Annotated in this window: 52 protein-coding genes and 1 pseudogene (1 of these 53 running past the window's edge); 23 read left to right on the plus strand and 30 right to left on the minus strand. The window is 49.2% G+C overall.

Annotation, left to right across the window (positions count from 1 at the left end; genetic code table 11):
* Both ABYT30_RS01445 and ABYT30_RS01450 read left to right on the plus strand, forming a co-directional pair.
* Positions 1-171: pseudogene (locus tag ABYT30_RS01445) on the plus strand (electron transfer flavoprotein subunit alpha/FixB family protein); the annotation flags it as partial.
* A 166-nt stretch (positions 172-337) separates the two neighbouring features.
* Positions 338-907: a YceI family protein gene (locus ABYT30_RS01450; protein ID WP_373084247.1), complete on the plus strand. Its 570-nt coding sequence runs from the start codon at positions 338-340 to the stop codon at positions 905-907.
* Positions 908-933: 26 nt separating this feature from the next.
* On the opposite strand, the gene ABYT30_RS01455 is transcribed toward ABYT30_RS01450, so the two are convergent.
* From ABYT30_RS01455 to ABYT30_RS01465, 3 genes are all read right to left on the minus strand, one after another.
* Positions 934-2,100 (minus strand): cation:proton antiporter, encoded by a 1,167-nt coding sequence (locus tag ABYT30_RS01455; RefSeq protein ID WP_373084245.1) that lies wholly within the window; start codon positions 2,098-2,100, stop codon positions 934-936.
* A 138-nt stretch (positions 2,101-2,238) separates the two neighbouring features.
* A complete protein-coding gene (locus ABYT30_RS01460; protein WP_373084243.1) occupies positions 2,239-2,718 on the minus strand; it encodes a DUF934 domain-containing protein in 480 nt (159 codons plus the stop codon).
* Entirely contained in the window at positions 2,711-4,354 is a 1,644-nt protein-coding gene (locus ABYT30_RS01465; RefSeq protein WP_373094924.1) for a nitrite/sulfite reductase, read from the minus strand. Before ABYT30_RS01465 ends, ABYT30_RS01460 begins: the two co-directional genes overlap by 8 nt.
* A gap of 290 nt (positions 4,355-4,644) precedes the next feature.
* Here ABYT30_RS01465 and ABYT30_RS01470 point away from each other — a divergent pair, with 290 nt between their 5' ends.
* Positions 4,645-4,776 (plus strand): hypothetical protein, encoded by a 132-nt coding sequence (locus tag ABYT30_RS01470; protein WP_373083581.1) that lies wholly within the window; start codon positions 4,645-4,647, stop codon positions 4,774-4,776.
* A gap of 15 nt (positions 4,777-4,791) precedes the next feature.
* Here ABYT30_RS01470 and ABYT30_RS01475 read toward each other — a convergent pair whose 3' ends face one another.
* From ABYT30_RS01475 to metH, 3 genes are all read right to left on the minus strand, one after another.
* Positions 4,792-5,781 (minus strand): metallophosphoesterase, encoded by a 990-nt coding sequence (locus ABYT30_RS01475; protein WP_373083580.1) that lies wholly within the window; start codon positions 5,779-5,781, stop codon positions 4,792-4,794.
* Positions 5,782-5,978: 197 nt separating this feature from the next.
* Positions 5,979-6,218, minus strand: coding sequence for a DUF2970 domain-containing protein (locus ABYT30_RS01480; protein WP_373083579.1), 240 nt, complete (start codon positions 6,216-6,218; stop codon positions 5,979-5,981).
* Positions 6,219-6,316: 98 nt separating this feature from the next.
* Positions 6,317-10,015: a methionine synthase gene (gene metH / locus ABYT30_RS01485; protein WP_373094927.1), complete on the minus strand. Its 3,699-nt coding sequence runs from the start codon at positions 10,013-10,015 to the stop codon at positions 6,317-6,319.
* Positions 10,016-10,164: 149 nt separating this feature from the next.
* Here metH and nfuA point away from each other — a divergent pair, with 149 nt between their 5' ends.
* The 4 genes from nfuA to ABYT30_RS01505 all read left to right on the plus strand — a co-directional run bounded on the left by nfuA (position 10,165) and on the right by ABYT30_RS01505 (position 12,508).
* Complete coding sequence (nfuA, locus tag ABYT30_RS01490) at positions 10,165-10,767, plus strand: Fe-S biogenesis protein NfuA (protein ID WP_373079335.1); 603 nt, start codon at positions 10,165-10,167, stop codon at positions 10,765-10,767.
* 83 nt (positions 10,768-10,850) lie between these two features.
* Positions 10,851-11,267: an acyl-CoA thioesterase gene (locus ABYT30_RS01495; protein WP_373079332.1), complete on the plus strand. Its 417-nt coding sequence runs from the start codon at positions 10,851-10,853 to the stop codon at positions 11,265-11,267.
* A gap of 3 nt (positions 11,268-11,270) precedes the next feature.
* Positions 11,271-11,735: a YchJ family protein gene (locus ABYT30_RS01500; protein WP_373094929.1), complete on the plus strand. Its 465-nt coding sequence runs from the start codon at positions 11,271-11,273 to the stop codon at positions 11,733-11,735.
* Between the two features lie 38 nt (positions 11,736-11,773).
* Complete coding sequence (locus ABYT30_RS01505) at positions 11,774-12,508, plus strand: endonuclease/exonuclease/phosphatase family protein (RefSeq protein ID WP_373079328.1); 735 nt, start codon at positions 11,774-11,776, stop codon at positions 12,506-12,508.
* Between the two features lie 206 nt (positions 12,509-12,714).
* Here ABYT30_RS01505 and ABYT30_RS01510 read toward each other — a convergent pair whose 3' ends face one another.
* Positions 12,715-13,794, minus strand: a complete 1,080-nt coding sequence (locus ABYT30_RS01510) for a 3-deoxy-7-phosphoheptulonate synthase (RefSeq protein WP_373079325.1) — start codon at positions 13,792-13,794, stop codon at positions 12,715-12,717.
* A 129-nt stretch (positions 13,795-13,923) separates the two neighbouring features.
* Between ABYT30_RS01510 and ABYT30_RS01515 the strand changes: the two genes are divergently transcribed.
* Together ABYT30_RS01515 and rlmD are read left to right on the plus strand one after the other, a co-directional pair.
* On the plus strand, positions 13,924-14,211 hold the full coding sequence (locus ABYT30_RS01515) for a hypothetical protein (protein ID WP_373079323.1): 288 nt from the start codon (positions 13,924-13,926) through the stop codon (positions 14,209-14,211).
* Positions 14,211-15,542: a 23S rRNA (uracil(1939)-C(5))-methyltransferase RlmD gene (rlmD, locus tag ABYT30_RS01520; protein WP_373094932.1), complete on the plus strand. Its 1,332-nt coding sequence runs from the start codon at positions 14,211-14,213 to the stop codon at positions 15,540-15,542. Before ABYT30_RS01515 ends, rlmD begins: the two co-directional genes overlap by 1 nt.
* 14 nt (positions 15,543-15,556) lie before the next feature.
* Here rlmD and ABYT30_RS01525 read toward each other — a convergent pair whose 3' ends face one another.
* The 11 genes from ABYT30_RS01525 to gloB all read right to left on the minus strand — a co-directional run bounded on the left by ABYT30_RS01525 (position 15,557) and on the right by gloB (position 27,899).
* A complete protein-coding gene (locus ABYT30_RS01525) occupies positions 15,557-16,036 on the minus strand; it encodes a low molecular weight protein-tyrosine-phosphatase (protein ID WP_373079319.1) in 480 nt (159 codons plus the stop codon).
* Between the two features lie 57 nt (positions 16,037-16,093).
* Entirely contained in the window at positions 16,094-17,239 is a 1,146-nt protein-coding gene (locus ABYT30_RS01530) for a methyltransferase (RefSeq protein WP_373094935.1), read from the minus strand.
* A gap of 1 nt (position 17,240) precedes the next feature.
* The gene (locus ABYT30_RS01535; RefSeq protein ID WP_373079314.1) at positions 17,241-18,134 is read right to left on the minus strand and encodes a tyrosine-protein phosphatase; all 894 of its coding nucleotides are present in this window, start codon (positions 18,132-18,134) and stop codon (positions 17,241-17,243) included.
* A gap of 17 nt (positions 18,135-18,151) precedes the next feature.
* Complete coding sequence (locus tag ABYT30_RS01540; RefSeq protein ID WP_373094938.1) at positions 18,152-19,255, minus strand: AraC family transcriptional regulator ligand-binding domain-containing protein; 1,104 nt, start codon at positions 19,253-19,255, stop codon at positions 18,152-18,154.
* 158 nt (positions 19,256-19,413) lie between these two features.
* Positions 19,414-20,421, minus strand: coding sequence for an ABC transporter ATP-binding protein (locus ABYT30_RS01545; RefSeq protein WP_373079309.1), 1,008 nt, complete (start codon positions 20,419-20,421; stop codon positions 19,414-19,416).
* Positions 20,422-20,452: 31 nt separating this feature from the next.
* Positions 20,453-21,436 (minus strand): ABC transporter ATP-binding protein, encoded by a 984-nt coding sequence (locus ABYT30_RS01550; RefSeq protein WP_373079307.1) that lies wholly within the window; start codon positions 21,434-21,436, stop codon positions 20,453-20,455.
* On the minus strand, positions 21,433-23,235 hold the full coding sequence (locus tag ABYT30_RS01555) for an extracellular solute-binding protein (RefSeq protein ID WP_373079305.1): 1,803 nt from the start codon (positions 23,233-23,235) through the stop codon (positions 21,433-21,435). The genes ABYT30_RS01550 and ABYT30_RS01555 overlap by 4 nt, the downstream gene beginning before the upstream one ends.
* A complete protein-coding gene (locus tag ABYT30_RS01560; protein WP_373079303.1) occupies positions 23,228-24,280 on the minus strand; it encodes an ABC transporter permease in 1,053 nt (350 codons plus the stop codon). The genes ABYT30_RS01555 and ABYT30_RS01560 overlap by 8 nt, the downstream gene beginning before the upstream one ends.
* The gene (locus ABYT30_RS01565; protein ID WP_373079301.1) at positions 24,277-25,308 is read right to left on the minus strand and encodes an ABC transporter permease subunit; all 1,032 of its coding nucleotides are present in this window, start codon (positions 25,306-25,308) and stop codon (positions 24,277-24,279) included. Before ABYT30_RS01565 ends, ABYT30_RS01560 begins: the two co-directional genes overlap by 4 nt.
* A gap of 53 nt (positions 25,309-25,361) precedes the next feature.
* A complete protein-coding gene (locus tag ABYT30_RS01570; protein WP_373079299.1) occupies positions 25,362-27,092 on the minus strand; it encodes a LysM peptidoglycan-binding domain-containing protein in 1,731 nt (576 codons plus the stop codon).
* A 27-nt stretch (positions 27,093-27,119) separates the two neighbouring features.
* The gene (gene gloB / locus ABYT30_RS01575; RefSeq protein ID WP_373094941.1) at positions 27,120-27,899 is read right to left on the minus strand and encodes a hydroxyacylglutathione hydrolase; all 780 of its coding nucleotides are present in this window, start codon (positions 27,897-27,899) and stop codon (positions 27,120-27,122) included.
* Positions 27,900-27,982: 83 nt separating this feature from the next.
* Between gloB and ABYT30_RS01580 the strand changes: the two genes are divergently transcribed.
* The 9 genes from ABYT30_RS01580 (at position 27,983) to ABYT30_RS01620 (ending at position 36,990) form a co-directional block, all read left to right on the plus strand.
* Positions 27,983-28,762 (plus strand): class I SAM-dependent methyltransferase, encoded by a 780-nt coding sequence (locus ABYT30_RS01580; protein ID WP_373079295.1) that lies wholly within the window; start codon positions 27,983-27,985, stop codon positions 28,760-28,762.
* Positions 28,755-29,207: a ribonuclease HI gene (gene rnhA / locus ABYT30_RS01585; protein WP_373094943.1), complete on the plus strand. Its 453-nt coding sequence runs from the start codon at positions 28,755-28,757 to the stop codon at positions 29,205-29,207. The genes ABYT30_RS01580 and rnhA overlap by 8 nt, the downstream gene beginning before the upstream one ends.
* Before the next feature lies 1 nt (position 29,208).
* Positions 29,209-29,940, plus strand: coding sequence for a DNA polymerase III subunit epsilon (gene dnaQ / locus ABYT30_RS01590; protein ID WP_373079290.1), 732 nt, complete (start codon positions 29,209-29,211; stop codon positions 29,938-29,940).
* Between the two features lie 148 nt (positions 29,941-30,088).
* Positions 30,089-31,807, plus strand: a complete 1,719-nt coding sequence (locus tag ABYT30_RS01595) for a hypothetical protein (RefSeq protein WP_373094946.1) — start codon at positions 30,089-30,091, stop codon at positions 31,805-31,807.
* A gap of 10 nt (positions 31,808-31,817) precedes the next feature.
* Positions 31,818-32,471: a cation/multidrug efflux pump gene (locus ABYT30_RS01600; protein WP_373079286.1), complete on the plus strand. Its 654-nt coding sequence runs from the start codon at positions 31,818-31,820 to the stop codon at positions 32,469-32,471.
* 59 nt (positions 32,472-32,530) lie between these two features.
* A complete protein-coding gene (gene sohB, locus ABYT30_RS01605) occupies positions 32,531-33,559 on the plus strand; it encodes a protease SohB (RefSeq protein ID WP_373079283.1) in 1,029 nt (342 codons plus the stop codon).
* A 17-nt stretch (positions 33,560-33,576) separates the two neighbouring features.
* On the plus strand, positions 33,577-34,074 hold the full coding sequence (gene gspG / locus ABYT30_RS01610; protein WP_373079343.1) for a type II secretion system major pseudopilin GspG: 498 nt from the start codon (positions 33,577-33,579) through the stop codon (positions 34,072-34,074).
* A gap of 431 nt (positions 34,075-34,505) precedes the next feature.
* Positions 34,506-35,924 (plus strand): MBL fold metallo-hydrolase RNA specificity domain-containing protein, encoded by a 1,419-nt coding sequence (locus ABYT30_RS01615; protein WP_373079282.1) that lies wholly within the window; start codon positions 34,506-34,508, stop codon positions 35,922-35,924.
* Between the two features lie 85 nt (positions 35,925-36,009).
* Entirely contained in the window at positions 36,010-36,990 is a 981-nt protein-coding gene (locus ABYT30_RS01620; protein ID WP_373079280.1) for a universal stress protein, read from the plus strand.
* A 216-nt stretch (positions 36,991-37,206) separates the two neighbouring features.
* On the opposite strand, the gene ABYT30_RS01625 is transcribed toward ABYT30_RS01620, so the two are convergent.
* The 10 genes from ABYT30_RS01625 to ABYT30_RS01670 all read right to left on the minus strand — a co-directional run bounded on the left by ABYT30_RS01625 (position 37,207) and on the right by ABYT30_RS01670 (position 45,615).
* Positions 37,207-38,901: a Na(+)/H(+) antiporter subunit D gene (locus ABYT30_RS01625; protein ID WP_373079279.1), complete on the minus strand. Its 1,695-nt coding sequence runs from the start codon at positions 38,899-38,901 to the stop codon at positions 37,207-37,209.
* Positions 38,888-39,172, minus strand: a complete 285-nt coding sequence (locus ABYT30_RS01630) for a hypothetical protein (RefSeq protein WP_373079277.1) — start codon at positions 39,170-39,172, stop codon at positions 38,888-38,890. The genes ABYT30_RS01625 and ABYT30_RS01630 overlap by 14 nt, the downstream gene beginning before the upstream one ends.
* Positions 39,169-40,647 carry a proton-conducting transporter membrane subunit gene (locus ABYT30_RS01635; RefSeq protein ID WP_373079276.1) on the minus strand — a complete coding sequence of 493 codons (1,479 nt, stop codon included), beginning with the start codon at positions 40,645-40,647 and terminating at the stop codon, positions 39,169-39,171. Before ABYT30_RS01635 ends, ABYT30_RS01630 begins: the two co-directional genes overlap by 4 nt.
* Positions 40,647-42,122: a monovalent cation/H+ antiporter subunit D family protein gene (locus tag ABYT30_RS01640; protein ID WP_373079273.1), complete on the minus strand. Its 1,476-nt coding sequence runs from the start codon at positions 42,120-42,122 to the stop codon at positions 40,647-40,649. Before ABYT30_RS01640 ends, ABYT30_RS01635 begins: the two co-directional genes overlap by 1 nt.
* Positions 42,116-42,472, minus strand: a complete 357-nt coding sequence (locus ABYT30_RS01645; RefSeq protein ID WP_008250200.1) for a cation:proton antiporter subunit C — start codon at positions 42,470-42,472, stop codon at positions 42,116-42,118. The genes ABYT30_RS01640 and ABYT30_RS01645 overlap by 7 nt, the downstream gene beginning before the upstream one ends.
* Complete coding sequence (locus tag ABYT30_RS01650; RefSeq protein WP_373094951.1) at positions 42,469-43,455, minus strand: Na(+)/H(+) antiporter subunit B; 987 nt, start codon at positions 43,453-43,455, stop codon at positions 42,469-42,471. The genes ABYT30_RS01645 and ABYT30_RS01650 overlap by 4 nt, the downstream gene beginning before the upstream one ends.
* Positions 43,456-43,494: 39 nt before the next feature.
* Positions 43,495-43,812, minus strand: a complete 318-nt coding sequence (mnhG, locus tag ABYT30_RS01655; protein WP_373079271.1) for a monovalent cation/H(+) antiporter subunit G — start codon at positions 43,810-43,812, stop codon at positions 43,495-43,497.
* The gene (locus tag ABYT30_RS01660) at positions 43,805-44,083 is read right to left on the minus strand and encodes a monovalent cation/H+ antiporter complex subunit F (RefSeq protein WP_373094948.1); all 279 of its coding nucleotides are present in this window, start codon (positions 44,081-44,083) and stop codon (positions 43,805-43,807) included. Before ABYT30_RS01660 ends, mnhG begins: the two co-directional genes overlap by 8 nt.
* A complete protein-coding gene (locus ABYT30_RS01665) occupies positions 44,083-44,553 on the minus strand; it encodes a Na+/H+ antiporter subunit E (protein ID WP_373079268.1) in 471 nt (156 codons plus the stop codon). Before ABYT30_RS01665 ends, ABYT30_RS01660 begins: the two co-directional genes overlap by 1 nt.
* 750 nt (positions 44,554-45,303) lie before the next feature.
* A complete protein-coding gene (locus tag ABYT30_RS01670; protein WP_373079265.1) occupies positions 45,304-45,615 on the minus strand; it encodes a phosphoethanolamine transferase domain-containing protein in 312 nt (103 codons plus the stop codon).
* Between the two features lie 486 nt (positions 45,616-46,101).
* Between ABYT30_RS01670 and ABYT30_RS01675 the strand changes: the two genes are divergently transcribed.
* The 5 genes from ABYT30_RS01675 (at position 46,102) to ABYT30_RS01695 (ending at position 52,554) form a co-directional block, all read left to right on the plus strand.
* Complete coding sequence (locus ABYT30_RS01675) at positions 46,102-46,755, plus strand: TetR/AcrR family transcriptional regulator (RefSeq protein WP_373079263.1); 654 nt, start codon at positions 46,102-46,104, stop codon at positions 46,753-46,755.
* A gap of 261 nt (positions 46,756-47,016) precedes the next feature.
* A complete protein-coding gene (locus ABYT30_RS01680; RefSeq protein WP_373079261.1) occupies positions 47,017-47,829 on the plus strand; it encodes a TauD/TfdA dioxygenase family protein in 813 nt (270 codons plus the stop codon).
* 44 nt (positions 47,830-47,873) lie between these two features.
* A complete protein-coding gene (locus ABYT30_RS01685; RefSeq protein WP_373079259.1) occupies positions 47,874-49,574 on the plus strand; it encodes a class I adenylate-forming enzyme family protein in 1,701 nt (566 codons plus the stop codon).
* 283 nt (positions 49,575-49,857) lie between these two features.
* On the plus strand, positions 49,858-51,543 hold the full coding sequence (locus ABYT30_RS01690) for an FAD-binding protein (protein ID WP_373079256.1): 1,686 nt from the start codon (positions 49,858-49,860) through the stop codon (positions 51,541-51,543).
* 21 nt (positions 51,544-51,564) lie between these two features.
* Positions 51,565-52,554: an SRPBCC domain-containing protein gene (locus tag ABYT30_RS01695; protein WP_373079254.1), complete on the plus strand. Its 990-nt coding sequence runs from the start codon at positions 51,565-51,567 to the stop codon at positions 52,552-52,554.
* Between the two features lie 188 nt (positions 52,555-52,742).
* On the opposite strand, the gene ABYT30_RS01700 is transcribed toward ABYT30_RS01695, so the two are convergent.
* Together ABYT30_RS01700 and ABYT30_RS01705 are read right to left on the minus strand one after the other, a co-directional pair.
* Positions 52,743-55,235 carry a TonB-dependent receptor gene (locus ABYT30_RS01700; protein WP_373079252.1) on the minus strand — a complete coding sequence of 831 codons (2,493 nt, stop codon included), beginning with the start codon at positions 55,233-55,235 and terminating at the stop codon, positions 52,743-52,745.
* 429 nt (positions 55,236-55,664) lie between these two features.
* Positions 55,665-57,671 carry the 3' portion of a TonB-dependent receptor gene (locus ABYT30_RS01705; RefSeq protein WP_373079250.1) on the minus strand. It continues 495 nt past the right edge of the window, so 2,007 of the gene's 2,502 nt are visible here — the last part of the coding sequence; the start codon falls outside the window, past its right edge — the gene reads right to left on this strand; it ends in the stop codon at positions 55,665-55,667.

Below are 57,671 nucleotides of genomic sequence, written 5' to 3' on the forward strand. Positions count from 1 at the left end.
TACATTGCCATCGGTATTTCTGGCGCGATCCAGCATTTGGCTGGTATGAAAGACTCTAAAGTCATTGTTGCTATCAACAAAGACGAAGACGCGCCGATCTTCCAGGTTGCGGATTACGGACTCGTTGCTGACTTGTTCAATGCAGTACCTGAGTTAGACTCTGCGCTTTAAGCAGTAGTAAGCTCTAAAAAAGCCCGGTTTTACCGGGCTTTTTTTTGCCTAAGCAAATTCGGGGACGGGTAAATCAGCCACTAATCCTTGTCTCTTTGAATGCAAAATGTAAAGCTTCACAGAAGCCTACTGGCCATCAGTGATTGGATTTAATGAGGAATGGACGATGAAACAGTTGTTGTGTGCGTTAGTTTTTTTGCTGCCCCTTAGTGGCCTAAATGCAATGGATCTGAAGGCGGATCACTCAAGTCTGAGTTTTGCCACCGTTAAAAATGATGCGATTGCGGAAACCATGAGCTTTTCAAGCCTCGCGGGTAATATTGACGAGCAGACTGGTAAGGCTGAGATTGTTGTTGGCCTAAATAGCATCGTCAGCGGTATTGATATTCGCAACGAAAGAATGCGCAAATATTTATTCGAAACGGATAAATTTCCTGCTGCGACGTATTCCGCAATTGTCGATGTTCCAGCGCTAAAGGCGATGGCGGTTGGCGAACAGAAAACAATGAAACTGGCGGGAGCACTCGTTATGCATGGCACTAGTGCACCGATGAGTTTTGAGGTCATCGTCACTAAGCGTGATGATGGAATGTACCATGCCATCACGGTCAGCCCCAGTTTTGTTAATACTAAGGACTTCGGCTTGATCGCTGGTGTTGCCAAATTGCGCAGTTTAGCGGGCTTGAAAAATATTGGTTTGATTGTACCCGTTAGTTTTTCGGTAATGTTTCAGTAAAGCACGAGAAAACTTAGCGGCGGGACTTAATCCCGTCGCAGTTTGTCAGATATACCAATAGGCGTAGGGTAGTTTAAAACCACAATATAAGATGACACCACAAAACTAATAATGGCGGTAGCCTGAATCAAATGCGATGCCTCTCGGCCGATTAAGGCCATCTCCGTGGCAACATAGGCAATCAATAGTGAGAATTCACTGATTTGTCCCATCCTGAACCCCAAATCCCAAGCCAGTTTCTTAGTTTCACTCATGCCATGAATTAGAAACCGAAAGATAATCGGCTTAAGGACTAGTACTAAAGCGGCTAGAATTGACGCGGGCACGATAATTTCGCTCAGTAAGCCTAAATCGAATCGCGCGCCTAGCGAAAAGAAAAACAGAATCAAAAAGAAGTCCCGCAAAGGTTTGAGGTTAATCGCGATATATTGCGAAATCGGGCTGGTGGCGAGGCTTATTCCACCCAGAAAGGCGCCAATTTCAGCCGATAAGCCTAAGGCGTGGGCGGCCTCGGTCATACCGAGACACCAGCCAATGGCGAGTAGGAAGATATATTCGTGAAACCGATCAAAGCGGCTTATTAGCGGTAATAAGACAAAGCGAACCGATAAAAACGCAAAAGCAACAAGGGCTGGTAGCGAGACAAGTGTTTTAAACAGATTGGCGCCGGAAAACTCGCCCATGCCCATACTGAAGAGAATGATCAGCACAAAAATAGCAATTAAATCCTGCAGCAGTAACAAGCCAACCATGAGCTCGCCAGTATGGCGGTGGTGCAGGGCAGTGGTCGGCAGGAGCTTAATACCAATGATAGTACTGGAAAACATCATGGCCGCCCCGACCACAAGTGCCTCATTATTGTTAAAGCCAAAACTCACCGCGAGTCCGTAGCCAATTGCGGCGAATGCTAAAGAGCTCACCACGGCAACAATGGTCGCTTTTTTTAATGTGGCCAGCAGCGCTTTTGGCTGCATATCTAAGCCGAGTAAAAACAGCAAAAAGATGATGCCAAACTCAGCAATCTCAGCTAATAAGTTTACATCGGTGACCCAGCCACTGCCGTAGGGGCCAATAATAGCGCCTAGGGCAATATAGGCAATCAGCAAGGGTTGGCGAGTGAACAAAGCGATGGACGCTAATACTGCCGCACCGCTGAAGATTAAGAAAAACGACGATGTTAGACTCGCTTCCACAATTGTACCTCTTGGTGGTGCGACTTAGCGTTCATAATCACATAGGGGCCGCTTGCGAGACAATAGTCGCGCAGTTTATTAAGTTTTATAACGTAAAATGCCGCCAATATGGCGGCATTTTACCCACTCCGTACCGTCTTAACGGCGGCGGAAGATAGGGAGTGCCTGATCTATTGATGGCTGGTAGGCGTCGCTGAAATCATTAAAGCTGGCAAGCGCCTCGTCAAGTTCATCGCTCTGTAGCGCAAAACTAGTAAAACCACAGCGCTTCAAAAAATATAGCTGATCCCGCATGAAGTCGCCAATCGCACGGAGTTCACCGCGAAAACCGTGCTGCTCGCGCAACTCTCGGCCATAGCTAAAGCCTCGGCCATCAGCAAATTTGGGGAAGTCGACGGCGATCAACGCGAAGTCCTTTACGTCTTCGCCCAAAAGTTTTGGGGATTCATCGCTGGCTAAGAATACAGCAACATCGCCTAGTGCGAGCAATGCATCCTTCTGCGTTTGCCATAGGCTTAGCGGCACGATATAGCCACCGCTAGCAGGTAAACTGTCAGTGTCGCGCCAAACCTGCCAGCTATCCTCAACAACATTGAGGTCTTTAATAATCTTAGGCATATGCACGCTCCTTAAAGGGGTCAATACCAACGCGGCGGAAGGTGTCTAAAAAGCTTTCTTCCGGCTGGCGAAGTGAAACAAAGGTTTCGAGTACTTTCTCGATCACAGTAGGCACTTCATCTTGCGCGAAGGAGGGGCCAAGTATTTTGCCAATCGAGGCGTCTAAGCCCTGGCTGCCACCAAGGGAAACCTGATAGAACTCCTGGCCTTTTTTGTCTACACCGAGAATACCAATATTGCCAATGTGATGATGACCGCAGGCGTTCATACAGCCAGAGATATTGAGTTCAATCTCGCCAAGGTCATAAACATAATCTAGGTCTTCAAAGCGCCGTTGAATAGCTTCGGCGATAGGGATAGATTTGGCATTAGCCAATGAGCAGAAATCGCCACCGGGGCAGCAAATAATGTCGTTTAAGGTGCCGACTACCGGGGAGGCCACTTCGAGCTCAATCAACTCTTTCCAAAGTGCCAATAAATCTTGCTGACGAACATCCGGCAGCACAATATTTTGCTGGTGGGTGCTGCGAATTTCGCCAAAACCGTAGCGCTCGCCCAAATCGGCGATCACTTCTAGCTGTTCAGCGGTAACATCACCAGGGGCAATGCCCGTGGTTTTTAGCGCCAAGGTCACAATGCGGTAACCGCTCACTTTGTGAGCGTGGGTATTGTGCTGCAACCAGCGGGCAAAGTCGGCGTTTTCCAATGCCAGCGCCTGCATGTCTTGCTGGGGCAGTGATTCATAGGCTGGTGGCTGAAAGAAAGACTGCGCACGGCTTATTTCTTCATCGGTTAGGCTTAGCGCGCCATCTTTAATATGCGCCCATTCCTTTTCAACCTCGGCTTTAAATGCGTCAGCGCCCATGGCGCGCACCAAAATTTTAATTCGTGCTTTAAACTTGTTGTCACGGCGACCAAGCTGGTTGTAAACCCGTAAAATCGCTTCAAGGTAGGTCAGTAGATGTTTGGGCTCAAGGGCTTCATGTATCACGCTGCCGATAACGGGGGTTCGGCCTAGACCGCCGCCCACAATAACTTTAAACGCGGTGTTGCCAGCGGCATCTTTAACAATTTGCAGGCCAATATCGTGGACCATAACCGCAGCGCGGTCAGTCTCGGAACCACATACCGCAATTTTGAATTTGCGAGGTAAAAACGCAAACTCAGGGTGGAAGGTCGACCATTGGCGAATAATTTCGCAGTAGGCGCGGGCGTCTTCAACTTCGTCAGCCGCGACGCCAGAGAACTGGTCAGCGGTTACATTACGAATACAGTTGCCGCTGGTCTGCACAGCGTGCATTTCTACTTCAGCAAGTTCTTCCAGAATGTCGGGCACTTCTTCTAGCTTGGGCCAGTTCAGCTGCACATTTTGGCGCGTACTAATATGGGCGTAGCCCTTGTCATATTTGCGTGTAATAGAAGCTAATTTGCGTAGTTGCTCAGCATTCAGAGTGCCGTAGGGCACCGCGATTCGTAGCATGGGTGCAAGGCGCTGAATATAGAGGCCATTTTGCAAACGCAAAGGCAGAAACTGCTCATCGCTAATTTTGCCTGCGAGATAGCGCTGGGTTTGGTCGCGGAACTGCGCAACACGCTGACTGACAAGCTGACGGTCAAATTGGTCGTAAGCGTACATAGGAACCTTTGTCGTAAGTGTTTTGGCGGGTCAATAATGCTATATAGGCAGTAAAATCCATGCATTCGGTGGGCATAGAGCTAATAGCTGCAGTTTGTAGCGGCCTAATGGTAAAGATAAAGTGGGGTTTTCGCTAACGAATTTTCTGGGTAATGCTTACGCGTAGGGTCGATAAGCCACAATCTTGGGTATAAATTAGCTCAACGGTGACCGAAATTCTTGTTACAATGCGGCCTGAATTTTAGCGCCGATCTACGGCCCCAATAATCTACCCATACCAAGAGGCTTCCATGTCTGATCATACGTCTGAGCAAACCGAAGAGCAACGCGGCGATAACTTCGCTGACGCCTGCGCCGCCATCGCTATATTGAGCATTGTTGTGGGTACTGCAGTGTACTGGCTGTCGGGAATGCCGTCTTAATCGCTTGTTTCATAACTACTCTGACTGACCTATGGCGTGTTTATCAAACACGCCATCTAGCTTAATATTCGCAAAAATCGGTCCCTCGTTTGTCATGGTTACCCATGTAATATGGTCGCCACGGCCAGCGCCGTCTTTTAACCAGACTCCGCCCGTAGTCCCCATATCAATGTAATCTCGCCCATAGCGCTCGGTGTAGGAGTAGTAGTGTTCGTGCCCCGCGATTACGCTGTAATTGCGATCTTGTAGCATGGTTTCTATTTCTGCAAACTCGACGCTGCTGTATTGCCACGCAGGCTTGTGCATTAATAATATGGTCCAGCGCACGCTCTTGTGTTGTTTTAGGGTAACGCGAATAAAATCAAGCTGATTTTGACTGATAGCAGCTGAGCCAGGCAACGATACAGGGGGCCGCTGCCTTGCCATCTGTAGCAAGCGTTTTTGAGTTTCTTGTGGTGCCGTAGCCATTAATTTTTCTAGCCTAATCTGGCTCGCAATAAGCTCATCGGCCATTTCAACGGCGGGGTCCTCGGTGCTTAAGGAGAGGAACAGCACGTCGCGGTAGAGAAATGCATAATAATCGCGCCCCAAACGCTGTTGCCAGACCTCCAGCATAAGGGCGTTACTTATATCGTGATTACCTGCCGTGTAAAAAAAGGGCATTTCTAATAGGCTAATTGTGTTCTCAACATCCTGCCACTGACGATTTATTTCGTCGAGGTCTTCGCTATACCCTTCAATAAGGTCGCCGACGCAGAGAACAAACTCCGGCCTCAGCAGGTTTATTTGCGATATTGCACGGCGGAATACCCCAGGCCTGTGGCCGCCGGTGCGGTCGCCAATTACAACAAACTGGAATTCATCAGGATCGTTAAGAAACGGTAGTTGAGTTTTGGGGATATCGGTATCTAAAAATACGGGTGGCCCGCTTACGCCAGCGCAGGCACTGACAAGTAAGACAATGAAGCTTGCTGCTATTAGCAGGGCGAATTTTCGAGGCGACATATTTTGCCCTCTGCGTATTTTTAGGCTGCTAATTTGATCGTCGCTTAGCGCCTGTGAAACACCATCTCGTGCAATTACTGCACACACCGGGGTAATTGACGTTGCGACTACCGAGCATTTACTGATTTACAGCATAGTCGATTGTGGGGAAGGGGTATTCGTTAGCGGAAACTGCCGATAGGGGACTTTGCGGAGTTTCAGCTGGCCTGCTTCAGTACTAGCTGGACAATAGTAAACACCGTAGCGATAAACACGCCCACAAAAATAAGCGCAGTTATCACGTAATTGCGGAAACGACCGTGTTTAAAGTCACGTTCGCGATTGCGGCTACTTTGCACCCCAAAAGCGGCAGAGATAATACTGCCGATAACGGCTAATGGGCCTGGCTTGCTCGCAGGGCCTTGGTCGGGCAGATCTTGCTTGCTGTCGTCGTTCATCCGGCAATTCCTCTCCGACATTGCATCTCTAGTGAAGTACCCCAAGGGCCTCCGAGCTAGCTTAAGCCATCTCGGGGGCGCCTCGTGTTGCTTTGCCGCTAGGGATCGTAATCCAGGTTTGGTGACAGCCAGCGCTCCATGGTTTTCATCTCCATGCCTTTGCGGGCAGCAATATCCTCAACTTGATCCTTGCCGATTTTACCGACCGCAAAGTAGCGTGACTCAGGGTGGGAGTAATAGAAACCACTTACCGCGGCGGCGGGATGCATTGCTAAGTGCTCGGTGAGAATAATTCCAGTTTCACTGGTCGCATTGAGCAAGCGGAACAGGGTTTCCTTCTCGGTGTGGTCAGGGCAGGCAGGGTAGCCTGGCGCAGGCCGTATGCCGCGATATTTCTCTTTGATTAGCTCCTCATTGCTGAGATTTTCGTCGCTGGCGTAAGGCCAGTATTCCTTGCGCACACGCAAGTGCAGGTGTTCAGCAAAAGATTCTGCCAAGCGATCCGCGAGTGCTTTCACCATAATGGCGCTGTAGTCGTCGTTGGCGGCGACAAATTTTTCTGCTAGTTCGTCTGCGCCTAAGCCCGTCGTCACCGCAAAGCCGCCAATGTAGTCGGTTTTGCCGCTGTCCGCCGGAGCAATATAATCGGCCAAGCTCATATGGGGCTTGTCGTCTGGCTTTTGGGCCTGCTGGCGAAGCTGATGCAAAACTTCCAATGGCGCGGAGCCGTCTGGGTTCATGACCGTGATGTCATCTGCACCGCTGCGCTGGGCGGGCCAGAAACCGATAATGCCGTTTGCCTTCAGCAGCTTTTCGTTAATGAGGCGGTCGAGCATACGCTGGCCGTCATCAAACAAATTACGCGCGGCCTCGCCGACGGTTTCATCATCGAATATTTTTGGGTATTTACCTGCTAAGCCCCAAGATATAAAGAAGGGCGTCCAGTCGATGGTTTCCCGCAGGGTTTCAAGGGGGTAGTCCTCGAATGTACGAGTGCCTAAGAAAGTTGGTGCTGGCGGCGTGTAATTGGCCCAGTCGGTGACAAAGGCATTCGCGCAGGCCATTGGGTAGGTTAATAAGCGCTTTTTGCCCTGACTGCCGGCACGGCGCGCGCGAACACGCTCGTATTCGTCTTTGCGCTCGGCAACAAAATCGACCTTCATGTCCTCACTGATTAGCTGGGTAGCAACCGCGACGCTGCGCGAGGCATCCGGCACATAGACCACGGCATCGTTCTGGTATTTGGGCTCAATCTTAACCGCGGTGTGGGCTTTTGATGTTGTCGCGCCGCCGATCATCAGAGGAATAGTGAAGCCCTGACGCTGCATTTCACTAGCCACGTGCACCATTTCGTCTAAAGACGGCGTGATTAGACCACTCAGGCCAATAATGTCGACTTTCTCACGCTTGGCGGCTTCCAGAATCTTATCGCAGGACACCATTACGCCGAGATCGACGACCTCGAAATTATTGCATTGCAAGACTACGCCCACGATATTTTTGCCGATATCGTGGACATCGCCTTTGACGGTGGCCATCAAAACCTTGCCATTCGCTTTCGCGCCAACGGCTTTACTGGCTTCAATAAAGGGGTTGAGGTAGGCCACGGCCTGCTTCATTACCCGCGCAGATTTAACGACCTGGGGCAGGAACATTTTGCCGTCGCCGAATAAATCGCCCACCACGTTCATGCCATCCATCAGCGCGCCTTCTATGACGTCGATGGGTTTAACCGCGGCGGCGCGGGCGATTTCGGCATCTTCTTCTATATACGTCGAAATACCTTTTACCAGCGCGTGCTCTATGCGTTTCTCTACTGGCCATTCCCGCCAAGTTAAGTCTTCTTTGTTCTCCGCGGTAGAGCCATCGCCACGGTATTTATCGGCAATATTCAGCAGGCGCTCGGTGCTGTCATCCCGACGGTTAAGAATAACGTCTTCAACGTGATCCCGGAGTTCCTTTGGTAAATCGTCGTAAATCGCCAGTTGGCTGGCATTAACGATACCCATGTCCATGCCGGCTTTAATCGCGTGATAGAGGAATACCGAGTGAATCGCTTCGCGTACCGGATTATTGCCCCGGAAGGAGAAGGACACGTTCGATACGCCGCCCGACACCATAGCGAAGGGCAGTTCTTTTTTGATGTAGGCTGTGGCTTCAATGAAATCAACGGCGTAGTTGTTGTGTTCTTCAATACCAGTGGCCACGGCAAAAATATTTGGGTCGAAAATAATGTCCTGGGGCGGAAAACCGATCTCATTAACGAGGATTTCATAGCTGCGCTTACAGATTTCAGCTTTACGCGCAAAGGTGTCGGCCTGACCGTCTTCGTCAAAGGCCATGACTACGACCGCTGCGCCGTACTTCATACAGGCGCGGGCGCGCTCACGGAATTCGTCTTCGCCTTCTTTCATTGAGATCGAGTTGACGATCGGCTTACCCTGAATGCACTTTAGGCCCGCTTCGATGACATCCCACTTCGAGGAATCGACCATGATCGGTACCCGGCAAATGTCCGGCTCTGCAGCGATCAGGTTTAAAAAAGTGACAATGGCATGTTTGGCATCAAGCATGCCTTCATCCATGTTGATATCGATCACCTGAGCGCCGTTTTCGACTTGCTGACGGGCAACAGAGAGGGCGGCGTCGTAGTCGTTTTCTAGAATTAGGCGCTTAAATACCGCTGAGCCGGTGACGTTGCAGCGCTCACCGACGTTCACAAACAGGGAGCTGGCGTCAATATGAAATGGTTCTAAACCAGAAAGCCGGCAAATAGGTTCGCGCGTAGGCAGGGGGCGGGGAGCAATACCGTCCATTGCCTCGCCAATGGCTTTTATGTGGGCTGGCGTAGTGCCACAGCAGCCGCCGACCAAATTAAGGAAGCCGCGCTGGGCAAACTCCTTTAGCTCACCGTGCATGTCCTCAGGTGTTTCATCGTATTCGCCAAACTCATTGGGCAGGCCAGCGTTAAAATGGCCGCTAAAATAACAGTCAGAAGCCTCACAAAGTTCTTCAACAAAGGGGCGTATCTCGCTGAATCTTCTACCACAATTTGTACCAATGATCAGTGGCTTGGCGTGGGCGATGGAGTTCCAGAAGGCTGTTGGCGTTTGTCCGGACAAGGTGCGGCCACTGGTGTCGGGGAAGGTCACCGAGATCATGATGGGACGTTCGTCACCGGTATCTTCAAAATATTGCAGCACGGCGTAGACGGCCGCTTTGGCGTTGAGACTGTCAAAAATGGTCTCAATCATCAGAATGTCGGCACCGCCGGTAATTAGACCGCGGGTGGCTGCATAGTAATTTTCGACCAACTCATCAAAATTGGTATTGCGAGCACCGGGGTCGTTAACGTCGGGGGAAATCGACGCCGTGCGTGGTGTGGGCCCGATAACACCGGCAACAAAGCGTGGCTTCTCTGGATTTCGCGCGGTTTCAGCATCAGCCACTTCTCGGGCGAGCTCCGCTCCAACCCGGTTTAACTCTTCGGCAATCCCTTGTAAATCGTAATCACCTTGTGCAATTGCCGTTGAATTAAAGGTATTGGTCTCAATAACATCGGCGCCAGCGTCAAGATAGGCTTGATGAATTTCTCTAATCACATCGGGGCGGGTCAGGGTGAGTAGATCGTTATTGCCCTTCAGGTCGGTGTGAAAGTCAGCGAAGCGCGGGCCACGGTAATCAGCTTCCTCCAGCTTATAGCTTTGAATTAAGCTGCCCATGGCGCCGTCAATAACCAGTATTCGGTTTTTGAGCGCGTTGGTAAGTTGGGCGATGCGGGAAGTAGACTGACTCATGAATATCCTGATAATTTTAAACGTAATAAGCAAAAACGCAGCGCGGACTGTGGCCGGCATGGGCTTCGTGGTAAACTACGCAATTCTAACAGATACTCGGCCCAGCATAGAAATTGTTTGGCAAAACAGCGGGATATACAGAGGTTATTATGTCTACAGAAGAAACAGCCGTTAATTTGACGATTACAGAGTCCGCCCAGGACTATCTGGCCGAATTGCTCGAAAAGCAAGACGACGTCATTGGTGTGCGGGTGTTCATTACGCAGCCGGGTACGCCTAAGGCAGAAACGTGTATCGCCTACTGTCGCGAAGGGGATTTAAACGACGCCGACATTATTCGCGATTACCCCAAGTTTAAAGCCTATTTCGATGGTCGCAGCGTGCCCTTTCTCGACGAAGGATTTATCGATTACGCCAGCGACCGCATGGGTGGTCAGCTAACGATAAAGGCACCAAACGCCCGCCTACCAAGGGTTAATGAAGACAGTCCGCTGGAAGATCAGATTAACTACGTGCTCTATAACGAGGTAAATCCGTCTTTGGCTGCGCACGGTGGCGAGGTATCGCTACAAGAGATAACTGAAGATAAATTAGCAGTGCTCAAGTTTGGTGGCGGCTGTCAGGGCTGCGGTATGGTCGACGTGACGCTGAAAGAAGGGGTAGAGAAGACCTTACTTGAAAAAGTACCTGGTCTCGCTGGCGTGAAAGACAGTACCGACCACACGAATACCGATAACGCTTATTTCAAATAGTCATAAGTCTACCGACTGATTCTGACTAACTTCATCCAAACTCGTCCCTTGATCAAGGGGCGAGTGCTCCAAGGATAGCCCCCATGCAACTCCAGCACACACGGACTGAAATTCAGGTGCGTTTTTCTGACCTTGATGTTCTTGGCCACGTTTCTAATAGCTACTACGCCCAGTACTTTGATCTCGCGCGAATCGCCTTTTTTAAGGCGGTTGCCAAGCAATATAGCGGCGAGATACCTAGCCATGTTGTCGCGAGCGTCAAAATGGACATGCTGAAGGAAATTCGCTTTGACCACACCGTTATTGTCGATACTTGGTGCTCGCGAATGGGTAATAAAAGCATGACTATAGAGCATTGTATCTACGGAAACGGCGTGAAAGCGACGACATGTCAAACCGTATTAGTCGGTTTCGATCGCGAAGGCCGCTGCGCTACGGCGCTACCCAGTGAATGGGAGCCCAGTGATATTAGTGCCATTGTGCCTCCGGTTCAGGGCTGAGTCTTGAACTGTTATTGCGGACAAGGCGCTGCTTTTGCTGATTGCTGCGAGCCTTATATTCGCGGCATTCGACAAGCGCCGACAGCTGAAGCCTTAATGCGGTCCCGGTATAGCGCTTTTTGCTGCGGTGAAGCCGATTATCTATTAGCCAGTCTGCACCCGAGTAAACGGGTTTCTGAAAGCCGCGAAAGCCTCGAACAAAGCTTTACTGAAACGCAATGGTGTAGCTTAAGAGTCCTGTCCTGCCGCAGCGGCGAGGCAGGGCAAACCGTGGGCGAAGTTGAATTCGTCGCATTTTACCAAACTGGTATGGAAGTGGGGCAATTGCACGAGCGCTCCCGTTTTGTTTGCGATAGCAATCAATGGCTATACTGTGACGGCGACATATTACCCCCGCTAAAATTAGGGCGAAATGACGAATGCTGGTGTGGCAGTGGCAGGAAACTAAAGAAATGCCACCCTGACTAAGGGACTGTATCTATTCCTTTTTGACCGAGTAGCGACTGATGACAGTAATAAGAGTTTTATCTTATAACGTCCACAAGGGGTTTTGCTCTGCAAACCGCCAGTTTCTGCTTAATCAAATTCGCGACAGTATTCGCAGCGTCGATGCCGAACTGGTTTTTCTGCAGGAAGTGGTTGGCGAAAATAGCCAGCATGCCGAACGTCACGCGGACTGGGTCGATGAGGGGCATTTTGAGTACCTTGCCGACACGGTGTGGCCGCATTATGCCTATGGTAAAAACGCGGTATATGACCACGGCCATCACGGCAATGCCATTCTCAGCAAATACCCCATACTTAGCAGTGAAAACATCGATATCTCGCTATACCGCCGCTCCCAGCGCGGCTTGCTGCTGAGTGTCATTGAACCCGGTATCTACGTTATTTGTGTGCACATGGGGCTACTTGGCTGGGAGCGTCACCAGCAATTTAATTTGCTCACGAAATTAATAAATGCAAAAGTACCCGCCGACGCACCATTGATTATTGCCGGTGATTTCAACGATTGGAGCGGGGCGCTGCATTTACGTTTTAAACACAGCTTGAAATTGCGTGAGGCCTCATTGCAGGCCAATGGTAAGCTTGCTAAAACCTTCCCAGCCAAACGGCCAATATTTCGTTTGGATCGCATTTATTCTCGGGGATTTCAGACTTTATCGGCAAAACCCCTAAATGGCGAGCCATGGCGTTCCCTGTCTGATCACTGTGGACTTTACGCCGAACTCAAGCTGTATTGAGCCATCTTAAGTGGCCGCGGAAAAACTGGAAAGCATCGTGCGGAGCACAAAAAAGCCCCGATAAATCGGGGCATAAAAACCTTGAGCATCAAGGTGTAGAAGCAAAGTTGTTACGCAATGATCTTTATCTTGGATCACTCAAAGAATACAAAAATAAAAAAAGCGCCCGAAGGCGCTTTTTTTACGGCGATGTGAACTCGCTTCGTTTAGCGTGCGCGCTTGGGCAGAACGTCTTTTAAGCGCTCGCGCATGGTTCGCAGCGCGGTCTCGGTCTCGGTCCAACCGATACAGCCATCGGTTACCGACACGCCGTAAGCAAGCTTCGAGAGATCTTCCGGAATGCTTTGATTGCCAGCATTGATATTGCTCTCGACCATTAAGCCGACAATAGAGGTATTGCCCTCGATGACTTGGTTCGCGACATTCTCAATTACCAGCGGTTGTAGCTCAGGCTTTTTACTGGAGTTTGCATGGCTGCAATCGACCATGATATTCAAGGGGATACCGGCCTTAGCTAATTCAGCTTCGCATAGCTTGATATGCACTGAGTCGTAATTTGGGCCTTGGCTGCCGCCGCGAAGCACAATATGGGTATAAGCATTGCCGGTGGTGTGAATAACCGCCACCTGACCTTCGCCGTTAATGCCCAGAAACCGATGCGGTTTAACCGCCGAGCCAATGGCATTCACGGCCACGGTTAAGCCACCGTCGGTGCCGTTTTTAAAGCCTACCGCAGACGACAGACCGCTGGCCATTTCGCGGTGAGTTTGCGACTCAGTGGTACGCGCGCCGATGGCCGACCAAGCAATGCAATCCTGCAAATATTGTGGCGAAATTGGATCGAGGGCCTCGGTGGAGGTCGGCAAACCCAGCTCGCTAATATCCAGTAGTAATTTACGGCCAATGTGCAGGCCTTCTTCAATTTTGAAAGTGTCATTCAAATAGGGGTCGTTGATTAAGCCTTTCCAGCCCACAGTGGTGCGGGGCTTTTCAAAATACACGCGCATAATAATAACGAGGGTGTCGCTGACTTCATCGGCCAGCACTTTTAAGCGCTTGGCGTAATCCATGGCGGCGTCGACATCGTGAATAGAGCAGGGGCCAACAACCACAAACATGCGGTGATCTTTACCGTCGAGAATATCTCTAACGGTGTCGCGGCCCTGGGTTACGATCTCTTTGGCGCGATCGCTCATTGGCAGCGCGGCTTTTAAACGTGCTGGAGTAATCAGCACTTCCTGTGCGGTGACGTTTACATTTTCAATCTTTTTTTCGATGCTAGACATAAGCCTTCCGGTTAGGCGGATAGTATAAAATACGCTAAGCCGACCATTCTAACTGAAAATAGCGGCAATTGAATATCCACGGTGGCTTTGCCTAGGTAAAATACGGCCAAATTCAAGAGAATAGTGTGAATGATGCGAAAATATAGCCATAGCGTGGCGTTGGGGCTGTTAAGTGCCGCGCTATTTACTTGTTCGCTCGAGCTGCTGGCGGAAGAGGAGGCGGCGTTGCCAGTGGTCAAACTGTCACCGCAAATTCGCAGTAGCGCTCCCCAAGGCGAAGCCTACGCCGACTTGGATTGTGCGCAGCTATCCGGCGTAAAAGCAGAATCAGCAGTCCAACAGCGCGCTTTAGCGGCTCGAAAACAACAGTGTCTGGAGCAATACCGGCAGTTTATCCCCAACACAGGTTTGCGTTAATGAGTAAGCAGCGTCACCACATCAACACCTTCAAGCCGGCCAAAAAGCCGAAGCCTGTCCTAGATACAGCCGTACTAAAATTGTATATCGACAGTTTAGCCGATGACGGACGCGGCGTAGCCCGCCACGACAATAAGGTGGTTTTTGTTGGCGGCGCTTTGCCAAAGGAAAGCGTGGATGCCCAATACATTCGCCGCCACAAACGCTATGACGAAGCCAAGTTACTGGCAGTGTCCACGCCCGCCGAGCAGCGGGTAGAAGCCATTTGTCCCGTTTACGAACGTTGCGGTGGCTGCCAGTTACAACATTTGAATTATGTGAGCCAGGTGCACTTTAAACAGCAGCGCTTAGAGCGGGTGTTATCGCATGGTTCTGACGACAAAACGGAAGCCATTTCGCCTTCGGTCATTAGCGACACTGATTTTGGCTATCGGCACCGCGCACGTCTCAGTTACCACAACGGTATTTTGGGCTTCAAAGCACAGGGTAGCCACAACTTAGTTGAAATCGACGGCTGTCCCTTATTGGCAATTGAATTGAATGCCGTGTTAAAGGAAAGCTCGGCCGCAATTAAAGCGTTTCTTGGTGAAAAAGCCACGGCTGAGCTTGTGTTGACCTTGAGCGGTGATCAACGGGTTGCCATCAAGGTAAAGAAAGAAGGCTTTGTCGATTCCAAGCGAAGTGCAGTGTTAGCGGAAAAAATAGCTGCGCCAGCATTCCTGCACAGTATTGAGGGCAGCAAAGGCCCAGCGTGGCGGGGCGAAAACGCCCCTCTTGCTTATCCAGTAAACGCCACGCTTTCGCTGCCATTTCAGCCCGGCGATTTCACCCAGGTGAATATCGCCGTGAATCAAAAAATGATTCAGCAATGTTTAGTCTGGCTGAAACCAGTAGCCGGCGACTTAGTCAGTGATTATTTTTGTGGCTTAGGCAATTTTAGTTTGGCCATAGCGACTGCAGGCGCAAGTGTTATTGGTATTGATGTTGGCGAAGCCATGTTGCGACGCGCGAGTCAGCAGGCAAAAACACTCAACCTTCCGATTGAATACCGTCATGCTGATCTATTCGAGCCTACAAATATTTCCCTAAATGCTGCCAGCCACAAAGTCATTATTGATCCGCCAAGGGCCGGTGCCAAGGCATTGTGTGAGGCTTTGGCCAAGGCAGTAGCCGTAAAATCACTGGTTTACGTATCCTGTGATCCAGCCACCTTGAGTCGAGACTTAGCGATATTACAGAGCGGCGGTTTTGTGGTAGCCGATGCGGTTATGGCGGATATGTTTCCCCAAACATACCATTTGGAAAGCTTGGTTCATCTAACGCGCAACTAGTTACACGTTCGAGCTTATAAGCGATGGGTTTGCCTGATTGTGTTGAGTAGGCCGTTTGCGGCGATTTCAATTTGCTGAATTACACGATCAAAGCTGTGTTCATCGTCATAGAATGGATCGGGGATCTGGGCGTTCCCGTTGTGGTCGCAGTAGTCCATTAGCAGCTTAATTTCGCCGTCATAATCGGCTGGAGCCCAAGCTAGGACGTTGGTGAGATTCATGCGGTCCATCGCAATGACATAGTGAGCCCGATGGTAATCGTGGTCATCGATCTGGCGGGCGATTTGCTGGGTTATATCGTAGCCAGCACGATTTGCGGCGGCAATCGAGCGCGGATCCGGTGACTTGCCAAGGTTAAAAGCCGCTGTACCACAGGAGTCAACGCTGATTTTGTCCGTCAAGCCCGCGTCAAGCACGTATTTTTCAAGTATTCCCTGGGCAGCCGGCGAGCGGCAGATATTGCCGAGGCAGACGAAAACAACATGGATTGGCATGCAAATCTCAGTTTTGCTATAAAGCATTATTTAAGCACACCAGCCAAACTCGCAGTATCACCCGTTTGACGGGGTTGTTTTCCGCGCCCGCAAAACCACGAATTTGCTGTCCGAGTTTATCGTTTCACAATTACCAAATAATTTTTTAAGTAATACGTGGTAGCCAAGGTGACGGTTACCAACTACGCACAGCACCCCGTTTAGCGCTAAGTGCTTATGACTGTCGCGAAACATCTGGCGGGCGATGTGATCCCCAACGTGATGGTCTTGATGGAAGGGCGGATTGCATAGCACCAAATCGAAATCCTCGCCCTTGTAGCCGTAAAGGCAGTCACTAACACTGAATGTGGCGTTGCTGTAGTCCTCGCCTAGATTTTGCCTGACATTTTGCTTGGCACTTTCGATGGCTAGAAAAGAGTCGTCAGCGTAATAAACGTGGGCGTTAGGCCAATGCTGGGCCGCACTGATACCCAAAATACCGTTGCCACAGCCCAAGTCAGCGACGTTCGTTGGCGTATCGAGCTTCTCTAAGCTGGCCAACATGATTCTACTGCCTTGATCGAGCTTGTCGCGGGAGAATACATTAGCGCGATTGACGAGCACCATATTGTGCTCAGCTAAAGTAATTGTTTTAGAATCGGATTGACGCTCCACGGCAATAATTTCACCCTCTAAATGCATCAAACGGGCTTTTTTCTTGGCTAAGCTGGGTTTGACTGTCGCGATATTTTTAGCAAATGCACTGACAATATGGTGATCGATATGGCGAGCCATCGCCGCCCCAATAAATATGGCGCCGCTACGACATAAAGGCGCTAGGGTCTGTAGTTGATAGGTGAGTAGTGAGCGGCTTTTCGGTAGCCGGTATAAGATCATATCGAATTGCCCGGAGGGCGGTGAGTTTGCCGGAATAAACGCTGGCGGGAGCTTGTTGTTACGGGCTGCATTCTCGGTGCTGCAAAGCTGGCTAATTGCTGAGTCTACCCACAAGGTACAAGCGTAATCAGCCAAGGCAGTGCTTAAACTGCCAAAGCTGTCGTTAACGATAAGAATACGGGTGCTTTTATCTAGATTGCGCTCCGCGAGTTGCTGCAATAAATACTCATCCGCGGCGTCCCAGGCTTGCAGTGTCTCTCGGGGCCGAAAGGGCCGACGAAATAAGGTGAGTTCGCCATAAGCGGAGTTGAAAACACGGGTTTCCATATTAGTTTCCCCGCGCTGGCTCGAGTAGTAATTGGCGCAATCGCTCGCACTCGGCATCGCCAAACCCTAGGCCGATGTCGACATAATTGGCAAAGTCACCGTAGTGCTCATCAATACTTTTATAGGCTTCGTTTAAGAAGCGCGACTGCACCTTAAATAACATCCGAATTACATCTTCGTTGACTTGGTGCATTGTCATCTCATTGATATGGTGCACGATTTGCTCGACTCTTGTGCCTGTGTAAGTGTTGGTCGCGAGGTAATCCTGCATGACGTGATCAGGAGCGACACCAAGAACACGCAACAACAAAGCAGCGGCCAGTCCTGTTCTATCTTTGCCCGCAGTACAGTGGAATACCAACGGGTAGCTGCAGTCTTCTAGCAGGCCATGCAGCCACTGCTTATAAATTGGCGTGAAGCGCTCGATCATTTCGCGATTAGCTTCAATTAAAAATAGCGCCATGTCTTCTGCGGTAACGTTTTCTTGCTGGAGTCGAGCTGTAACTTTCTCTATTTGCGCAGCTTCAACGGTAACCGGCAGCGCTTCTATCACTATACGGCTATTTGGCAGCAAACTATGCGGCGAATTACTGCGCTCTTCGTCTGAGCGGAAATCGATAATTTTTTTGATTTGTAATCGCTCTAGATAATGCTGGTCTTGTTCAGACAAACCCGAAATTTTGTCGGCACGGTATATCATGCCCCATTTCACGGACTGTCCTTTAAAACCATTAAAACCGCCTAAGTCTCGGAAATTATGCATATTATCAAAGGGCAGTTTGCGCAGTTCTGCGCGTTCATGGTGGGCTAGCTCGGCGGGAATCGGCCGCAGTTCTGCCCGGTTTGCATTGCCCTTGGGTGCGGGCAGGGATTTAATGATATCAATTGGATTCATATAGGGCTTAGCGACCTTCAGGGGGATGCTTGGCTTAAATTGGCTTGGGAAGGGCTTTCATTTAGTGCGTGCGGTTGGCGACTGGCTCGGTATTCCCCAGGCGTCATACCCGTCCACTTTTTAAAGGATCGATGAAAAGCACTCGGCTCATCAAAACCAAGTAGTGCAGAGACAGCGTTAATTTTTAATTCTGGCTGATTTAGCCAGCGACAGGCATGTTCTTTGCGCAATTCATCTTTAAATTGCTGGTAGGTAGTGTCTAAGTCTTTTAGTCGGCGCCGCAAGGTCCGCACCGACATGTGTAATTGCTCTGCCATGGTGACGACACTGGGGAATTCGTGACTAAGGTCGGTGCCGATAATGCGTTTCATTTGCGACAGTAAAGAGCTGTCTTCATCTTCTTGCGCGACAAGGAGGTGGTAGGGCGCATTGCGCAAAAATTTACGCAGTGAATCTTCAGTGTGAATTAGCGGGCAGTCAAGATTGTGTTCCGCAATAAGGAAGGCATTGTGTTCACTGCCATAGTATATTTCGCAGCCAAATAGTTGTTCAAAATAACTGTCTTTGTCCGGCGAGCGCACCTGCAGATAAACACCTAAAAGGTCGAGTGGCTTGCCGATAAGCCATTGGCAAAACCGGCGCCAAATAGCCATCATTCTTGCAGTGGCGTAGCTTGCCTCCCGCTCTGAGATAGCCTGTTCAGTGTCGACTAATTCAGAACTATGGGCAAAACGGTAAATTGCAGTGCCGTTACCCAGCCGCTCTACAGGCCGCTTTGGGGCGTAGTGCATATCGCTGAGGCTACGACAAAAATTAATAAACTCCGACGCCCGTTGCAGTGCCTGTTCCAAAGTTTCGCAGTGAATGATAAATAAGCAAAGCATTCTGAAACTGCCAGCCGGGGTGCGTCGCTGCAAGCCTAAACCAAACGATTCGTCTTGCAGTAAACACATAACCCGATTGTAGATTTGGCTGTAATCACGGCTGTCGATAAGGCTATTTAAATCAGCCTCCGGTGCCATCGGATTAAACGGTAACTGCAGTGAGCGTAGCAATTCCTCGCAGTTATAGCCCTGGGCTTCAGCCACTTGCAGCATGCTACGCGCATATTTAAGCGGCACGCGTTCTCTATGGGGGGGATAACTATTACGCACAAGTAGCCTGCAGTAAGGATTTTGGACCTATAAACTCTAGGTGCTAAGTTTACCGCGTATCACCATAAAAATGGATAAAATCTACCCCATCAGACCATTGTGTGAGCGGACGGCCAGCAGCTGGCTTAAGAAACCGGCTGCTTGGCGGCAATCTCTGGCCAGAAGTGACAAGCCGTTAAATGCTGGCTGTTCGTACCTGCCTCTAATATTGGGGTTTCTTGCTGGCAACGCGGTTGGCGATGGGGACAGCGGGTGTGGAAACGGCAGCCTGGTGGTGGTGCAATTGGCGAGGGCAGGTCACCACTAATCTGGGCGTCGGCGGCCGACGCCTCGCCAAGACGTGGGATGGAGGCGAGTAAACCTTGGGTATAGGGGTGCCTTGGGCTGGTGTAAATGGATTCGGCATCAGCAATTTCGACGATCTGGCCTAAATACATCACGGCAATGCGGTCACTCATATGGCGAACCACCGCTAAATCGTGTGAGATAAAAATAATACTTAGCTCCAGCTTCTGCTGTATGGCTAAGAGCAGATTCAGTATCTGCGCCTGCACTGATACATCTAAGGCCGATACCGCTTCGTCACAGATCAGTACGTCCGGTTCTAGGGCAATAGCGCGGGCAATGCCGATCCGTTGACGCTGACCTCCGGAAAACTCGTGGGGGTATTTGCTGGCAGCAGAAGGGGGGAGGCCAACCATAGCCAGCAATTCAGCAACACGTTGACGGCGACTCGCGCGATCGCCAATCTTATGGATCACTAGTGGTTCTTCGAGAATAACCTCAACCGTATGGCGGCTGTTCAAGGATTCGAAGGGATCTTGGAAAATCATTTGCAGGGCACGGCGGTACTGGCGCATGTCGCGGTCGGAAAGGCCTGCGATATCGGTGTCTGAGAAAACAACAGAGCCAGCCGTGGGCTTATGTAAATTGAGTAAAGCCTTAGCGAGACTGCTTTTACCGCAGCCCGATTCACCCACCAAGCCGAGTGTTTCGCCTTTGTATAGCTCAAACCTTACGCCGTCGACCGCGCGGAGTTTCGGGCCCTGCCGGCGGAAAAGGCCACCCCGTTGGCCAAAGTGCAGCTCAAGATCTTTTACCTTAAGAATCGCCTTATCCGTGTCTGAATTCATCGTTGTAGTCGTATCTGAAGTGTATTTGAAATCACGGCGAAATAGTTCTCCACAAGTGGCAAGCAACTACGCCTTGGTCATCAGTGGTTTCTGTGAGTGGGGGTGTGCTATGACAGATATCCTTCGCAAACCGACAGCGATTAGCAAATCGACAGCCGCTTGGCATATTCTCAATTGAAGGCACTTGGCCTTCTAAACTATACAGTGGCGATTTTGGTGGATGACCTGCGCCGGGTAACGCCGCCAGTAGGCTTTGCGTGTAGGGATGAAGCGGTCGGCGAAAAACGGCCGTGGCCGGGCCGTACTCGACAATCTTTCCTGCGTACATCACCGCAATATGGTCGCTGAGCTGAGAAACCAGCGCGAGATCATGGGTGATGAACAACATCGCCATGCCATTCTTGGCTTGTAGCTTTTTTAACAGCCGCACGATTTGTGCTTGAATCGTTACGTCGAGCGCAGTGGTTGGTTCATCGGCAATCAACAATTCAGGCTCGCAGGCTAAAGCCATCGCGATCATAACTCGTTGCCGCATACCGCCAGATAATTGGTGGGGATAAGCATTTAAGCGCTCTGCCGGAGCGGGAATACCGACCTCGGTCAGTAGTTCTAATACTCGCGCGCGCTGCGCACGACGCGACTGCTCGGGAAAGTGTAATTTAAGCACTTCCATTATCTGTCGCCCAATTTGCTGAACTGGGTTGAGTGCGCTCATAGGATCTTGGAATATGACCGCGATTTTGTGGCCGCGAACCTGGCGCAAGGCTTTATGATCTAATTGGGCTAAATCACTACCCTTGAAGAGGATTTTGCCGCCGCTCCGCAGCGCTTGGGGCTTTGGCAGCAAATCCAGTATTGCCATGGCAGTAAGGCTTTTACCGCAGCCGGATTCACCCACTAGCCCCATCGTTTTACCGGTGCTTATCGAAAAGGAAATAGCGCTTACTAATTCCCTCTCAATGCCATCGTCGCCGCGAATTGCGACAGACAATTGATCTACGGCTAATAAGCTCATGGTGCAATTACCCAGGTCTTATCAATAATGACCTCCGGCGGGAATGCGTCGCCGTTGCTTTTGGCGTCAAGGATAGCGCGGCGAGCCTGCTGGTCTATCCAGAATAAACCGCCACTGCCACCGAGAGGATCAAATAAAGAATCACTAGTACGAGTGCCGTACTGAGCTGGTAATTTCAACCAGCGCCAGTATGCCTCACGGGTGTAAGGCACTTTAAATGTTGGAATAAAAGAGCCTTGATCATGGATCATTTGCTCAAGTTCATGGGCGAGTTTTACACGGCTAGCTTTGTCAGTGCCTTTGCGGTAAGCCATTATCTTTGCGTCCATAACCGGATTGTCGGTGTTGGTGACGTTGTTGGTTTGTGATTTGTGGGCGTTATCTGAATGATAAAATTCCCAGTATCGGGGCGACAAGCCGCCGCCAGACCAGCCCATCCAGGCCGCTTGATGCTTGTTTTCCATAATTTGTTTGAACGCGGCGGAGGGGTCGAGTAATTGCAATTTAAACTCGATGCCAGCCTTCAGTGCTTCCTGACTTAAAATGACCAAGCGGTCATTGTGACCACTGTTGTAATAGGTAATGCGAATACTCAGCGGTTGGCCATCTTTGGTGCGAATGCCGTCTTTATTGCGCTGCTGCCAACCGGCTTTGTCCAGGTACGCACTGGCCTTTTTTAGATCAAACTCCCGCGCTCGAATTTTGGTATTGGTGTAATCGCCATAGCCATCATGGGCGCTTTGCAAGCGCTCGTAATCGCCATGCAGTACGGTATTTATTACCTTGTCGACGTTAAGGGCATGGGCAATGGCGTAGCGCACATTTATGTCGCTGAGTGGGTTGGCATCTTCGTTTAGAAATAAACCACTAATCGGCTGTGGCACATCGTTATAAAATTTAATTTTGCCAACATAACCCTGCTCATAGATATCGCCCTGGGCTTTCTTGTGCCAGAAGCGCGGCATGAGCAGAGGGAAGTTGTCGAGTTCACCCTTGCGAAAATATTGGTAGGCAATATTAATATCGCGAATCAGCTTTACCCGTAAATGATCGGGGTTATAGCGATGCTTAAAGTAACGCTTATCATTAGCCCACCAATCTTTTTTACGGCTGAACTCAATATATTTGCCTTTGCGAATCTCACTAATGATATAGGGGCCGGTGTTGGGCTCAATGCGCCAGTTGTAATCTTTTACCCAGCTTTCATCTAAATTATGAAAGTGTTTTGGGACTGGCGACACACTGTATTCAAAAAGCATTTCGTCTTGGGGCTTAGCGACGGCACCTTGGATACCGATGGTGTGATCGTCATATTTGACTAAGTCGGTAATGACCTCGGTGTAGTAATTGTTATACCAGGGCGCGAGAATGAATTTAGAGCGCATAAAACTCAAACCGAAAACATAGTCATCGGCAGTTACTGGTTTACCGTCTGACCAGCGCGCGTCGGGATCTAGGCGGAAATAAATACTGTGTCCGTCTTCCCCAAAAGCCCAATGCGTTGCCAGCTCAGGCAATGGGTTTAATGTATTGGGGTGGATACCAACAAGGCTCAGGTTATTGGCCCGCATATACCCGGCAAAACTGCCATTAGAATCGGGGCCGACCATTCTTAAGGTTAGCGGAAACGTCGTGACAAAAGTGCGGTAGCGACCACCAGGTTTAGCCTTGGGGTCAGCAAAGATCGGATCACTGAGATTGGTTTGCCAATTAAGCTCAGCTGGTAACTCCTTAGGTAGAGCCACCGCGACGTTGGCACTCAATAGCAACCATAACAGCAGACTTACAAATTTATTCATAATAGCTAAATTGCCTTGGATCATAGGCATCGCGAATCGCTTCCCCGATATAGGCGACGAGCATCAAAATAACGGTCATGGCGATAACGACTGAACCGACTAGCCACAGTGATTCCAAATTTTCCGTTCCCTGTTTGAGAAGCTCTCCCCAGCTTGAAACTGGCGGCGGCAAGCCAAATCCAAGGTAATCCAGTGCGGTGAGCGAGGTTATACCGGAGGCAACTGAAAAGGGGATAAACGTGACGAGGGTAGAGACGCTATTCGGCAAAATATGTCGAAATACAATCCGGCTCCCCGAAGCCCCCAGTGCCCGGGCTGCCATAACATAATCTCTGGCAACTTCTTTATAGGTTGCAGTGCGCATATACCACGTCATTCCGGTCCAGCCGAAGAAGGCCATAATGAATAAAAGTGTCCAGAATCCCGGAGTTATGACAGACGCAACGATCATGATGACGTACAGAAATGGAATATTGGACCAAATTTCAATAATGCGTTGAAAGATGAGATCAAAAGCGCCCCCCCAAAAGCCCATCATGCAGCCTATGGCAACACCAACAGCGTAGTTGAAGAATAATAGGAGTAGCGAGAAAACGATTGCAGTGCGAAAGCCATAAAGCAAGCGCGCAGCAACATCGCGGCCGCTGGTGTCGGTGCCTAAATAATGTCCCTTGCTCATTGACGGTGCATGAGGGGGAAAATCTCCAGCAATTAAATCAGTTTCCAGCGGGCTATAAGGGATTGGAGGCATGAGTACCCAGCCGTCGCCGCGCTCGGCAAGCTCGCTTTGCAGCTGTCGATAATTAACCTCGTAACTGTAATCAAGCCCGAAGTCCTTGCCACTGTATACATCGCTGTAGGTCGGAAAATACAGCTGGTTTTGGTAAACAACTAACAAGGCGCGGTTACTAGCAATGAGCTCTGCGCCAAAACTACAAAAGGTCAGTACAAGTAGTATCCATGTTGAATAAAAACCGCGTTTGGATTGCCGAAAGCGCTGCCAGCGCTTTTTCGCCACGGGATTGCGCAGGGCAAAAATACTCATGCGCTAGCTCCTCCGCCAAAGCGAATCCGAGGATCGACAAGCGCTACACATATATCAGAGAGGATATTACCGAGTAAATACAGGAGGGACGAGATCACGAGTATGCCCATAACAATAGGATAGTCCCGCTCAATAATAGCCTCATAGCCCAGTAAACCAATACCGTCGATATTGAATATGGTTTCGATCAAAAAAGAGCCGCCCAGTAGCAGGGATATATTATTGCCGAAGGAGGTCGCGACCGGAATGAGGCTGTTCCGCAACGCGTGGCCGCGTACGCTGGCGCCGCGACTGAGGCCTTTGGCGGCCGCTGTACGCATATAATCCGCGGATAAATTATCCATTAAGGCATTTTTCATCATTAAGGTGGTGACTGCGAAACTGCCCGCTAAATAGGCAATGAGGGGGAGGGCTGCGTGATGAAAAATATCACCCGCCTTGCCCAGCGCGGAGAGTTCGTCGTAGTCATCGCTAATGAAACCGCCTAGAGGAAATAAATCCCAGTATCCAGCAAACAATGAAATTAAGGCGATACCAATTACATAGCTAGGTAGGGCGTAACCTAAAAACACCACTGCTGATGACCAGCTATCCAAGGCGCTACCGTGATACATGCCCTTTGCTAGGCCCAGTGGTATGCAAACTAAATAGGTGAGAACCAGCGTACAGACCCCGTAGAATATTGAGACCGGAAATCGTTCCTGAATGATTTGCCAAACGGGATCTTGATAGCGCGTAGAGGTGCCCAAATCAAACTGCAAAACTTGCTTTAGCCAGCGCGCGTAGCTACTGAGCATGGGCTGATCAAAACCATAGTAGTGTTTTAATTCTGCGAGCTGTTCATCTGAAAGGGTACCGCCGCCTTGGCTGCGCTCTAATGAACCCGTTTCACCGCCTAGCTGGGCTTGAATCATTAGCTGCTCAATTGGCCCACCGGGGACCAATCGCGTAACAGCGAATACCAATAAGGTAATGCCGATAAAAGTGGGGATTATGAGCAAAAAACGGCGAACAAAATAGCCTGTCATATACGCAAGAAAAACCTGAGTCGAGCAACGGGGCTTACACTATAACAAACTCATCAAAGGTCTGCGTGGGTAATGTCTACATACAAGGTTAGCGATTGGCCAGGACGCAAATATTGGCTGGTTTTAATAGAATTCCATTCGGCAATATCACGAATTCGTAGGTTAAACCGGCTGGCAATCAGTGAAAGCGAGTCGCCATTGCGGACTTTATAGCCCACTTTACGAATAATGCCTTGGCTACTGGTATTAGGCGCCTTACCCCAAATCACGAGCTTTTGGCCGGGCCTTATTGTGGCGTTGCTTGCAAGCTTGTTCCAGTTATTTATCTGCGTTGTTTTAACGCCGTATTTATTGGCAATGTCACTAATAGTGTCGCCACTGGCGACCGTGTGCTGAAGTCGGCTAGCTTCACTGCTAGCCTGGCCACGATTTAAACCCTTTAGCGGCGACAAACCGTTGCCGGCATCAGGAATCAAGAGTACTTGACCGGCTTTTAAAAGGTCTTTATCAAGCTGATTACTTGCACGCAATGTGGCTACATCAACATGGTGCTCGCGGGCGATACCGATGAGGTTGTCACCACGTTCTACGGTATAGCGCTGCCAGCGCACACGGTCGCGCGCAGGAACTTTGGCTAAGCGCTGTTTGAAGGCTTTAGATTTTTGGGTCGGGATTAATAGTCGGTGCGGGCCATCAGGTGCGGTCACCCAGCGGTTAAAACCAGGGTTAAGTCGGTACAGTTCATCAACGCTGATCTCAGCAAGTTTTGCCGCTTGCGCCAGATCGATTTGGGTGCCGGTGTCGACTGCAACAAAGTGCTCGCTATTGGGCACGCTTGGCAGGGTCAAATTATAACTGGCTGGATTTTTAAAGATTTTTACCAATGCCAACATCTTAGGAACGTAGTTTTCGGTTTCTTTGGGCAGATTAAGCGACCAAAAGTCGGTTGGCAGTCCTTTTCTAGTGTTTTTGTTAATCGCCTTATTCACGGTACCCGCACCAGCATTATATGCTGCAAGGGTTAATAGCCAGTCGCCGTCAAAGCGCTTATTTAAATCATTTAGGTAATCGAGCGCAGCATCGGTTGCAGTAATGACGTCGCGTCGACCGTCATACCACCAGTTTTGCTCTAATCCGACATGTTTTGCGGTGCTTGGAATAAATTGCCACAAGCCTGACGCGCGGCCGTGGGAGTAGGCGAAAGGGTCGTAGGAACTTTCAACAAAGGGCAGTAGCGCTAAATCGGCGGGCATCCCTCGTGATTCGAGGTTTTCAAGGATGTAATAAATGTATCGCGCGGCACGTTTGCTCACATTGGCAAGATAATAGGCGTGCTCAGCGTACCACTCCTCTCGCTCTTCTACCGCTTCTTTGTCGGTCAGTTCGCCAAAGCTTAGCTCGCGAGCTAAGCGAATCCAGAGTTCTTCATGACTTTTGGTGCTTGTGGCTTGCGGTTTACTTGCAGCGGCTACTGCGGTGGCGGCTGGCCGTATCTTTTTTGCTTCCTCGGCCAGAGCGGGCTTCGCCGGTAGGTCCTTGTTTCGATTGTAATATTTTGGTAACCCCTGGAGGGTATAGTTTGCTGGGTCGCCAGTTTGCTTTCTACGCTGAACGTCGCGCTGGTACTTACACATACTTGCCGATCGGTGCTCCGGCTTTTCACAGTAGCGTGTATCACTTGCGGTACGCGCATTTCGGCGCTCGGGCGTCTGGGCACACGCCGTCACTAGTGCTAGCAATATTGCACCTGCAGTGAGCTTGTACATGTAATTTTTTATATTCATAGTAGTGCAATTATTCAGCTGTAGTATTCAAAAGTTATCCTTCCATTTCCGTAGATTTGCAAAAATATCCTTCTTTTCCCAACACTTAGTCCCAGTGTGGGCATTCACGCTAGCCTGCACTGCACTGTTACCCGCTCGCAGGAATGGATTGGTCAGCAACTCTAATGCCAATTCCGATGGCACTGTCGGTAAGCCTTCTGCTCGCCGGCTGCTCGCATCTGCGATTCGATCTTGTAAATTCTGGTTTGCTGGCTCCACTTCCTGGGCGAACCGAAGGTTGCTCAGGGTGTATTCATGGGCACAATACACCGCGGTGTTAGCGGGTAAAGCGCAGATTAGTCCTAAGGAGTCGAGCATTTGTTCCGCCGTACCCTCAAACAAGCGACCACAGCCCCCAGCGAACAAGGTATCTCCGCAGAATAGCAGGGGATTGGGCTGGGTGTCTGCGATGTAGTAAGCAATGTGGTCTAATGTATGGCCTGGAACCGCAATTACGTCAATATCATGGCCCAAAAGACGAATACTTTCGCCGTGGTTCAAGCGCTGATTAATCACTGGGCATTGATTTTGGGGGCCATATACCGGAATTTGTGGGTACTGTTCGCATAGCAACTCTATGCCGTTAACATGGTCGTAATGGTGATGCGTAATAAGAATTGCGCTAAGCTTTAGCTGATGCTGGTCAAGGTATTTTAATACGGGCGCGGCATCGCCGGGGTCGACAATTACTGCCTCTCCATTGTGGGCGACACACCAGATATAGTTGTCGCTAAAAGCAGATATGGGTGATATTGATAGCATAATCATTATTTTTAAGTCGAGAACGCAGCTTAAACATTCTGTTCACCGCCTGCAATAGTGAGCTAAGGAATGTTATTCGGAGAATTAGCATGGCGAAATGGCGTACACAGCATTCCCCCGACGTAATAGTACCAGCACTTCGTGGCTGGTTTCAGAGCGGTGTAGGGCGCACGGTTTTGGCGGAAGAGCGCGCGTTAATCGCAGCGGCGATTAGCGATACCAGTACCGCCAAGTACAATTTACTTAATTTAAGCGTGATTCCCGATCGCTGCCCCATTGATGGCAATGTTTATCAGCGCCAGTTTTGCTTGGGTGGTATTGGCCACTATGGCCTTAGTCAGGTCTTAGACGTGGTCTGCGACTTTGAGGAGCTACCGGTCGCAAATGAGTCCCAGGATGTGGTGCTACTTCATCATTTACTCGAATTTGTTGGCGATCCTCACCGAGTATTACGTGAAGTTGAGAGGGTAATTGTGCCACACGGCAAAGTAGTCATATGTGGCATTAATCCGTATTCCGCACTCGCAATGAGGGGATATCTTGGTCGGCTGAAGCGAAGTGCAATGTGGCAGAACCACTATTTAAGCTTGCATCGGATTAACGACTGGCTATCGCTACTGGGTTTTGAGGTCAATATTGTTGAATATGCTTTTCATCGAATCCCGCTAAACAGCCCCAGCTTTTTTATGGCGCATAAACCCGTGTCAAAAAAACTGCCGATGGGTGGTGTTTTTGTGCTGAGCGCGACAAAATACCGCGCGCCCATGACCCCGACCTTGGAAAAGCCAGTGAGCCGCGCAAAAATTCTTCGTCATCCAGCGATGGTCGGAGCAACACGAAACATTAAAGTACGAGCAGATTATGAGTAAAGCCCCAGAACAGGTTGAAATTTTTACCGACGGCGCCTGCCGAGGTAATCCAGGACCGGGGGGCTGGGGAGCGCTGCTGCGCTACCAAGGCAAAGAACATAATTTGTTTGGGGGGGAAGCGCAAACTACCAATAATCGCATGGAATTAATGGCTGCGATTGAGGCACTGCGAGCGTTAAAGCGGCCCTGTGAGGTCATTTTAACTACTGATTCACAATACGTTCGCCAAGGCATTACCGAGTGGATGGTAAATTGGAAAAAACGTGGCTGGAAAACCGCGGCCAAACAGCCTGTGAAAAATGCCGATCTTTGGCAGCAATTAGATGCCGCAGCCAAAGAACATAAAGTCGATTGGCGCTGGGTAAAAGGGCACAGCGGCCATCGTGAAAATGATATTGCCGATGCCTTGGCTAATCGCGGCATTGATGAACTGAGGGGCGTTTAAAATGCGGCAAATTGTTCTAGACACCGAAACCACCGGACTAGACCCCAGTCAAGGTCATCGCATCATAGAAATTGGCTGTGTTGAACTGGTTGATCGAAAGCTGACCGGACGTCACTATCACCAGTACATCAATCCCGATCGCGAAGTCGAGGCCGGCGCAATTGAAGTCCACGGCATCACGAATGACATGCTAAAGGACAAACCCCTGTTCGCTCAGATCGCGGACGAGTTCCTTAACTTTATTCGTGGCGCAGAGCTTGTCATTCACAATGCCCCATTTGATATTGGCTTTTTGGACGCCGAGTTTAAATACTTGGCCCGCAATGACCCGAAAATGGCGGATATTTGCAGTGTGGTTGACACCTTGGTCATGGCGCGTCAGAAGCACCCAGGTCAACGCAATAGCCTAGACGCCCTCTGTTCACGGTATTATGTAGACAATTCCCAGCGCGATCTCCACGGCGCGCTACTAGACGCAGAAATCCTCGCCGACGTCTATTTGCTAATGACCGGCGGCCAGACAGCCCTGTCACTCGCCGGTGATGATGCATCACAACAGAGCGAAGGGGGCGTAGCGGGCGAACACCGCCGGGTTGCCAGTGGTCGGCGTCAACTCCGGGTGATTATGGCGACGAGTGATGAACTAAGCGCCCACCAGACCCAGCTCGCGGAAATTGATAAGAGTAGCGGCGGCAATTGTGTCTGGCAGCGGCAGCTCAATAGCGAAAACTAGCCTTTTCGCAAACCCAATGGAGTAAATTTCCTTAATAGTGCTGTGCTTCTCAGTCGTTTAGTGCTAAATAGTCTATAAATAACCGCTAGTTAAATGACTAAGTCAAAGCAGAACTTGATGACGCCCCGGCGGGCTATAAGGAATTTGTGTGGCATTGAAAGTGGAAATTAATACCAGCTCCTATGCAGTTGTGGCCGACGAACTCGGTAAAACCCTGCAGCAGGCCACAAATGTTTTTGAAACATTTTTGTCTGAACGCCACAATTTAAGTTTATTAGAACAGTGCGAAGTCGATTTGCGACAAATCGGTGGCACTTTACGATTATTGCAAATACCGGGCGCAGCGCTATTGGCCGACGAAATGCGCTCATTGTGCCATGCCATACTAGGCAGCACGACAGCAGTGCCTGAAGGGCAGCTCAACGCGCTCAGTACCGCTTTTTTTGTGCTGCCGCGGTATTTGGAATTCGTGCAATCAAGGCACTCTGATATCCCATTAATGGCTCTATCGCACGCCAATGAGCTGCGTGCAGCCCATAGTCAACTTTTATTACCCGACAGCTATTTTGAACCTACGCCCAGCGCGCTATTCAGTCGAGACTCAAATCTACGGCTGCGCAGTACGCCATTAGCGGGTGCGGAGCTTGAGAATGCGTTAAAGCGTATTGGTCACCTTTATCAAACAGGACTATTAGGCTTGCTGAAGGACGCACAGGTGCCTTTGCAACTCACCTTAATGTCTCGAGCAGTACGCCGACTCTGTAATAGCATTGAACCCGGTTCGCAGCAGCGATTTTGGTTACTCGCCGATGCGGTATTAGAAGCCTTTGTCAACGGCGGTTTAGAACTCAATGCACACCGTAAAAAGGTGCTCGCTGGGCTCGAAGGGCAATTGCGTGGTCGTATAAAGGGCCGCTTAGGTTTGAACGAGGTTTTAGAGCAGGAGTTGAGTTATTTGCTGTCATTGAGCGCCTACCGCGACGGCATGACCGGCAAAATAATGAAAGTAGCGCAGATCTACCCTGCGGAGATAAATGATGAGCAGGTGTGCGCGCTGCGCAAGCTTATGCTCGGCCTTAGCTATGACACGGTATCATCGGTTATCAACGAGCTGCGGGGAGAGTTGCGCCACGCGAAGGATGTGTTGGAATTGCTGGCGCAACATCAACGCAGCGATGACGATGAAATACGACCGCTCATCGCGGTTTTAAAACAAAGTGCAGATATCCTTCTTGTCCTCAATTTACCTGCTTTTGCGGGAAGCCTTAACCAACACGCCAGTACCTTGGAAGCGCTGATTGGCCGAGATTTGGCGCAGGAACGCGGCAAACTCGAAGATCTAGCCGAAACCCTACTATTTATAGACGGCAGCTTGGCGCAAATCGACCGGAGAAAGCTGAATTATGAAGATCTCGGGGACCTAAGTATTGAGCGACGCGACGCGATCAGCGCCGACAATCAGCTGAGTGAGGCGCGGAGCATTGTCATTGACGAGTCTAAAGCTGCGATTGGCATGGTTAAGCGAGCCATTTCTGCTTATATTGAATCAGACTTTGATAGCACTCATATTTCGAATTTACCGCAATTATTAAACTCAGTAAGCGGTGCCTTTTATATGATGGGCGTTGGCAAGCTACCGGAAGTCACTAGTGGTGCCACCGATTTCATTCGCGGTTTTGTCGAGCGCACCACTATCAATCCCAGCCAGGACGTACAATCCCTAGAAACCCTTGCCGATGCAATGATTAGTATTGAATATTTCCTTACTGAATTTGGCCGCCGCCACATTGCCGATGAACGTATCCTTCAGGTCGCTGAAGACAGCGTAGCGTTGCTCAAGGCGCCAAAGCAAGTCAGCATTCAATGAGTTCATCGTTATGAGTATGAGCCTTGATTACGTGCTTATAATCATATCCGCAGTGGGCGTGTTATTGTGCTTTTTAGCAATACTGCGCATACGGAAACATTTGTTTAGTGGGTCCCTCGCGGTACTCCTAGCCTTTACCTTTACTCTTAGTGCCGTAATCGTCAGTAAAGATGTTTTGAGCTACCGAAATCTTGCTGACGAAACCATGGTTGCTCGCGTGTTTGTTGGTGCACAGGCAGAAGACAAACAGTATTTAGTCAGTGTCGACACCCTCAATAACGCGCCATTACAGTCGTTTCTGCTTATGGGGGATCAATGGCAAATCGACAGCCGCGTGATGCGCTGGCAGTTACCCGCGGCGCGTCTTGGCTTTGATAATTTATACCGATTAGAACGACTTCTGGGCCGCTATGCTGACATCGAAAATGAGCGCAATGCGCCTCGCACCTTGTATTTGCTGAGTTTGTCCGAACCTCTTGATGTTTGGAACTGGTTGCGCGGTAATGCCTATCTCCAAAAATGGATAGAGGCCAATTACGGTAACGCGGTATTTGCGCCAATGGTCGATGGCGCGCAATACGGGGTTTACTTAGGGCGCAGTGGACTTTTCATCCGCCCAGAAAACCCAATAGCGGTCAAAGCCTTACGTAACTGGCCTGCTTGACTAAAACCCCTCGCCGTATGAATATGTGGCACTTTTCAAACCTCTCTGGGAGTACTTTTTTGGAATTTCTATTGGAATACGGCTTATTTGTGGCCAAATCCATCACAGTTGTCGTCGCTATTGTCGTGATCGTTAGCGCCATAGCCGTTGCCAGCCAACGCAACAAAAAAGAAGGCTCTGACGGGCATATTGAAGTGACTACACTCAATCATCGCTATGAAGATTGGGAAGACTTACTTAAGTTTGAAATACTGGATGAAGACAGTTTTAAAAAAGAGCGCAAGGCAAAAAAGAAGCAGGAGAAAGCCGACGCTAAGAAAAAGACGGACGAGCACCGCAAGCGTCTTTACGTCCTCGACTTTGACGGTGACGTGAGTGCCTCTGATGTTGAGTTCTTGCGGCATGAAATTTCAGCCATTCTGACCGTGGCACGCCCGGTAGACGAAATATTATTACGTCTTGAAAGCCCAGGTGGCATGGTGCATAGCTATGGCCTAGCAGCATCGCAACTTCAGCGTATTCGCGCCCATGGAATCCCGCTAACAATTGCGATAGACCGCGTTGCTGCCAGTGGCGGCTATATGATGGCCTGCATCGGAAACCGAATTATGGCCGCGCCTTTTGCGGTAATTGGCTCCATTGGGGTCGTCGCACAATTGCCCAATTTTAATCGCTTGCTTAAAAAGCACGATGTCGATATTGAGTTACACACCGCTGGCGCCCATAAGCGCACATTAACAATGGTGGGGGAGAATACCGAGGAAGGCCGCAAAAAGTTTATTGAAGAGCTGGAAGAAACCCATATTTTATTTAAGGAGTTTGTCAGCGAAAATCGTCCTCAGCTGGACATCGATAATATTGCCACAGGCGAGGTATGGTACGGTTCAAAAGCCTTAGACGTTAAGCTAGTTGATGAAATCCGCACCAGCGATGATTACTTGCTGAGTCAGCGGGCCGACAGCGATATTTATGCTGTTAGCTACCGGCAAAAGCGCAGCTTACCTGAACGTTTAGGTTTCGCTGCGGAAGGTGCAATTAACCGTACTTTGTCATCGCTGCTCGCTAAATTGAGTCAGAACCGGTTTTAAGGCAGCATATCTTGAACGTGAGTTTTTATTCTGTAAAACGGCCATTTGCAAGCGCTTTACCAAATGGCCTTGCGTCGATCCGACACCAGCGGGGCATTAAGCTCTGGGAAGTAGCCTTGATCTTGGCCATTACTAGCGGTATCGCAATTTACATTGGCACCATTGTAAATAAGCGAATTGACACCGCACTTAAGGAGCAAGTCGATGCTGATTTCCGTCGAATCTCCATGGCCTTACATCAGTACAAACTTGATAACAAGCGCTACCCCAGTAGCGAGCAGGGCTTAATGGCGCTGTACAGCGCACCTGAAATTGAGCCTTTAGCGCTGAAGTGGAACGGGCCTTATATCAATCGTGAAACGCTTATTCACGATCCCTGGAATAATGCCTATCGATATCTTAGTTCTGATACCGCGCCAAGCTTTGAAATTACAACCCTTGGTGCAGACGCTAAAATTGGTGGTAAAGGCCAAAATGCGGATGTGAGCATTAGCTACCAGAGTAATGAACATTGAAGTGCCGTCGGCTTTCTAGCCCTGCTAGTTGAAGAACGGAACCCATTTATCCCCCACAACTCACTTTGTCTTAACTGCGGCCATTCCTTATTAGCGCCCTGAAACTATTCTTCCAGTTACAAGTTCCCAGTATCTCCACCCAATCGTAAAAGACCTACGGCTAGGTAAGGGTGAGGGCTATTACTTATATCCGCCCCCCAGCGCTGCTATATTTTAAAGTGGGGGTTACTCAAAGAAGGCTAGGCTAGTAGGCAATTTGAATCATATTCAACTACATTGAACTGTAATAGTTGTTCAATTGACGCGATCGGAATAATTCATATCTCCTTACCAATTAATCTATACAAGGAGAAATAGGGAGCTTATCGCCAAATTTTAAAAAGCTAAGTGAGCGTAACTAGCATTAGTTTCTTCTGGACGTGGAGAATCGTATGGCAAAGCTTACATTTTTCGGGGCCATTGAAGGCGTTACGGGTTCAATGTATTTACTGAGAGCTGGTGACAGTCGGCTCCTACTTGATTGCGGCCTATTTCAAGGACGCAGAGCCGAGGAAGAGGCTAATCACAAGCCGTTACCGTTTGACGCATCTAAAGTTGATGCAATGGTTTTGTCTCATGCCCACTTGGACCATTCGGGAAGGATTCCACTTCTTCTCGGTGAAGGCTTTAGCGGGCCGATATACATGACACGGCCAACCAGTGACTTGATAGAAGTTCTGCTTAAAGACGCCGCATCGCTGCAAGAGCGGGATGCAGAATGGGAAAATCGTCGCCGGCGGCGATCAGGTAAAGAAGAGATCGAGCCTCTTTATCGGCTCGAGGATGTCGAAGAAGCGCTCACTTATTGCCAGGGTGTTCCGTACCGTAAGCGCATAAATATCGCCGAAGGCGTGGATGTTAGATTTGCGGATGCTGGGCATATACTAGGGTCCGCCATTGTTGAAATTTTTATCACCGAGAGCGGACAAGAAAAAAAACTAGTCTTTTCTGGTGACCTTGGCAATTCGCAAGCGGCGTTATTGCGTGACCCCGACATTATCGAGTCTGCGGATATTCTTTTATTGGAGTCGACCTATGGCGATCGCGACCATCGCACAATGGAAGAAACCTTAGCTGAATTCGAAGATGTTATCGAAGAGGCCACCCGCAATGGTGGCAATATACTAATACCCTCATTTGCTGTCGGGCGGACTCAAGAAATTATCTTCCGGCTTGGCGAGCTCTACCAGAAAGGGAAACTAAAGCACCAAGCTATCTATCTCGATAGTCCGATGGCGATCGCCGTCACGGAGATTTATCACCGCTACCAAGATATGTATAACGAAGAAGACCGCGATACGATAGAAACCTTTGCCAAACGCACAGCGTCAAAAAAACGAAGTTTACACGCATTTTTACCAACTTTACGGTACTCATGCACCACAGAAGAGTCTATGGCGCTCAATAAACTAGCGAGTGGTGCAATCATCATCGCCGGCAGTGGCATGTGTAATGGCGGCCGTATTCGCCACCACCTAAAACATAATCTTTGGCGCAAGCAGTCTCATGTTGTATTTGTCGGATTTCAGGCCATGGGGACACCCGGGCGGGCGCTGGTGGACGGCGACAAAACTTTTAAGATTGGAGGCGATACCATCGCAGTAACCGCAAGTATTCATACCCTTGGTGGCTTCTCTGCACACGCGAGTCAGTCGCAGCTTTTAGACTGGCTGTCACACTTTAAAGTGAATAAGCCGAGGCTCTTTTTGGTACACGGTGAAGCAGATGCGAAACGTGCCCTCAAGGAAGCTACTGATAAGAACGGCTGGAATGCGACAATTCCGACACTTGGACAAAGCGTCGATTTTTAAGCTGGACACCAAAGTGTGGCAGTATTTTATTGCACTCGGTATAAGTTCAAATCGGGAGCGATTTCGGATTATTGGAGTCAACGTAATGAAACGAATAAACAATATTTTGTGTGTGGTTGATGAAAATTCCAGTTCCGACGTGGCGTTAATTCAAACATTAAGAATTGCCGAGGAGACTCAAGCGGATATTACGGTCGCTTCGGTGTTAAATGTTACTGGTTTTGCCCGAGCTTTTGGCCTCAATAAAGATGAGTCAGATGCCAAGTTTGCCGCAATGATAGTCGAGCGACGCGAAGCCGTTGAGTCTTGGCTAAAACAGAATGCTCCAGGTAAAAAAATTAAAGTCGATATTTTTTGTGGAATTGAATTTCTAGAAATAGTGAAAAGCGTTGTAAAGAACAATTACGACTTGGTGGTTAAATGTGCGAATGATGTAGACTGGCTTGACCGTCTATTTGGTAGCGATGACATGCAATTGCTACGCAAGTGCCCATGCCCAGTGTTAATGCTTAAACCTGGGCAGACGGGAATTTTTAGAAACATTTTGGCGACGGTTGATGTTAATGATGCGTTTGACGAACTCGATATAAATCGAGTCCAAGAAAAGCTGAACGAAAAAGTGTTAGATTACGCCGCTATATTTTCGATTTCTGAATTAGCCGATCTTCATGTTGGCAGTGTTTGGGACGCCTATGGCGAAGATTATCTGCGTATGGGCACATTTTCCGACATGCCTGAGGAAAAGGTAAACTCCTATGTTGATCGCGCACGGCGTGACTGCGCCAATAAATTAGAGCTTCTCGTATCAAATATGACCAAATTGCTTGGTAAGGATGCAGTTGAATATTTGGGCCCTAAAGTGCACATGACAAAAGGCCTGCCGGAAAAAGAGATCCCGCTAATGGCAATAACACACAATGCCGACCTAGTTGTTATGGGTACTGTTGCTCGAACTGGGATTCCTGGCTTTATTATTGGCAATACCGCGGAGTCGATTTTAGAGCAAGTTCACTGCTCGATTTTGGCGATTAAGCCTGACGGATTTCAGACGACAGTGCTAAATTAGCGATTTTTTTGTGCTAGTGATTCTGCGTGGAATGTATTTTAAGCTAAAGATCCCCACGCACTGGAAAACACTAATATAAGGTGGGGCCAGAACTTAGTTTTTGTTATTCCGGCCTCGCGCACAGTCGCTATACAGCCAGGCTCGTCAGCAATTCCAACGCTATAGGGCTCTCACACAAAATCACCAAGAGGCCATATAGCATTGCCACGCTATACCTTAGATAAGTCGAAATATTAATACTAAGGCGAGTAAAGTCACCATCCAGGCAACCATACTGCTGATGGATATAGTGCGAGAAAAAATCCCATCGCTGCCGTTAAGCGCGGCTAAGCGCTGCTCAAGAGCATTACCCAAGCCCATGATATGACCGCGCACAGTGACGTCTACAGTATTCACTAAGCGACCACATGCATTGATCAGTCGAGGTAAGGGGCGTCTATATACCCAATCGAAGTCCAGGTTTGTCGACGGCAATTCCGGCGGATACATTCCTTTCAGGTTCAGCCAGACAAAAGCCAAAGCGGAGAAGAACAGCAGCTGAGTCTGAGTGAGAATATGGCTCACATCATAGGCGCTGTAATCCGTTGGGAAGGGCAGGTGTTGGTAAAGTAATTGCGGAAAAATACCGATAGCAAGGCACAAGGTCGCGGCGATACTCATTGCTAAAAGCATGTTCCAAGGCGCTTCTTTACAGCGAATACCTGAGTCGTGCGCGAAAAAAGCGAAATAGGGGATTTTAATACCGGCGTGATGGAATACCCCAGCCGATGCGAACAATAATAATAGCCACACTATATCAAAGTGTTCTTTGAGAGCTGCCGACATGATCATCGATTTGCTGACAAAGCCGCTGAACAGCGGGAAGGCTGATATCGAGGCCGCGCCAATAATACAGAGTATGGCCGTTTTGGGCATCGACTTGTATAGGCCACCGAGCTCGGAGCCGTTGATGCGGCCGGTGCGATAAAGCACTGCGCCCATCGACATAAACAGAAGACCTTTAAATATCACGTCGTTAAAGGCGTGGGCAACGGCGCCGTTGATGCCTAACTCCGTACCGATACCAATACCGACCATCATAAAGCCTAGCTGGTTGACCAAGCTGTAGGCGAGGACTCGGCGCAGATCGTTTTCTATAACAGCAAAGAAAATTGGGAAACACGCCATTGTGGCGCCAATATAAACTAGCATTTCCGTGCCAGGAAAACCTCTAGCCATTGCGTACACCGCTACCTTGGTGGTGAAGGCGCTTAAAAATACTGTGCCGGTTGGGGTTGCCTCAGGGTAGGCATCGGTTAGCCAATTGTGGAAAAACGGAAACGCGCACTTAATACCAAAGGCCAGGAACATGAACCAACTGGCGATCGAGTCGAGTCCAATTTCAGTAAACATCAGACTGCCGGTTTGTTGGAAATAGAGAATGATTCCAACCAGCAACAGTAGTCCCGAAATCACCTGGATGATCAGATAACGCATTCCGGCGCTGTAGGCGGTGTCTGTGCGACGCGCCCAGATCAAAAAGACGGAGGTAACGGCCAGCATTTCCCAAAAAACGAACAGAGTCAGTAAATCACCGGCAAACACAGCGCCCAACGCGCTACCAGCGTAAAGCATGGCCGCGACCTGTTGCGTTTTGTCCTTAATGTGCAGGGAATAAATAACACTGATCAAGGCGGCAATATGAAATAGGTAGCCGAACAACAGACTCAAACGGTCGATATGAATTGGCTTGAGTGCCATGCCCATTAATTGCGTTTCGAGGGCAAAGCCACTCGGTAGCTGCCAAAGGTTTAAGGCGCTAACAATAACGACCACAATTAAGGCTGGGCCGCGCCATGTCGCACCGCCAACTAACGCAATTAACGCGCCAAGGTAAAAAATCAGAAACGGCGGTAACTCAATCCCCAGCATGAGTTTCCTCCTTAGTTTTTTGACTTACTTGCTGATAATAGTCTTCACTGCGCATCAAACCTTTGCGCATCCACTTAGCGACGAGCACGAGTACCACGCAGCCAATAAAACCGTATATCGGGTAAAAACCATACAATCCCTCCCAGGGATGCACAGAATGACGGTGAATGACAAAGTCTAATCCGACCAGCACGGCGCAAATTGCGTAAAGGCTACGAAGTATCCAGCGCAGCGTTTCTGGCCGGTCAAAAAAATCCTGGGAATGACTCATTGCGATCCCTCGGTGAAAATCTGGGATACCAACTCAAAAAGCGGGTTGGGAAAGAAAAACAATAAAATACAGGCGCCTGCAGTAAGACATAATGCAATAAGCGATGCCGTTGGTGCCTCTTTAATTGCGACCGCCCCGTCGTTAGTCTGAGCAGCACCAGGAAAGAAAGCGCGCAGCGGTATAGGCAGCAGATAAGCAATGTTCAGCAGCGAGCTAAGCAACAGCACGGCCATTAATACCAGCTGGTCTGTCTCTAGCGTCGCGGTGAGCAACCACCACTTGCTCCAGGTTCCCGCGGTGGGCGGCAAGCCGATGATACTGAGCGACGCGATAAAAAAGGCAATCATGGTGATTGGCATCCGTCGGCCGAGGCCCGCCATCTCGCTGATATTGCTTTTGTGGCTGGCGACCAGAATTGCGCCAGCACAGAAGAACAGGGTTATTTTACCCACCGCGTGTGTGGCGATATGCATCGCGCTGCCCACCACGCCGCTTTCAACAGCTAGCAGTGCGCCAACGGTGATATAGCCTAGCTGGCTGACCGTCGAGTAGGCCAGTCTCGCCTTGAGGTTATCTTGGCGAAGCGCGACCAGCGACGCCAGCACGACACCGGCACCCGCCAGATACAGCAGATAATCGGTGGCTGGAATTTGCTGAAGGGTATCTAGACCAAAAATAAAGACCAGTATTTTTACAAGACTGAACACACCAGCCTTAACTACGGCCACCGCGTGGAGCAGGGCGCTAACCGGGGTAGGGGCAACCATCGCCGCGGGTAGCCAGCGATGAAAAGGCATTACCGCCGCTTTAGCAACACCGAAAACATACAACACCAGCAATAATGATAATAATGCGATGCCTGTTTGCTCTGGGAATACACCGCCGGCTTGAAAATCAAGGGTGCCGGCAACCAGCCAGGTCACGATAATGGCCGGCAGGAAGAAGGCTACTGAGGTGCCCATCAATATCCCGAGGTAAATCCGGCCACCCTGTTTGGCTTTTTCGGTACCAGCGTGGGTCACTAATGGATAGGTACACAGCGAAAGAACTTCGTAGAAAACAAAGAGGGTGAATAGGTTTTCGGCATAGGCGATGGCCATTACCGCTGCTATTGCAACCGCAAAACAGACGTAGAAGCGAGTTTGATTGTCTTCCTTGTGGCCGCGCATATAGCCAATGGCATACAAGATCGTCACCGGCCAAAGCAAACTGGCTACAAGGCTAAATAGCAGGCCTAGGGCATCGATTTTGAAGCTCAAACTGAGCCCCGGCACAATGTCTACCCAGTGGCGCGTGAGCGCTTGTCCATCGTTAAAACTGTTGTACAACTCAACGTTGATTAACAATAACGCCACACCGGCAAGTATAGATACGCCCTCGCGGATATTCGGCATCCTAGCAAAGACGAGTATACCGGCCACGGCAAGCAGTGGCGTGATTATGGCGGCGTCAATAAGCATGTTTGGTGCGCTCATTATGGGCGGCCCTCCTGCAAAGCAGTTGCCGCTTCGGCGCTAATTGACACTGGCAAACGGGTATCGATGCCAAAATAAACATTAGCAAAAACCAATAACCAGAGTGCCAATAGCATTGCGAGTGGCGCTTCCTTAATCGGGGTGCTGTCAGCTGCCGGTTTAAAGTACAGTGCCTCAACGACTCGCCAGATGTAGACAATAGCTAACAGCGACCCCACCATAATGAGAACTACCAACCCCCAGCGTCCGGATAGTGCAGCCGCGGACACCAGATACCACTTGCTGATAAAACCAGCGGTAAGCGGAACCCCAATTAGACTGAGACCGCCGACCACAAAACCAAAACTGGTCCATGGCATTTTCCGCCCCAAGCCTTGCATTGACGTCAATGTTGTGACGCCGATGCGGCAAGCAATTGCAGCGAGAGCCATAAACAAGGTGGCTTTCATCAATGCATGGTTAAACACATGTAATAGCGTCGCCTGCAGGCCTAATACACCGCCAATACCTAGGCCGACGACCATATAGCCGATCTGGGCGACACTGGAATAGGCGATAGCGCGTTTTACATCCGCCTGATAAATTGCGGCTACTGACGCACTGAGTACCCCAGTAATGCCCAGTACGATAAAAATTTCCTCAAGTGGAATGTCGATCTGGCTAAAGTGACTGGGAAACACGGTGTAAGTGAAACGGATCAACAGGTAAAGCGCTACCTTTGTGGCACTGGCGGCCAAGAAGGTGGTGACAATCGACGGCGCGTGGTTATAGGCGTTAGGTAACCAAAGGTGAAGGGGGAACAGCGCCAACTTCAAACTAATCCCAACTAGAATAAAGGCATATGCAGTAAATACCGTAGAGGAATCACTGGCTAATGGTAGGCGCTGGGCCAAGTCTTGCATATTGAGCGTGCCGGTCATGATGTACATGAGACCAATGCCAATCAATATAAACGTCGCGCCAATCGTGCCCATAATCAAATAACGAAAGGCCGCCCAAAGGCTTTGTCTATGGGGGCCCAGCGAAATTAGAGTGTAGGTGGACAGCGACGAAACTTCCAAAAACACAAAGACGTTAAAGGCGTCGCCGGTCGCCAGAATCCCTAGTAAGCCCGCGAGACAAAGCAGCCAGGCAACAAAAAAGATCGTTTGTTTTTCGGGGGCTATTTCGACATTAATACTACTCTGCGCTGCGAGTAAGGCGACGGTACTACTGCCAGAAACAATTAATAGTAGCCATGCATTGAGTAAATCAATGCGGTACTCAATGCCCCAGGGCGCTTGCCAACCACCGAGCGCATAACTAATTACGCCCTGATGATAGACCGTATGCAGCAACATGGCAGCGATACAAAAACTGAGGGCACTGACAAGCAGGGCGAATAGCCATGCTATTTTACCGCGGCCTAAAATGAGGCAAGCGGGCGCACCGAGCAGTGGCAGAATAACTTGTAGAATGGGTAAATGGCTTAACACGAATGGTCTCGCTGCTGAATTTCAGACTCTTCAATAGTGCCGTAGGCCTTATTGATTCTTATCACGAGTGCCAGCCCCAGTGCGGTGGTGGCAATCCCGACTACGATAGCGGTAAGGATGAGAACGTGGGGCAGGGGGTTTGAATAGACCGTGATACTGTCATTCAAAATAGGCGCGCTGCCGCCATGAATCTTCCCCGCGCTAATATAAAGAATAAAAACCGAGGTCTGAAAAATATTCAGCCCAACTATCTTTTTGACCAAATTACCTTGGGCAATCACGATGAAAAAACCAACCATCATCAGTGCTACAACAATCCAATAGTTGTAGTGGGACATTAACAGGGTCATTCCTCTGCCTCTTCTTTCTTATTCTGCTGGCCGGCGAAGCAGTAAAAAATCATCACCATGACCGCCGCCACCGTAATGCCAACGCCGAGCTCTATAACAAGGATACCGATGTGTTGACCGGTAAGAGGATTCTCTGCCAACACTGAGTAATTTAAGAACTCACCACCGTTAAGCATGGAGACAAGCCCCACCGACCCGTAGAGTAATACACCAAAGGCCGCTAAAACCCTTAATACGGCGGAACTCACCACTTGTTGTGCGACATCTACACCAAAGAACATCGTGTATAAAATGATACCTGCAGCAAAAATTACGCCTGCTTGAAAGCCTCCGCCCGGACCGTAGTCACCGTGAAACTGAACATAAAGCGCAAATAAAAGAATCGGTGGAATCAAAATTTTGCTGACGATGCGCAAAACTTTGTGGTGTTTAGCGACATTGCTCAGGGGCGCTTTGCGCTGCGCGGGCTTTAACATAAGCAGCGACAATACACCGATACCGGCGGTGAAAATAACGGCTACTTCACCAAAGGTATCAAAGCCACGATAGCTGGCTAGCACTGAGGTGACGATATTTGGAATCCCTATCTCGGTGCCCGACTGCTCTATGTAGCGCGGGGCGACATGCATATGGGCCGGTGCATTAGCAGAGCCAAATGCGGGCATACCAAAGGTGCCAATCATCAGCAGGGCACCGGTAATAACCACCAACATTAGCGCAAAAAAATTGCGGCTGCGGCTCGTTTTTTCCCGGCGACCAACCATCGCGAGGGTGAGCAGCATAAGTAGTGGTGATATTCCCGCACCAACTGCGGCCTCTGTAAACGCTACGTCGACAGCATCCATCAGGACGAAGAAGCTCGCCGATAAAAAACCATAAATACCGGTCAGCATGACGACCGCAATCAGATCGCGACTGAGCACAATCCCAATTGCGGTAGCGAATAGCATGCTAAGCAAAGCAAGATCGATAAATAGTTCTATGGGAAAACCCTCCCCGCCGCAGCGGTGCCACGGTTATAGTTAAGCGTCATGGCGAACTTCCTTTGATTCATTCTGTTGATGACGCCAAACAGCCTTTGCCAAAGCATGGCTTGAAGTCGGGCTCGTAAAAAGTATGAACAACAGAATCATGATCAGCTTGAGAAGCACCAGACTCCAGCCAGCCAATAGCATCAAGCCCATGAGCAACAACGTAGTTGCAAGGGTTTCGGTCACACCAGCGGCATGCATACGACTAAGGGTGTCGGGGAACCGCAATACGCCCAGTGCACCGGTAAAAATCAGAAAACTCCCCAAAAGTAGCAGCGTACCACTTAGGAATCCTATTGCATCATTCATCGGCAGAGCGACCTTCCTCAGCTTTCTGAGTGTTTTCAAAGTATCGTAAAATCGCGATCACACTAATGAAATTCATTAGTGCATAGAGCAGCGCAATATCGAGAAACTCTGGTCTTCCGAACAAAAAACCAAGCACAGCAATGAGTAAAACTGTTTTGGTGCCAAATAAATTAGCGGCCAGTACGCGGTCAAAGATGCTAGGGCCGGCAAAGCCCCGGATCATCGCCATCGCCATAACCAGTAAAAGGGTAAAGGTTGTTACAGCCAGCATCATTTTTCCAATTGGTCCACTCGACGGGACATTTCACCTGCGTCGAGATCATTAAGGTTGGCTTGGGTGAGGCCGTGTACTAAAACCTCGTTATCGGAAAGCTCTACGGAAATTGTTCCGGGGGTGAGATTAATCGAGTTGGCGTAGACAACCCGCCCAATGTCAGTCTTTTGGCCTACTGGGAAGCGCCGAGTGCCGGGACTGATTGTGCTGCTGCCCAGCCAGATGCGTTTTACTACATCGACATTACTGATAATGATCTGCATTACTAGCCAACTGTAGTAGCGGGGAAGGTGGCGGGTTAAGTGGATAGGCTGAGATTCGTGATCGACAACGTCCATACGATGGCAAACCCAAACAACCAGCGCAACGGACAGCACCCCAAAGGCCAATATCAAGGCAGTGTAATGACCGGAATTGGCGAGCCATATTGTGGCTAATAGCGCTGAAATACTAACGGTGTGTTTCATAGATGCCTTAAGTATTTTCATTTTTCTTTGTTTTAATCACTGCTGTAAGCCCTTGCTAATAAAGGGTTTAAAGAGATCATGCTCCCTGCAGGGTCTTGGCCTTTTGTTTATAATAGCTCACTAATCAAGTGAACGGCCTTTCAAAACCTGTGTTGGCGAATTTAGCATGCTTAGCGTTGCCGAGTAAGCAAATAAGGTGCGGCTTTAATTGCCTAGGCGTATTACAGCCCCTTGCTTCCGACCTATTAACGGCGTTTTCGGGTACTTACTCTCTATACCACAAAAGCAAAGTATTTAGGGTTGCCTAAATATTAATCAACCGCCGTCCTAAGTAATACCTATTCGCGCGTAAAAGATGCCCAAGCTTAGCGTAAAGTAGCCTTTATAAACAAGCATTTGGCTTAGCAATCGGGTATGAGTGAAACTTAGCTGCAGGTAAACCTTAAAAGACACGTTTTTTAACTTACACATGTATCAAAAATTGCCATATACCGCTAAGTAAAGCATGTGACCCAATAAGCGCCATTTATCGCTGTAAATGACGCTTATGATTTATAACCTTCCGCTTGCCGCTAACACCGAAGTGCTGACTACCGGTAATTCCTAGTCAATGGGCGAGACATACGGGACAGTAATTTATGCGTTCGCTCCAGAAGCGTCGATTTTGCGGCAAGGCACTGTCGATTTATTGAAGCTGAAAAAGAGAAGGAGTGCTTGCATTGGCTGCCCCTAAATTCACGTAAACTTAGATTACTTGATTTCACCCTCTAGGTGAGAAGCCACTAGCGCTTTAATCGCCCCAGCTGGGGTTTCTGCGGAGGAGACGCGATGAGGGGTGACCAAATGCGCAATAAAGTTTACAACCAGCCGACACACAGCGAGCAAGGGAATGACGCCGAAAAAAGCAATGCTTATCCCGAGGCGAACGCTAAGTAAATCTCGGGACTCAGCCGCGTCGGTCTCAAACACATTGCGAATCATGTCGACATCGATAAACGTGCCAAACTGATCTGTGAAATAGGCCCTTGCCGCGGCCGTCAATACAAACAGGCCAATAGTCATACGCTAAGGCAATATATAACTGAAAGTAGCCATTAAAAGTGTTAAACACGCTATTAAGAGCAGCGTCGCAGTGATAATGAAACCGTCATTTTCTGCGAAGGGGTAAAGTGCCAGTAGCGTTCTAAAAAAAGTTAAGTTTGCCGTGCCAGCTAAAAACACCGAGGTGACAATAAAGATCTGCTAGGGACGAATTCGAGTAAGCCTTAACATACCGTTTCTCTATATAACAACAGGCATACCCAAGTACGGCAGTCGAGTGCAATGAATACAATTTGCATATCTGCCATGCCATACAGAATATCGACCAATAATTAAGTAATGCTTAAGAAATAGAGTGGAGATAAGCACTGGGCATGCTTACTGACTACCCAGTGCTGGTGAGACGTGTGTTTTAAGGCTATGTTATAGTGGCCGCGCCTAGCAAAACCGCAAATTCATGGCCACTCGGCCGTGGCTAACCTTCTAACTGCCAACACAAAATAGACAATGCCTGATAGTAAATTACTAAAAAACGAGACCAGCCGCAGTCGTGGTCGGCCGAAACTCGAAGACGTGGCCGACATTGAAAAAACCATTCTTGACGTCGCCCTTAAGGAGTTCTTGACCCAGGGCTATGGCGGCGCGTCAGTATCTAAAATTGTCCGAGACGCTGGCGTGTCGAAGACGACAGTGTATTCCCGCTTCGCCTCTAAAGAAGCCTTGTTTCATGCGATTATGGAAACACAGCTCGAAAGCCTGGCACCAGCAGACCTACTAATCTCCCCAACCGGTGGGCACTCCCTAGAAGAAGGCCTGCGAAATTATGCTAATCGCATGCTCGAAGTAAGCCTTGAGGGGCCAATGCTTGGCGTGAATCGGTTGATGTATAGTGAGTCTCACCGTTTTCCCGAATTGGGTGCCGCAGCAGCCAAAAGAACCCAGCTCGGCGTTAAACGCATCTCTCGGTTTATTAACGACTGCGCCACGGCACAAGGCATTTCCTGTAACGACCCAGAGACCGCTGCTGAAGTGTTTATTTTGGCTATTCGGGGCTGGTTTATCGACGCAATGCTAACCAATCGCAAGGTTACCTCCAAACAACGAAAAGAATGGGTAGACAAGGCGATTCGCGTACTTATGGCGTCGTCAAACACTTGGTGACTACTCAGATATAGCACGCTTGACGAATTATCCAAACAAGTCGGCAGCGCACAAGCGACCTCAAAGCATGTCTTTAACTCACGCGAGGGTAATTTAGCAACCTAAGTATCTTGACCCATTAAATGTACTGGCGGTATCATTAATATTCTGGTCAGGATCATGCATTTGGTTTAAATGCTAAAAATAACAACAACCTCGGCAGCGCCGAGAGCTTATAAATTTCAGTGGCGCCCATTGGTTTAGCCCGCCGGAGAAAGCACTGTGCGTATCGAAGCCGTAAATCTAAAAGATCATATCGCAAGCGAAATCAATCTTACTGTAGATCAATTGATAACACCTGCCGCCGGTGCGGAGCTACGTAAATTATTACGCCAACGCGGCGTTTTGGTTTTCAAGAAACTACAATTAAGCAGCGAGCAACAACTCGCATTTGCGAGTAATATGGGTGTGGTGCGGCAAGAGGGTGAGAAGGGCATTTTTAAAATAAGCCTAGATAAAAAAGCCAATGCTCGCGGCGATTACTTAAAAGGTTCTTTTCTCTGGCACATGGACGGGACCCAAGATCGCACCCCAGTGTTTGCCTCGCTATTAACAGGCGTTAAATTATCTACGGTCGGTGGACAAACGGAATTTGCTAATTCCTATGAGGCTTATGAACAGCTGCCACCAAAGACCAAAGAGCGTATTGCCACGCTCCGTGTTGTTCACAGCGTTGAAACCTCTATGCGCCGTGCCGGCATTGAAGAAACAGACGAAAACTTAAGCTACTGGCGAAGTATTCCGGACCGGACTCACAATTTGGTGTGGACCCATGAGTCAGGGCGTAAATCCTTAGTCATTGGCTGCCACGCGTCCCACGTAGAAGGTATGCCTAAAGAGGAGGGGCAAGCCTTGATAAACGAGCTGATCGAATGGACTACACAGCCCAAATTTGTGTATCGCCATGAGTGGTCTGTCGGTGATTTATTAATATGGGACAACACCGGCGTTTTACATCGCGCTGAACCCTACCCGCTGGAGAGTGGCCGCGAAATGAGCCGAACAACGCTGGTAGGTGAAGAGGCGTTCTCTTAAAACTTCACCAATACCCAATCCTTCTAGAATAAGGTTTAAAAGTAATGGCCGAACACCGTAAATTAGACACTCTCTTATCTATTAGCCGAGGCAGCCCGCTTTCCGAAGAGCCGGGCATTGGTGCACTTACCTTAGGTGGTTTTCTTAAAGAGGTGGTTGCCAACCATGGGCCAAAGGAAGCCGCGGTACTGCGCGAAGGCGATAACGTTGAACGCTGGAGCTATAACGATCTCTGGGATCGCTCCTTAGAGGTGGCCAAGGCGCTGGTGGCCTGCGGTGTTGGCAAAGGTACACGGGTCGGCATTTTGATGACCAACCGTTTAGAATTTCTTTCCGCAACCTTTGGAGCGGCACTCGCTGGCGGTGTCACCACAACGCTTAGTACTTTTTCCACGTCGGCCGAGTTAGATATCCTCCTTAAAAGCTCAGCCTGTTCCGTCCTTTTGCTTGAAAAATCCGTTTTAAAGAAAGACTTTGTGACAATGCTCGGCGAGCTAGAACCAAATATAAACCAGGTGATGCCGGGCGACTTGCGCAGTGAGCGCTATCCATTTCTGCGCGTATTAGCCGCTGTCGATATCAACCAAAATGCCGGTGGGATTGAAGATTGGAACGCCTTTTTAGCCCGAGGCCAAGATACGCCGACAGCATTAGTTGAGGCCTGCGCTGCCAGCGTCATGCCTGCGGACCCCGGCGTCTTATTTTTCTCGTCTGGCTCAACGGGTAAACCCAAAGGTATCCTCAGTGCGCACCGAGGGGTGTGTTTACAATTGTGGCGCTGGCGGAAGTGGTACCGTTTTGAAGAGGGCTTGCGGAGTTGGTCAGCGAACGGTTTTTTCTGGTCTGGCAATTTTGCCTTAGGTATAGGTGGCGCGTTGTCAGCAGGTGGATCACTTATTCTGCAGCGCACGTTTGACCCAGAAGAAGCGCTGGAGCTAATGGCTATTGAAAAAGCGACCTTCTTATTTGCATGGCCACATCAATGGGCGCAACTAACTGGTGCCTCAAACTGGTTGGATGTCGATCTTTCCGCACTCAAATTCATTGATGCCGACTCGCCTATCGCTGCGCATCCCACTATCAACACCACATATAAAGAACCGGCTCAAGCCTACGGGAATACCGAAACATTTACCTTGAGTTCAGTCTATCCGGCTAATACCCCAGCGGACGTAACTGCAGGCAGCCATGGTATACCGGTGGAAGGTAATATTTTTAAAATTACCGATCCCATCACTGGTGAGATCATGCCTCTGGGACAAAGTGGCGAAATCGCGGTAAAAGGGCCGACACTGATGCTAGGCTATCTAGGGGTCCCACTAGACGAAACCCTCGACGACGAAGGTTTTTTCCACACCGGTGATGGCGGCTATATCGATGAGCAGGGTAGAATTTTTTGGGCTGGTCGTATAAATGACATTATTAAAACGGGTGGCGCCAATGTATCGCCAATTGAAATCGATGGCGTTATTGCTAAATGCCCGGGTGTTAAAGTTACTAAAACTGTCGGTATACCCGATGAGCTACTTGGTGAAATGGTGGTGACCTGTATTGTCCCCCATATTGGTGCCAGCTTAGATGAAGCTAAAGTGCGCAATTTTGCAAAAGAGGTTTTAGCGAGCTACAAAGTGCCACGGCGGGTTTTATTCATGGAGGAGTCCGACCTCGAGTTAACGGGGTCAGCGAAGATCAAAAGTTCGGACATTATCGAACTCGCGAAGAAGCGACTGCAAAGCGAAGCTTAACAGAGCTCAGGTATTGTTCCGCTAAAATCATTACTAGGGGGTGAGTCCCCCTAAGTAGCCACTTCCATATCATTCCTAGTATCAAAACTTGCTCAGTTCAGCGTGTAAATGATAACCCCAGCCTCGGGGTTCTAGGTATATACGCCCCCGATAAACCAGCTAATATTTCTCTTGACCATTAATAAGACTGGTCGGTATCATAAAATCATAATACAGGGCTTTCGTGTGCAAACTCCGTTTAATTTAAGTGAGCCCGCGCAACAATAATAATGAGGGCAATGAAATGATTCGTTCCATGCCGGCCAAATGGGATCTCGAAGCAGATGTTGTATCTATTGGTTCTGGCGCCGGTGGTTTAGGTGCGGCAATAACTGCCCATGACTACGGCGCGAGCGCTTTGGTGCTTGAACGTTCAGAACAAGTTGGCGGGGTGACAGCCTACTCAATGGGCGAAGTATGGGTTCCCGGTAATCACCTCGCCGCGGAGCTCGGCATTAAGGACTCCATTGAGGCCGGTGTCAGCTACATCAATAACTTGGCAATGGGCTTTAATAACGATGTTGCCACCTTAAATCAAGCCATCCATGCACCGGTCGCCATTAAATACTTCGAAGAAAGTATCGGCCTAAAAATGTGCGTCGTTCGGCACTTATCCGATTATTACTATCCACTAACAGAAGGCAGCACCGCTGAGGGCCGATGCCTTGAAGCACTGCCGTTTCCCGCGCAAACCTTGGGTGAATGGCAGCACAAAACCCGCGTTTCTCCGCACGTCCCCTATAGCCTGACCCACGAAGATATTTTCGACAATGGCGGCCTAGCCAATATGTCTAATTGGGACTACACCGTAATGGGTGAGCGACTAGCCAATGACGAGCGCTGTGCCGGCCCGGGGCTCGCCGCTTACTTTGTAAAAGGTGTGCTGGATAGAAACATTCCCTTGCTCACAGGTATCTGTGTTGAAGAACTGATCGCCGATGGCGAGAACATCATCGGTGTGCGTGCCACACAAGATGGTAAAGATATCTACGTTAAAGCTAACCGTGGTGTTGTGGTGGCGGTCAGTAGCTTTGAGCGCAATGCCCAGTACAGTAAAACCGTCGGTTCGCTTATAGAGCCTAAGTCGATGGTAATGCCCACTATTCAGGGCAGTCATTTACGCATGGCAGGTGAAGCTGGAGCCCAAATTGCAAGGGTACCTGATGCCGCCATGTTAAGTTTCCATGTACCAGGCGAGGAGCAGGAGGAGGGCGTACCCCTGTGGCGTGGCGCTTTACCTTTTATGGGTTTGCCCCACACCATCGTGGTTAATCAGCGTGGCCAACGTTTTTCTAACGAAGCGTTTTATCGATCGATTTACTTCGCGTTAGAAGAGATAGACGGCATGACTCAGTCTTATAAAAACTTTCCCTGCTGGGTCGTAATGGACAGCCAGTGCCGACAGAAATACCCTTTCGGTTCGATTATGCCCGGTGAAGAAATGCCCGCCGAGCTCGCTGTCCGCGCCGATAGTTTAGAAGAACTTGCCGAAAAAATAGGCATGGACGCGGATGGCCTAGCGGCAACCGTTAATACCTTCAATGCTTATAGTCAAACGGGCGAGGATCTGGATTTCCAACGCGGCACGTTCCCGTGGGGCGCTATGATGTGCGGTGATCCAAATCAAAAACCTAATCCGAATTTGGGACCCTTGAATCAAGGTCCCTATTACGCCATTGAACTGCACCGCATGGCTGGCGGCGGCATTACCTCAGCCGGTATTTTAATTGACGAGCACTGCCGCGCTGTGGCTTGGGATAACACCCCAATTCGGGGTCTTTATATTGCGGGAAATTCTGCGGCGCGTTTGGATAATGGTGCTTTGATGCAGAGCGGTATTACCAATGCACGAGGTATTACCCACGGCTACCTAGCCGGTCGTCACGCCGCAGGCAATCCCAGTGATTTACTGGCACAAGCGATTAAATAATTAATAACGCTGAGGCTTTAAATGATAGAAGCAGAACATTCCATTGTCATTGACTCAAATATCAACCAGGTCTGGGATTATGTGCAAGACATCCGTAAATGGGCGATGCTTTTCCCCGGCTGCAAAGACTGCGATGTTATCGACGAAAATAACTCAAAATGGCTCATAAAAGTCGGCGCAGGCGGCCTGATAAAAACGATCAATGTACTTGTAAATGTGAGTGAATGGCAGGGGCCTGAACGAGTTAATTTTAATTTTAAACTTGAATCTGAACCGGTTGAAGGCAGCGGTTCGTATCGCGCCACAAGCCAAGCTGATGGCAATACCGCAATACAGTTACAAATTAAGGTCACGGGCAGCGGTCAGATGGCGCCCATGTGGGAGGCTATGAGTAAACCCTTGTTACCGCAAATGGCCAAGACTTTTTCGAGTAAGCTTAAAATAGAAATCGAGCAATCTGCCACGGTACAAGCCAAAGGTAAGCCTGCACTATTTGAGCACTTTAGCCGGTATCTACGCGGGATCTGGCTCGCATTATCCGGCGCAGACAATACTAATACTGAACAAACTAGCTTGGCGCGAGCCCTAAAAGAGAACAAGGCAACTGTTCTTAAGTTCATTCACGCAATGAGTTGTAGCGATGCAAGCAGCGCGGACGAATGCCTCGCACCGAATGCCTTTACCGTTGCAAAAGGCTACGGCAAATTTTCAGGAGTGCGCCAACGTGATGTAATGGTTGGAACCATAAGCGCGTTTAAGCAACTGCTCCCTACGGGCTTAAACTTGGATGTTAAAAGTGCCACAGCGCAAGCAGATAGAGTTGTGGTGGAGTTCGAAGGGAATGCAAAAACCGCAGACGGTAGCTCTTACCACAACCAGTACTGCATGGTATTTACGCTCAGCGGTGGCAAGATTTCCCAAGTGAACGAATATTTTTGCAATATTCACGCTGACGAAGTTTTATGGCCGCTTATTAATCGCGAAGGTACAACTGAATCCTTACAAACTTGATTAGTTCATTAATATTACGATGGCTAGCATAATTTCTAGCGTCAACGTATTCCGATCCTTGAGCGAAAGAGGGGAATAAGCTGTCCACCTGGCTAAGGCGTTTTACTTTTATCTCAAGGATGCGGCCCCCTCAGCGAAGGCTCGCACCGTTTAAATTAGCAACATATCTTTCGAAAGAAGAATCAGCATTAATTATGCCCGCTGGCCCCAAATCGATAATTTAATCTTGCGCCATACATACGAGGTATCCCGACCATTCTGGAGTCGAAACCAAGTGCATTGTATGTTCCGGATAAATAGGTGACGTATTCTTCGTCAAGCACATTGGTTACATACAGCGATAGGTCAACGGCAGTGCCGAAAACCGCAGCCCAACTCATATTCAGATTAAGCAACTCGAAGGCGTCAATCATATCGTTAGGGGAGGCACTTGTCGCAGTCGCACGCTGCTCGCCGGTGTAGACGTAGGTTGCTCCCATTTCTATCTGACCAACCGCCTGCGGTACAGGAAGGGAATACATAAGCGATACAACTGCAGAGTTGTCGGGTGCAAACGGTAGCTCATCTCCCGTGTCCGCGATCGGTGTATAGGTAAACGCACCACTTGGCGATGCAGCCGCTACGCGAGCACTGTAATCTTCCTGCTCGATCAATTCCGTTTCAAGGTGTGAAAAGCTCAAATTAGCGCGGAGGTTTTCTGTTAATCGCAGCATTGCCTCGGCTTCAAACCCTGCAATTTCTGCCTTGCCGGCATTAGCGATAGCGGTGGTCGGCCCAGAGGTCGTTGAAACGTAGCCGGCCTGCAGTTGCATATCCGTAAAGTCGTTGTAAAAAACGGCTATATTAAAAATCCCGGGGAACCACCCACCAAATTCCGTTTTTGCACCAATTTCATAAGTGTCAACAGTTTCGGGGGAATGGGTGTTCACACCAGGATCAGCGGCGAGGTTTACGCTTCCCTGACGGTAACCCCGAGTGTATTTACCATACATCATCAATTCGTCGCGGGGGTGATAGTTGAATTCGATCATCCCGGTTGGCGCTTCACTAGACTCTTCAGGCGTTTCAACCGAAATAACCGGCGGCTGCTGAACATTACCGGCATATTTATAGAGGGTTTTGATACCATAGCCTTCAGTATCGTCCCAGGTGTAGCGCAGTCCCAAGGTCGCGCTCAAAACCTTTGAAATATCAAAGGCAGCTTGTGCATAAACGGCCTTGTTCAAATACTCCGTCTTAAACTCCTGAATTAATACACCGCCAACCGCGCCGCCCAGTGGGTCTGAGCAATTGAAAAGCGCGGGGTCAGCCTGCTCGATAGTCGACAATTCGCAAGAGAGTAACGAGGCCGCATTATTTCCCGAAAAGCCATCAGGCTGGCTATTTTCATAGTACACGCCAGCCTGCCAAAAAAGCTTATCTTCGAGTGATAATCCTTGTATACGAAGCTCTTCAACGACAGTTTGCTGACTAACAACGGGGCGATCAGGCGGAATCAAGGATACTCCAACGTTAAATCTTCGCCGATTGTCAATTGGCCCCAGCTGAACACCGGGGAGGGGCAGTAAGCCGACACCCGTTTCTGGGAAATTCAAGCCGAATATATTTGAGCCATTGTTCGATTCAAGATGGGCGTAGGCGGTTATGTTTTTAACCGTTATATTTTCCGAAATATCCCAACTCGTGGTATTGATAATTCGCGTCAGTTCTATGGTCGTTAACGGCGTTGGAACAACGCTCGCAAGATCGTAAAAGCCATCTTTTCCAATGCTCGCTTGTTCATTCAGTTGGTTTACGCAACCTACACCAGTAACGGCATAAAATGTATTGCTGTCGGGGCTTGGGTTTTCATTACACTCAAAAAGTGTCGACGTATAGCCACTGGTTCTTGAATCCAGCACGGAGATTATTGTGTAATTTTCTATGTTTTCAGTAAAGCTAAGCAGAATACTTAGTCGAAAGGCCTCATAGTCTGTATTGCCCAGTTTTTTAGCACCGACGTTTGTATAATTATTCAGGTGCCCATCGCGCTTACTTTTATCTAGTCCAAATCGGAGTCTGATTGAATCAGAGAAGGGTGTATTAGCTACGGCTTGAATACGCTCAGCATTATAATTTCCAGCCGAAGCCTGAATATAACCATCAAAATCGTCTGTTGGCCGCTGCGGTACTATCAATACCGCGCCACCAGTGGTGTTTCTTCCAAAAAGCGTCCCCTGCGGCCCCTTCAATACCTGAACATTCTGAAGATCAAAGAGGTCACCAGGACCGGCGCCATCACCAGATGTTTGCGAACTTTGCCCACGCGGTGCAACCACTTCCGCAAAATACGTCGCAACCGAGGCCGTGGTCCTCAAGTCCTGAGTGAAGCCGCGAATTGCAAACGATGACATTTCGTTACCGAACCGAGTATTGGTGGTCAGTGAGGGCGTGTAGGTCGCCAGATCACTGGAATTAGTCATATTCGCGTCGTTGATTTGCTCTTGGTTAAATACAGTAATTGAAATTGCAACATCCTGAGCATTTTCCTCCCTGCGCTGGGCCGTAACCACAACCTCTTCTAAACCGCCCTTTGAAACCTTTTTTCCCACTGGGTCTTCGGCTTGCGCAATCGCATCGGAACAAATTAGGACTACTGCTGCGTAGAGACTTTTTCTGAAAAAACTATTTATTATTATCATTCAGCTCTCCAAATAACTATTTCACTAGACGTTTATTATCATAATATTGTTGTGAACATCGATACCTCATCCATTCTCGTAACCGGCACAGATCCAACAGATCACTTAATCAAAAAAATAAACTACCTGTAGTTTTAGCTCACAGTGCCTGAGAACACCATATATTTTATTTTCCTGCTGAGGGGATACAGTATTCTCGGCACTCGCATTCAATTATTTCAAATAATGATTACTGTTCCCTTTAATTCACTGCAATATGACCTCTAAATGCGTAATCGCTGGCATTGCAAAACGACATAACAGCTTGGCAGTTAACCCAAATATTTGGTCGCTATGGCTCGTAGAAATTAAATGCCGGCTGCGCTGACCTGTATGAGGGGGAAGGCACCGACCATTAGTTGTCGGAGCCTTATGAGAGGTTTATTACGATTAAAAACTATAGCGTAATCTCGCGCCGTACATCTTAGGCATACCACCCATACGGCTTTCAATCGCTAAAGTGTTAAATGTACCCGAAGTATAGGTTACGTATTCCTCGTCCTTAATATTGGTACCGAAAACCGACAGATCAAAGTTACTGCCAAAAATACCAGACCACGATGCATTAACATTCAGCAAATTGTAAGCCGCCATAATTTCATCGCCATTTGGCGATGCGCCAGTCGCTGCAGCGCGGGTTTCACCGTTGTGGACGTAGGTCGCACCAACAGTCACTAAGCCTGCACTTAGAGGGAAGGGCAGATCATAGTTTAGCGACGCTACCCAGGCATTCTCTGCGGCAAAGGGAAGGGTGTCACCTTCGAGTGCAATGGGCGTTGCTGTCGAACCGGCTAGCTCACCTTGAATTGCCGCCGTTGCGGGATTGGTACCGCTATTTATAGCAGCCGCCGTGACAGCGTCTCTTACCGTATCGGAGTTAACCGGGCCTTGCTCAACGAGCTCAGTGTCCAGGCTGGAGTACGACAATGTTAAGCGTAAACCTTCTAATAGCTGGAACATCGCTTCAATTTCATAACCATCAATTTCTGCTTCACCGGCGTTGGTTATCGCTGTGGTTGGGCCAGAGGTCGCCGAAACATAGCCAAACTGCAATTGCATATCAGTTAGCGTATTGGTGAAGTAAGCCGCATTTATACGACCAGGTATGGGACCGCCAAATTCAGATTTAAAACCGAACTCTTTGGTGTCAACCGTTTCGTACTCATGTTCATCTAGGCCTGGGTCAGCCGCCAAATTAACGCTGCCTTGACGATAACCACGGGTGTATTTACCGTAAAGCATTAGGTCTTCGATAGGCCGGTAATTAAGCTCAAATACCCCAGTTGGCACCTTGCTAGATACCTCCGGAGAGGAAAAACTTGTAATCGGGTCTTGCATAACAGTGAGTAAGAAGTTGTAACGATCCTTGCGACCAAAGCCCGTAGTTCGGTCTTCGGTATAACGGAGACCTACAGTACTACTCAGTGATTCGGTAATGTCATAGGTACCCTGCACATAAACCGCTTTGTTTTCAAATTCAGTTTTGTAGTGCTGAACTAATACGCCGCCTAACAGGCCATTCAGCGGATCATTGCAGCGATATTCCGAAGGCGCGCCTTCCAAAGTGGACAGGTCACAGTTAATCAAGGATGCCGAGTTGTTCCCTGAGAAACCGTCAGGCTCGCTCAACTCATAATACAAACCGGCCTGCCAAATAAGTTTATCGGCAAAGGCTTGGCCCTGGGCTTGAATTTCACCAACGTAATTGCTTGAGCTAGTAACGGGGACATCTGGTAAAAGCACAGACACACCAACAACGAATTCTCGTGCGCCGCCGCCAGTTTCATTAAATTGGGTACCGAAAATATCAGATCCATTTTGGCCTTCGAGGTGCGCGTAAGCCAAGATACCTTTTAACGTTATATTTTCGGACACATTCCACGAGGTCGTGCTAATTAGGCGCTCTTCTTTAATCGTAGTAATGGGTGTGGGAACGGTACTCACCATGTCGTAAAAACCGTCCTGACCACTCGCGGCCTGCCGGTCAAGCTGGGCATTACAGCCTGAGTTAGTAAAGGTCGCAAAGGGGTTTGCTAGCGGGTTAAGCGGATCAACGCCGCTATTATTACAAGCGTAAAGTCTAGAAGAGTAGCCTGTTGACTCCGAATCCGTCGATGTGAGAAGTAAGTAACTTTCAATATTTTCAGTAATTTCCCACAACAAGCCTAACCGGAAAGCAACATAATCTGTATTCCCGAGCTCGCTTGCGCCGATATTCGTTACATTGATTAAGTGTCCCTCACGTTCATTACTATCAACCCCCAAGCGAAGGCGAAATTTGTCGGTAAACGGAATATTTAAGACACCCTGCAAACGACGCGAGCCGAAGTCACCGGTCGAAGTCTCCAGATAGCCTTCCCATTCATCAGACGGCTTATTCGGAACCAGTAGAATGGA

Origin of the sequence: Zhongshania sp. (assembly GCF_041623545.1) — a bacterium.
Classification (GTDB): domain Bacteria; phylum Pseudomonadota; class Gammaproteobacteria; order Pseudomonadales; family Spongiibacteraceae; genus Spongiibacter.

What these genes read in the sequence shown, in the direction of transcription:
- ABYT30_RS01530 (WP_373094935.1), bottom strand. Translation starts at nt 17,239, where the DNA reads ATGGAAACCCGTGTTTTCAACTCCGCTTATGGCGAACTCACCTTATTT.
- ABYT30_RS01450 (WP_373084247.1), top strand. Translation starts at nt 338, where the DNA reads ATGAAACAGTTGTTGTGTGCGTTAGTTTTTTTGCTGCCCCTTAGTGGC.
- ABYT30_RS01470 (WP_373083581.1), top strand. Translation starts at nt 4,645, where the DNA reads ATGTCTGATCATACGTCTGAGCAAACCGAAGAGCAACGCGGCGATAAC.
- ABYT30_RS01495 (WP_373079332.1), top strand. Translation starts at nt 10,851, where the DNA reads ATGCAACTCCAGCACACACGGACTGAAATTCAGGTGCGTTTTTCTGAC.
- ABYT30_RS01635 (WP_373079276.1), bottom strand. Translation starts at nt 40,647, where the DNA reads ATGAGCGCACCAAACATGCTTATTGACGCCGCCATAATCACGCCACTG.
- ABYT30_RS01570 (WP_373079299.1), bottom strand. Translation starts at nt 27,092, where the DNA reads ATGAATATAAAAAATTACATGTACAAGCTCACTGCAGGTGCAATATTG.
- ABYT30_RS01665 (WP_373079268.1), bottom strand. Translation starts at nt 44,553, where the DNA reads ATGAAACACACCGTTAGTATTTCAGCGCTATTAGCCACAATATGGCTC.
- ABYT30_RS01645 (WP_008250200.1), bottom strand. Translation starts at nt 42,472, where the DNA reads ATGACCCTGTTAATGTCCCACTACAACTATTGGATTGTTGTAGCACTG.
- mnhG (WP_373079271.1), bottom strand. Translation starts at nt 43,812, where the DNA reads ATGAATGATGCAATAGGATTCCTAAGTGGTACGCTGCTACTTTTGGGG.
- ABYT30_RS01545 (WP_373079309.1), bottom strand. Translation starts at nt 20,421, where the DNA reads ATGAATTCAGACACGGATAAGGCGATTCTTAAGGTAAAAGATCTTGAG.
- ABYT30_RS01600 (WP_373079286.1), top strand. Translation starts at nt 31,818, where the DNA reads ATGAGTATGAGCCTTGATTACGTGCTTATAATCATATCCGCAGTGGGC.
- ABYT30_RS01670 (WP_373079265.1), bottom strand. Translation starts at nt 45,615, where the DNA reads ATGACTATTGGCCTGTTTGTATTGACGGCCGCGGCAAGGGCCTATTTC.
- dnaQ (WP_373079290.1), top strand. Translation starts at nt 29,209, where the DNA reads ATGCGGCAAATTGTTCTAGACACCGAAACCACCGGACTAGACCCCAGT.
- ABYT30_RS01685 (WP_373079259.1), top strand. Translation starts at nt 47,874, where the DNA reads ATGGCCGAACACCGTAAATTAGACACTCTCTTATCTATTAGCCGAGGC.
- ABYT30_RS01660 (WP_373094948.1), bottom strand. Translation starts at nt 44,083, where the DNA reads ATGCTGGCTGTAACAACCTTTACCCTTTTACTGGTTATGGCGATGGCG.
- ABYT30_RS01560 (WP_373079303.1), bottom strand. Translation starts at nt 24,280, where the DNA reads ATGAGTATTTTTGCCCTGCGCAATCCCGTGGCGAAAAAGCGCTGGCAG.
- ABYT30_RS01700 (WP_373079252.1), bottom strand. Translation starts at nt 55,235, where the DNA reads ATGATAATAATAAATAGTTTTTTCAGAAAAAGTCTCTACGCAGCAGTA.
- ABYT30_RS01460 (WP_373084243.1), bottom strand. Translation starts at nt 2,718, where the DNA reads ATGCCTAAGATTATTAAAGACCTCAATGTTGTTGAGGATAGCTGGCAG.
- ABYT30_RS01675 (WP_373079263.1), top strand. Translation starts at nt 46,102, where the DNA reads ATGCCTGATAGTAAATTACTAAAAAACGAGACCAGCCGCAGTCGTGGT.
- rlmD (WP_373094932.1), top strand. Translation starts at nt 14,211, where the DNA reads ATGAGTAAGCAGCGTCACCACATCAACACCTTCAAGCCGGCCAAAAAG.
- ABYT30_RS01695 (WP_373079254.1), top strand. Translation starts at nt 51,565, where the DNA reads ATGATAGAAGCAGAACATTCCATTGTCATTGACTCAAATATCAACCAG.
- ABYT30_RS01555 (WP_373079305.1), bottom strand. Translation starts at nt 23,235, where the DNA reads ATGAATAAATTTGTAAGTCTGCTGTTATGGTTGCTATTGAGTGCCAAC.
- nfuA (WP_373079335.1), top strand. Translation starts at nt 10,165, where the DNA reads ATGTCTACAGAAGAAACAGCCGTTAATTTGACGATTACAGAGTCCGCC.
- ABYT30_RS01475 (WP_373083580.1), bottom strand. Translation starts at nt 5,781, where the DNA reads ATGTCGCCTCGAAAATTCGCCCTGCTAATAGCAGCAAGCTTCATTGTC.
- metH (WP_373094927.1), bottom strand. Translation starts at nt 10,015, where the DNA reads ATGAGTCAGTCTACTTCCCGCATCGCCCAACTTACCAACGCGCTCAAA.
- ABYT30_RS01565 (WP_373079301.1), bottom strand. Translation starts at nt 25,308, where the DNA reads ATGACAGGCTATTTTGTTCGCCGTTTTTTGCTCATAATCCCCACTTTT.
- ABYT30_RS01625 (WP_373079279.1), bottom strand. Translation starts at nt 38,901, where the DNA reads ATGCTGGGGATTGAGTTACCGCCGTTTCTGATTTTTTACCTTGGCGCG.
- ABYT30_RS01550 (WP_373079307.1), bottom strand. Translation starts at nt 21,436, where the DNA reads ATGAGCTTATTAGCCGTAGATCAATTGTCTGTCGCAATTCGCGGCGAC.
- ABYT30_RS01480 (WP_373083579.1), bottom strand. Translation starts at nt 6,218, where the DNA reads ATGAACGACGACAGCAAGCAAGATCTGCCCGACCAAGGCCCTGCGAGC.
- ABYT30_RS01515 (WP_373079323.1), top strand. Translation starts at nt 13,924, where the DNA reads ATGATGCGAAAATATAGCCATAGCGTGGCGTTGGGGCTGTTAAGTGCC.
- ABYT30_RS01525 (WP_373079319.1), bottom strand. Translation starts at nt 16,036, where the DNA reads ATGCCAATCCATGTTGTTTTCGTCTGCCTCGGCAATATCTGCCGCTCG.
- ABYT30_RS01465 (WP_373094924.1), bottom strand. Translation starts at nt 4,354, where the DNA reads ATGTACGCTTACGACCAATTTGACCGTCAGCTTGTCAGTCAGCGTGTT.
- ABYT30_RS01535 (WP_373079314.1), bottom strand. Translation starts at nt 18,134, where the DNA reads ATGAATCCAATTGATATCATTAAATCCCTGCCCGCACCCAAGGGCAAT.
- ABYT30_RS01620 (WP_373079280.1), top strand. Translation starts at nt 36,010, where the DNA reads ATGAAACGAATAAACAATATTTTGTGTGTGGTTGATGAAAATTCCAGT.
- ABYT30_RS01505 (WP_373079328.1), top strand. Translation starts at nt 11,774, where the DNA reads ATGACAGTAATAAGAGTTTTATCTTATAACGTCCACAAGGGGTTTTGC.
- rnhA (WP_373094943.1), top strand. Translation starts at nt 28,755, where the DNA reads ATGAGTAAAGCCCCAGAACAGGTTGAAATTTTTACCGACGGCGCCTGC.
- ABYT30_RS01580 (WP_373079295.1), top strand. Translation starts at nt 27,983, where the DNA reads ATGGCGAAATGGCGTACACAGCATTCCCCCGACGTAATAGTACCAGCA.
- ABYT30_RS01615 (WP_373079282.1), top strand. Translation starts at nt 34,506, where the DNA reads ATGGCAAAGCTTACATTTTTCGGGGCCATTGAAGGCGTTACGGGTTCA.
- ABYT30_RS01690 (WP_373079256.1), top strand. Translation starts at nt 49,858, where the DNA reads ATGATTCGTTCCATGCCGGCCAAATGGGATCTCGAAGCAGATGTTGTA.
- ABYT30_RS01510 (WP_373079325.1), bottom strand. Translation starts at nt 13,794, where the DNA reads ATGTCTAGCATCGAAAAAAAGATTGAAAATGTAAACGTCACCGCACAG.
- ABYT30_RS01630 (WP_373079277.1), bottom strand. Translation starts at nt 39,172, where the DNA reads ATGAGTCATTCCCAGGATTTTTTTGACCGGCCAGAAACGCTGCGCTGG.
- gloB (WP_373094941.1), bottom strand. Translation starts at nt 27,899, where the DNA reads ATGATTATGCTATCAATATCACCCATATCTGCTTTTAGCGACAACTAT.